General features: G+C 67.8%; 52 protein-coding genes and 2 tRNA genes (1 of these 54 only partly in view). 18 read left to right on the forward strand and 36 right to left on the reverse strand.

All coding sequences use genetic code 11. The features are described from left to right. Positions 1 to 30 precede the first annotated feature (30 nt). Positions 31 to 1,107, reverse strand: a complete 1,077-nt coding sequence (locus ACZYZ9_RS14970; protein ID WP_463827031.1) for a metal-dependent hydrolase family protein — start codon at positions 1,105 to 1,107, stop codon at positions 31 to 33. Positions 1,108 to 1,114: 7 nt separating this feature from the next. Beyond that, complete coding sequence (gene ffh / locus ACZYZ9_RS14975; RefSeq protein ID WP_463827032.1) at positions 1,115 to 2,671, reverse strand: signal recognition particle protein; 1,557 nt, start codon at positions 2,669 to 2,671, stop codon at positions 1,115 to 1,117. Positions 2,672 to 2,904: 233 nt separating this feature from the next. Between ffh and ACZYZ9_RS14980 the strand changes: the two genes are divergently transcribed. Continuing rightward, complete coding sequence (locus ACZYZ9_RS14980) at positions 2,905 to 4,650, forward strand: DEAD/DEAH box helicase (protein WP_463827033.1); 1,746 nt, start codon at positions 2,905 to 2,907, stop codon at positions 4,648 to 4,650. Between the two features lie 102 nt (positions 4,651 to 4,752). On the opposite strand, the gene ACZYZ9_RS14985 is transcribed toward ACZYZ9_RS14980, so the two are convergent. From ACZYZ9_RS14985 to sepIVA, 11 genes are all read right to left on the reverse strand, one after another. Beyond that, positions 4,753 to 7,209: a [protein-PII] uridylyltransferase gene (locus ACZYZ9_RS14985; RefSeq protein ID WP_463827034.1), complete on the reverse strand. Its 2,457-nt coding sequence runs from the start codon at positions 7,207 to 7,209 to the stop codon at positions 4,753 to 4,755. A 16-nt stretch (positions 7,210 to 7,225) separates the two neighbouring features. After that, positions 7,226 to 7,564 (reverse strand): nitrogen regulatory protein P-II, encoded by a 339-nt coding sequence (gene glnB, locus ACZYZ9_RS14990; RefSeq protein ID WP_463827035.1) that lies wholly within the window; start codon positions 7,562 to 7,564, stop codon positions 7,226 to 7,228. 2 nt (positions 7,565 to 7,566) lie between these two features. Then, on the reverse strand, positions 7,567 to 8,985 hold the full coding sequence (locus ACZYZ9_RS14995) for an ammonium transporter (RefSeq protein WP_463827181.1): 1,419 nt from the start codon (positions 8,983 to 8,985) through the stop codon (positions 7,567 to 7,569). Positions 8,986 to 9,138: 153 nt separating this feature from the next. Continuing rightward, positions 9,139 to 10,476 (reverse strand): signal recognition particle-docking protein FtsY, encoded by a 1,338-nt coding sequence (gene ftsY / locus ACZYZ9_RS15000; RefSeq protein ID WP_463827036.1) that lies wholly within the window; start codon positions 10,474 to 10,476, stop codon positions 9,139 to 9,141. A 301-nt stretch (positions 10,477 to 10,777) separates the two neighbouring features. Next, complete coding sequence (smc, locus tag ACZYZ9_RS15005; protein ID WP_463827037.1) at positions 10,778 to 14,383, reverse strand: chromosome segregation protein SMC; 3,606 nt, start codon at positions 14,381 to 14,383, stop codon at positions 10,778 to 10,780. Positions 14,384 to 14,544: 161 nt separating this feature from the next. Next, positions 14,545 to 14,826 carry an acylphosphatase gene (locus ACZYZ9_RS15010; RefSeq protein WP_463827038.1) on the reverse strand — a complete coding sequence of 94 codons (282 nt, stop codon included), beginning with the start codon at positions 14,824 to 14,826 and terminating at the stop codon, positions 14,545 to 14,547. Continuing rightward, positions 14,813 to 15,226, reverse strand: a complete 414-nt coding sequence (locus ACZYZ9_RS15015; protein ID WP_463827039.1) for an OsmC family protein — start codon at positions 15,224 to 15,226, stop codon at positions 14,813 to 14,815. The genes ACZYZ9_RS15010 and ACZYZ9_RS15015 overlap by 14 nt, the downstream gene beginning before the upstream one ends. Positions 15,227 to 15,307: 81 nt before the next feature. Further along, the gene (mutM, locus tag ACZYZ9_RS15020) at positions 15,308 to 16,156 is read right to left on the reverse strand and encodes a DNA-formamidopyrimidine glycosylase (RefSeq protein ID WP_463827040.1); all 849 of its coding nucleotides are present in this window, start codon (positions 16,154 to 16,156) and stop codon (positions 15,308 to 15,310) included. Positions 16,157 to 16,265: 109 nt separating this feature from the next. Continuing rightward, entirely contained in the window at positions 16,266 to 16,985 is a 720-nt protein-coding gene (rnc, locus tag ACZYZ9_RS15025; protein WP_463827041.1) for a ribonuclease III, read from the reverse strand. Beyond that, a complete protein-coding gene (locus ACZYZ9_RS15030) occupies positions 16,982 to 17,560 on the reverse strand; it encodes a YceD family protein (RefSeq protein WP_463827042.1) in 579 nt (192 codons plus the stop codon). The genes rnc and ACZYZ9_RS15030 overlap by 4 nt, the downstream gene beginning before the upstream one ends. Before the next feature lie 71 nt (positions 17,561 to 17,631). Further along, positions 17,632 to 18,369 carry a cell division protein SepIVA gene (gene sepIVA / locus ACZYZ9_RS15035; RefSeq protein WP_463827182.1) on the reverse strand — a complete coding sequence of 246 codons (738 nt, stop codon included), beginning with the start codon at positions 18,367 to 18,369 and terminating at the stop codon, positions 17,632 to 17,634. Positions 18,370 to 18,624: 255 nt separating this feature from the next. Here sepIVA and ACZYZ9_RS15040 point away from each other — a divergent pair, with 255 nt between their 5' ends. The 3 genes from ACZYZ9_RS15040 (at position 18,625) to purU (ending at position 21,156) form a co-directional block, all read left to right on the forward strand. Next, positions 18,625 to 19,809 (forward strand): permease, encoded by a 1,185-nt coding sequence (locus tag ACZYZ9_RS15040; protein WP_463827043.1) that lies wholly within the window; start codon positions 18,625 to 18,627, stop codon positions 19,807 to 19,809. A 36-nt stretch (positions 19,810 to 19,845) separates the two neighbouring features. Further along, a complete protein-coding gene (locus ACZYZ9_RS15045) occupies positions 19,846 to 20,079 on the forward strand; it encodes an N-acetyltransferase family protein (protein WP_463827044.1) in 234 nt (77 codons plus the stop codon). Positions 20,080 to 20,244: 165 nt separating this feature from the next. Further along, positions 20,245 to 21,156: a formyltetrahydrofolate deformylase gene (purU, locus tag ACZYZ9_RS15050; protein ID WP_463827045.1), complete on the forward strand. Its 912-nt coding sequence runs from the start codon at positions 20,245 to 20,247 to the stop codon at positions 21,154 to 21,156. A gap of 13 nt (positions 21,157 to 21,169) precedes the next feature. On the opposite strand, the gene ACZYZ9_RS15055 is transcribed toward purU, so the two are convergent. Next, entirely contained in the window at positions 21,170 to 22,222 is a 1,053-nt protein-coding gene (locus tag ACZYZ9_RS15055; protein WP_463827046.1) for an NAD-dependent epimerase/dehydratase family protein, read from the reverse strand. A 133-nt stretch (positions 22,223 to 22,355) separates the two neighbouring features. Here ACZYZ9_RS15055 and ACZYZ9_RS15060 point away from each other — a divergent pair, with 133 nt between their 5' ends. Continuing rightward, positions 22,356 to 23,321 carry a metallophosphoesterase gene (locus tag ACZYZ9_RS15060; protein ID WP_463827183.1) on the forward strand — a complete coding sequence of 322 codons (966 nt, stop codon included), beginning with the start codon at positions 22,356 to 22,358 and terminating at the stop codon, positions 23,319 to 23,321. A 1-nt stretch (position 23,322) separates the two neighbouring features. Here the strand turns inward: ACZYZ9_RS15060 and coaD are convergent, their stop codons facing one another. The 6 genes from coaD to ACZYZ9_RS15090 form a co-directional block, all read right to left on the reverse strand. Next, positions 23,323 to 23,808 carry a pantetheine-phosphate adenylyltransferase gene (coaD, locus tag ACZYZ9_RS15065; RefSeq protein WP_463827047.1) on the reverse strand — a complete coding sequence of 162 codons (486 nt, stop codon included), beginning with the start codon at positions 23,806 to 23,808 and terminating at the stop codon, positions 23,323 to 23,325. 77 nt (positions 23,809 to 23,885) lie between these two features. After that, positions 23,886 to 24,440, reverse strand: coding sequence for a 16S rRNA (guanine(966)-N(2))-methyltransferase RsmD (gene rsmD / locus ACZYZ9_RS15070; RefSeq protein ID WP_463827184.1), 555 nt, complete (start codon positions 24,438 to 24,440; stop codon positions 23,886 to 23,888). Then, positions 24,437 to 27,820 carry a pyruvate carboxylase gene (locus ACZYZ9_RS15075; RefSeq protein ID WP_463827048.1) on the reverse strand — a complete coding sequence of 1,128 codons (3,384 nt, stop codon included), beginning with the start codon at positions 27,818 to 27,820 and terminating at the stop codon, positions 24,437 to 24,439. Before ACZYZ9_RS15075 ends, rsmD begins: the two co-directional genes overlap by 4 nt. Before the next feature lie 13 nt (positions 27,821 to 27,833). Further along, the gene (locus ACZYZ9_RS15080; protein ID WP_463827185.1) at positions 27,834 to 28,454 is read right to left on the reverse strand and encodes a vitamin K epoxide reductase family protein; all 621 of its coding nucleotides are present in this window, start codon (positions 28,452 to 28,454) and stop codon (positions 27,834 to 27,836) included. 28 nt (positions 28,455 to 28,482) lie between these two features. Next, positions 28,483 to 29,244 (reverse strand): DsbA family protein, encoded by a 762-nt coding sequence (locus tag ACZYZ9_RS15085; protein WP_463827049.1) that lies wholly within the window; start codon positions 29,242 to 29,244, stop codon positions 28,483 to 28,485. Between the two features lie 73 nt (positions 29,245 to 29,317). After that, positions 29,318 to 30,433 carry an alpha/beta hydrolase gene (locus ACZYZ9_RS15090; protein ID WP_463827050.1) on the reverse strand — a complete coding sequence of 372 codons (1,116 nt, stop codon included), beginning with the start codon at positions 30,431 to 30,433 and terminating at the stop codon, positions 29,318 to 29,320. Positions 30,434 to 30,674: 241 nt separating this feature from the next. On the opposite strand from ACZYZ9_RS15090, the gene ACZYZ9_RS15095 reads away from it, so the two are divergent. Next, positions 30,675 to 31,535 (forward strand): aldo/keto reductase, encoded by an 861-nt coding sequence (locus tag ACZYZ9_RS15095; RefSeq protein WP_463827051.1) that lies wholly within the window; start codon positions 30,675 to 30,677, stop codon positions 31,533 to 31,535. Between the two features lie 7 nt (positions 31,536 to 31,542). On the opposite strand, the gene ACZYZ9_RS15100 is transcribed toward ACZYZ9_RS15095, so the two are convergent. The 3 genes from ACZYZ9_RS15100 to ACZYZ9_RS15110 are packed head-to-tail and all read right to left on the reverse strand — an operon-like array spanning position 31,543 to position 36,178. Then, positions 31,543 to 32,259: an HNH endonuclease family protein gene (locus tag ACZYZ9_RS15100; RefSeq protein WP_463827052.1), complete on the reverse strand. Its 717-nt coding sequence runs from the start codon at positions 32,257 to 32,259 to the stop codon at positions 31,543 to 31,545. Further along, positions 32,256 to 34,502, reverse strand: a complete 2,247-nt coding sequence (recG, locus tag ACZYZ9_RS15105; protein ID WP_463827053.1) for an ATP-dependent DNA helicase RecG — start codon at positions 34,500 to 34,502, stop codon at positions 32,256 to 32,258. Before recG ends, ACZYZ9_RS15100 begins: the two co-directional genes overlap by 4 nt. Continuing rightward, positions 34,502 to 36,178 carry a DAK2 domain-containing protein gene (locus tag ACZYZ9_RS15110; protein WP_463827054.1) on the reverse strand — a complete coding sequence of 559 codons (1,677 nt, stop codon included), beginning with the start codon at positions 36,176 to 36,178 and terminating at the stop codon, positions 34,502 to 34,504. The genes recG and ACZYZ9_RS15110 overlap by 1 nt, the downstream gene beginning before the upstream one ends. A gap of 265 nt (positions 36,179 to 36,443) precedes the next feature. On the opposite strand from ACZYZ9_RS15110, the gene rpmB reads away from it, so the two are divergent. Then, a complete protein-coding gene (gene rpmB, locus ACZYZ9_RS15115) occupies positions 36,444 to 36,638 on the forward strand; it encodes a 50S ribosomal protein L28 (protein WP_463827055.1) in 195 nt (64 codons plus the stop codon). Positions 36,639 to 36,662: 24 nt separating this feature from the next. Here the strand turns inward: rpmB and ACZYZ9_RS15120 are convergent, their stop codons facing one another. Both ACZYZ9_RS15120 and ACZYZ9_RS15125 read right to left on the reverse strand, forming a co-directional pair. Continuing rightward, positions 36,663 to 36,851: a hypothetical protein gene (locus ACZYZ9_RS15120; protein ID WP_463827056.1), complete on the reverse strand. Its 189-nt coding sequence runs from the start codon at positions 36,849 to 36,851 to the stop codon at positions 36,663 to 36,665. Positions 36,852 to 36,892: 41 nt separating this feature from the next. Next, positions 36,893 to 37,795, reverse strand: a complete 903-nt coding sequence (locus tag ACZYZ9_RS15125) for an SDR family NAD(P)-dependent oxidoreductase (RefSeq protein WP_463827057.1) — start codon at positions 37,793 to 37,795, stop codon at positions 36,893 to 36,895. A 44-nt stretch (positions 37,796 to 37,839) separates the two neighbouring features. Between ACZYZ9_RS15125 and ACZYZ9_RS15130 the strand changes: the two genes are divergently transcribed. Genes ACZYZ9_RS15130 through ACZYZ9_RS15145 form a run of 4 tightly spaced genes read left to right on the forward strand, consistent with a single transcriptional unit; the run spans position 37,840 to position 41,543 of the window. Continuing rightward, positions 37,840 to 38,283 (forward strand): nuclear transport factor 2 family protein, encoded by a 444-nt coding sequence (locus ACZYZ9_RS15130; protein ID WP_463827058.1) that lies wholly within the window; start codon positions 37,840 to 37,842, stop codon positions 38,281 to 38,283. Positions 38,284 to 38,288: 5 nt separating this feature from the next. Beyond that, positions 38,289 to 39,470, forward strand: a complete 1,182-nt coding sequence (locus ACZYZ9_RS15135) for a sulfotransferase family protein (protein WP_463827059.1) — start codon at positions 38,289 to 38,291, stop codon at positions 39,468 to 39,470. Next, positions 39,467 to 40,711 carry a DUF1214 domain-containing protein gene (locus tag ACZYZ9_RS15140; RefSeq protein WP_463827060.1) on the forward strand — a complete coding sequence of 415 codons (1,245 nt, stop codon included), beginning with the start codon at positions 39,467 to 39,469 and terminating at the stop codon, positions 40,709 to 40,711. The genes ACZYZ9_RS15135 and ACZYZ9_RS15140 overlap by 4 nt, the downstream gene beginning before the upstream one ends. A gap of 1 nt (position 40,712) precedes the next feature. Then, positions 40,713 to 41,543: an oxidoreductase gene (locus ACZYZ9_RS15145; protein WP_463827061.1), complete on the forward strand. Its 831-nt coding sequence runs from the start codon at positions 40,713 to 40,715 to the stop codon at positions 41,541 to 41,543. Positions 41,544 to 41,550: 7 nt separating this feature from the next. On the opposite strand, the gene ACZYZ9_RS15150 is transcribed toward ACZYZ9_RS15145, so the two are convergent. Together ACZYZ9_RS15150 and ACZYZ9_RS15155 are read right to left on the reverse strand one after the other, a co-directional pair. After that, positions 41,551 to 42,234 carry a uracil-DNA glycosylase gene (locus tag ACZYZ9_RS15150; RefSeq protein WP_463827062.1) on the reverse strand — a complete coding sequence of 228 codons (684 nt, stop codon included), beginning with the start codon at positions 42,232 to 42,234 and terminating at the stop codon, positions 41,551 to 41,553. Positions 42,235 to 42,402: 168 nt separating this feature from the next. Further along, the gene (locus ACZYZ9_RS15155) at positions 42,403 to 43,359 is read right to left on the reverse strand and encodes a thiamine-phosphate kinase (RefSeq protein ID WP_463827063.1); all 957 of its coding nucleotides are present in this window, start codon (positions 43,357 to 43,359) and stop codon (positions 42,403 to 42,405) included. Positions 43,360 to 43,454: 95 nt separating this feature from the next. Here ACZYZ9_RS15155 and ACZYZ9_RS15160 point away from each other — a divergent pair, with 95 nt between their 5' ends. Then, on the forward strand, positions 43,455 to 44,000 hold the full coding sequence (locus tag ACZYZ9_RS15160) for a DUF3515 domain-containing protein (RefSeq protein ID WP_463827064.1): 546 nt from the start codon (positions 43,455 to 43,457) through the stop codon (positions 43,998 to 44,000). Positions 44,001 to 44,010: 10 nt separating this feature from the next. On the opposite strand, the gene ACZYZ9_RS15165 is transcribed toward ACZYZ9_RS15160, so the two are convergent. After that, positions 44,011 to 45,120, reverse strand: a complete 1,110-nt coding sequence (locus tag ACZYZ9_RS15165; RefSeq protein WP_463827065.1) for a D-alanine--D-alanine ligase family protein — start codon at positions 45,118 to 45,120, stop codon at positions 44,011 to 44,013. A 66-nt stretch (positions 45,121 to 45,186) separates the two neighbouring features. Next, entirely contained in the window at positions 45,187 to 46,194 is a 1,008-nt protein-coding gene (locus ACZYZ9_RS15170) for an NAD(P)H-dependent glycerol-3-phosphate dehydrogenase (RefSeq protein ID WP_463827066.1), read from the reverse strand. 117 nt (positions 46,195 to 46,311) lie between these two features. On the opposite strand from ACZYZ9_RS15170, the gene cofC reads away from it, so the two are divergent. The 3 genes from cofC to mutT1 all read left to right on the forward strand — a co-directional run bounded on the left by cofC (position 46,312) and on the right by mutT1 (position 50,264). Continuing rightward, complete coding sequence (gene cofC / locus ACZYZ9_RS15175; RefSeq protein ID WP_463827067.1) at positions 46,312 to 46,950, forward strand: 2-phospho-L-lactate guanylyltransferase; 639 nt, start codon at positions 46,312 to 46,314, stop codon at positions 46,948 to 46,950. A 76-nt stretch (positions 46,951 to 47,026) separates the two neighbouring features. Next, positions 47,027 to 49,282, forward strand: coding sequence for an RNA degradosome polyphosphate kinase (locus ACZYZ9_RS15180; protein WP_463827068.1), 2,256 nt, complete (start codon positions 47,027 to 47,029; stop codon positions 49,280 to 49,282). 49 nt (positions 49,283 to 49,331) lie between these two features. After that, the gene (gene mutT1, locus ACZYZ9_RS15185) at positions 49,332 to 50,264 is read left to right on the forward strand and encodes an 8-oxo-(d)GTP phosphatase MutT1 (RefSeq protein ID WP_463827069.1); all 933 of its coding nucleotides are present in this window, start codon (positions 49,332 to 49,334) and stop codon (positions 50,262 to 50,264) included. Positions 50,265 to 50,324: 60 nt separating this feature from the next. Here mutT1 and ACZYZ9_RS15190 read toward each other — a convergent pair whose 3' ends face one another. From ACZYZ9_RS15190 to leuC, 3 genes are all read right to left on the reverse strand, one after another. Continuing rightward, positions 50,325 to 50,981, reverse strand: a complete 657-nt coding sequence (locus tag ACZYZ9_RS15190) for an HU family DNA-binding protein (protein ID WP_463827070.1) — start codon at positions 50,979 to 50,981, stop codon at positions 50,325 to 50,327. A 216-nt stretch (positions 50,982 to 51,197) separates the two neighbouring features. Then, positions 51,198 to 51,791 carry a 3-isopropylmalate dehydratase small subunit gene (gene leuD / locus ACZYZ9_RS15195; protein ID WP_463827071.1) on the reverse strand — a complete coding sequence of 198 codons (594 nt, stop codon included), beginning with the start codon at positions 51,789 to 51,791 and terminating at the stop codon, positions 51,198 to 51,200. A gap of 37 nt (positions 51,792 to 51,828) precedes the next feature. After that, positions 51,829 to 53,250 (reverse strand): 3-isopropylmalate dehydratase large subunit, encoded by a 1,422-nt coding sequence (gene leuC, locus ACZYZ9_RS15200; protein WP_463827072.1) that lies wholly within the window; start codon positions 53,248 to 53,250, stop codon positions 51,829 to 51,831. Positions 53,251 to 53,336: 86 nt separating this feature from the next. Here leuC and ACZYZ9_RS15205 point away from each other — a divergent pair, with 86 nt between their 5' ends. Together ACZYZ9_RS15205 and ACZYZ9_RS15210 are read left to right on the forward strand one after the other, a co-directional pair. Beyond that, positions 53,337 to 54,038 carry an IclR family transcriptional regulator gene (locus ACZYZ9_RS15205; RefSeq protein WP_463827073.1) on the forward strand — a complete coding sequence of 234 codons (702 nt, stop codon included), beginning with the start codon at positions 53,337 to 53,339 and terminating at the stop codon, positions 54,036 to 54,038. A 122-nt stretch (positions 54,039 to 54,160) separates the two neighbouring features. Further along, complete coding sequence (locus tag ACZYZ9_RS15210; RefSeq protein WP_463827074.1) at positions 54,161 to 54,679, forward strand: PPOX class F420-dependent oxidoreductase; 519 nt, start codon at positions 54,161 to 54,163, stop codon at positions 54,677 to 54,679. Between the two features lie 12 nt (positions 54,680 to 54,691). Here the strand turns inward: ACZYZ9_RS15210 and ACZYZ9_RS15215 are convergent. The 4 genes from ACZYZ9_RS15215 to ACZYZ9_RS15230 form a co-directional block, all read right to left on the reverse strand. Next, positions 54,692 to 54,764 (reverse strand) — tRNA-Glu (locus ACZYZ9_RS15215). 72 nt (positions 54,765 to 54,836) lie between these two features. Further along, a tRNA-Gln gene (locus tag ACZYZ9_RS15220) sits at positions 54,837 to 54,908 on the reverse strand. A 103-nt stretch (positions 54,909 to 55,011) separates the two neighbouring features. Then, complete coding sequence (gene gltX / locus ACZYZ9_RS15225; protein ID WP_463827075.1) at positions 55,012 to 56,466, reverse strand: glutamate--tRNA ligase; 1,455 nt, start codon at positions 56,464 to 56,466, stop codon at positions 55,012 to 55,014. Positions 56,467 to 56,503: 37 nt separating this feature from the next. Beyond that, a complete protein-coding gene (locus ACZYZ9_RS15230; RefSeq protein ID WP_463827076.1) occupies positions 56,504 to 57,292 on the reverse strand; it encodes a fumarylacetoacetate hydrolase family protein in 789 nt (262 codons plus the stop codon). A gap of 300 nt (positions 57,293 to 57,592) precedes the next feature. Here ACZYZ9_RS15230 and ACZYZ9_RS15235 point away from each other — a divergent pair, with 300 nt between their 5' ends. Next, positions 57,593 to 57,671: the 5' end (the start) of an MFS transporter gene (locus ACZYZ9_RS15235; protein ID WP_463827077.1), read on the forward strand. It continues 1,157 nt past the right edge of the window; 79 of the gene's 1,236 nt are visible here — the first part of the coding sequence; it begins with the start codon at positions 57,593 to 57,595; the stop codon falls past the right edge of the window.

A 57,671-nucleotide genomic window follows, 5' to 3' on the forward strand; every position in this document is an offset into this window, starting at 1 on the left:
CAGACCGGCGGATGCCCGCTGCGGCCAGCCTCAGCTGGGCTGAAAGACTTTGCCGCGCAACACAACCAGATCGGGCCGCGACAGCACGTCCGGTCCCTGGCGCGGATCTTCGGCGTAACACAACAGGTCGGCCGAAGCGCCGTGGTCCAGCCCGGGTCGGCCCAACCAGCGCCGGGCGTCCCAGCACGCCGCACCCAGCGCCTCGGTGGGACTCATGCCGATTCCCTTCAGCGCCTCGACCTCGTCGGCGACCCGGCCGTGCCGGATCATGCCGCCGGCGTCGCTGCCCGCGTAGATCGGCACTCCGGCCGCCCGGGCCGCGGACAGGCGTTCGTTGCGGCGGGCATACAGCTCCCGCATGTGAGCGGCATAGACCGGGTAGCGCTGCGCCGAGTCGGCGATACCCGGGAAGTTCTCCAGGTTGATCAGCGTCGGCACCAGGGCCGTGCGGTGTTCGAGCATCATGGCGATGGTGTCGTCGGTCAGTCCGGTGCCGTGCTCGATGCAGTCGATGCCGGCCTGGATCAGCTCAGGCAACCCGTCCTCACCGAAGATGTGGGCGGTGACCCGGGCGCCGTGCTCGTGCGCAGCGTCGATGGCGGCTCTGAGGACGTCGTCGGACCACAGCGGGGCCAGGTCGCCGATGCTGCGATCGATCCAGTCCCCGACCAGCTTGACCCAGCCGTCGCCGAGTCGCGCCTGCTCGGCGACCGCAGCCGGCAGGTCCGCTTCGTCCTCGAGGTCCAGCGGCAGGCCGGGGACGTAGCGCCTGGGTCTGGCGAGGTGGCGCCCGGCCCGGATGATCCGGGGCAGGTCCGGGCGGTCGTCGAGGCTGCGGGTGTCGATCGGCACGCCGCAGTCGCGCACGAGCAGTACACCCACGTCCCGCTCGGTCTCGGCCTGCGCGATCGCCTCGTCGAGTTCGACGCCGCCGTCTTTGCCGAGTCCGATGTGACAGTGCAGGTCGACCAGGCCGGGTATCACCCAGCCGTCGGCGAAGATCGTGTCGGCACCGGCCACCGATTCAGTGCTGATGCGGCCGTCGGCGACCCACAGCTCGATCGGGCTTTCGTCGGGCAGGGTCCGCCCCCGCACGTGCAGGTGCACGGCGCGACTACTTCGGGCCCGGGAACTTCAGCTTGGACAGGTCGAAGTCGGCCAGGCCGGGTGGCAGCTCGTTGAGGCCCTCCGGCATCTGCGACAGATCCGGGAAACCGGCCGGCATCCCCGGCATGCCCGCGCCGAACGGGCTCTTGACCTTGGGCGGCGTGGGACCGCGTGCGCCCTTCTTGCCTTTTTTGCCCTTGGCTGCCTTGGATTTGCGCGTCGCGGACTTGCGCCCCATGCCCGGGATGCCCATGCCGCCGAGCATCGACGACATCATCTTGCGCGCTTCGAAGAAGCGGTCCACCAACTGGTTGACCTCGGAGACGGTGACACCCGAACCGTTGGCGATGCGCAGCCGCCGCGAGGCGTTGATGATCTTCGGGTCGGCCCGCTCCTGGGGGGTCATGCCGCGGATGATCGCCTGGATGCGGTCCAGCGACTTGTCGTCGACCTCAGCCAGCGCGTCCTTCATCTGCGCCCCACCGGGCAGCATGCCCAGCAGATTGCCGATCGGGCCCATCTTGCGCACGGCGAGCATCTGCTCGAGGAAGTCCTCCAGGGTGAGCTCGCCGGCACCGATCTTGGCGGCGGCCGCCTCGGCCTGCTGGGCGTCGAAGACCTGCTCGGCCTGTTCGATCAGGCTCAGCACGTCGCCCATGCCCAGGATGCGGCTGGCCATCCGGTCGGGGTGGAAGACGTCGAAGTCCTCGAACTTCTCTCCGGTGGAGGCGAAAAGGATTGGCACACCGGTGACTTCGCGGACCGAGAGCGCCGCGCCACCGCGAGCGTCACCGTCCAGCTTGGTCAGCACCACGCCGGTGAAGCCGACGCCCTCGCCGAAGGCCTGCGCAGTGGCGACAGCGTCCTGGCCGATCATCGCGTCCAGGACGAACAGGGTTTCGTCGGGGTCGACAGCGTCGCGGATGGCGGCCGCCTGTGCCATCAGCTCCTCGTCGATGCCGAGGCGTCCGGCGGTGTCGACGATCACGAAGTCGTGGTGCTTGGCTCTGGCTTCCGCGATGCCGGCGGCCGCGACGGCGACCGGGTCACCCGGGCCGGACTCGGGTGAGGCGCCGGGGTGCGGCGCGAACACCGGAACGCCGGCGCGCTGCCCGACCACCTGCAGCTGGTTCACCGCGGCGGGCCGCTGCAGGTCACAGGCCACCAGCAGCGGCGTGTGACCCTGATTTTTCAGGCGATAAGCCAGCTTGCCGGCCAGCGTCGTCTTACCCGACCCCTGCAGACCCGCCAGCATGATCACCGTCGGCGGCGTCTTGGCGTAGGCCAGCTCGCGCGTCTGGCCACCGAGGATGCCGATCAATTCCTCGTTGACGATCTTGACGACCTGCTGGGCCGGGTTGAGCGCGGCGGACACCTCGTGGCCCCGGGCACGTTCCTTGATCCGGTGCACGAACGCCCGGACCACCGGCAGCGATACGTCGGCTTCGAGCAGCGCAAGCCGGATTTCGCGGGTGGTGGCGTCGATATCGGCGTCGGTCAGGCGGCCCTTGCCGCGCAGCCCCGCCAGCGCACCGGTCAACCGGTCGGAGAGCGATTCAAACACGTAGGCAAGCCTAGTGGTGTGGCCTGACGTCGCGCGGCCGGGCGGCGACACTGAAACCCGGGCGGCGACACTGAAACCTGGGCGGCGACACGCCGCGGGACCTCGCCCCCCGTACAGTCTCGACGAAGCGCGAGCGAACTGCGCCGGGCTGGCCCGACGTCGCCGAGGCTCGAAACCCGCGACGCGCCGCGGTAGGCTCACGTCGCTACCGCACCGAAAACCGTTGCCATGCTATGTTTTACAGCCCAGCACAGACCGTCACGGGGGGATTGTTGTCGTTGCAGCCGGTCGGACACTTTCCAGCCGACACAACGCGGTCGCTACGTGGCTGGCAGCGCCGCGCCCTGGTCAAGTACCTGGGCACCGAGCCGCGCGACTTCCTGGCCGTCGCCACCCCGGGGTCCGGCAAGACCGCCTTCGCGTTGCGGATCGCCGGCGAGCTGATCGCCCACCGCGCGGTCGAGCAAGTCACCGTCGTCGTGCCCACCGAGCACCTCAAGATCCAGTGGGCGCAGGCCGCCGCCCGCCAGGGGCTGTCGCTGGACCCGAAGTTCTCCAACTCCAACCCGCAGACCTCCCCGGAATATCACGGCGTCGTCGTCACCTACGCCCAAGTGGCCGCGCACCCGACGCTGCACCGGGTACGCACCGAGCAGCGCAAGACCCTGGTGGTGTTCGACGAGATCCACCACGGCGGTGACGCCAAGACGTGGGGTGAGGCCATGCGGGAGGCGTTCAGCGACGCCACCCGCCGCCTGGCCCTGACCGGCACGCCGTTCCGCAGCGACGACAGCCCCATCCCGTTCGTCACCTACGAACCCGACGCCGACGGGCTCAGCCGGTCCCGCGCCGATCACACCTACGGATACGCCGAAGCCCTGGCCGACGGCGTGGTCCGCCCGGTGGTGTTCATGGCCTATTCGGGGCAGGCCCGCTGGCGGGACAGCGCCGGGGAAGAACACGAGGCGCGCCTCGGTGAGCCGCTGTCGGCCGAGCAGACGGCGCGGGCGTGGCGCACCGCGCTGGATCCGGCCGGAGAGTGGATGCCGGCGGTCATCACCGCGGCCGATCGCCGGCTGCGTCAGCTGCGCGAGCACGTGCCAGACGCGGGCGGCATGATCATCGCCTCCGACCAGACCGCGGCCCGTGCCTACGCCAAGCTGCTGATGAAGCTCACCGGTGAGGACCCCACGGTCGTGCTCTCCGACGACCCGAAATCGTCGGCCCGGATCAGCGAGTTCTCGGCCGGCACCAGTCGGTGGCTGGTCGCGGTGCGGATGGTGTCCGAGGGTGTGGACGTGCCCCGGCTCGCGGTTGGCATCTACGCCACCAGCGCCTCGACCCCCCTGTTCTTCGCCCAGGCCATCGGCCGGTTCGTGCGATCCCGCCGGCCCGGCGAAACGGCCAGCATCTTCCTGCCGTCGGTGCCCAATCTGCTGCAGCTGGCCAGCGAGCTGGAAGCCCAGCGCAATCACGTGCTGGGCAAACCGCACCGCGAGTCGCTCGACGACCCGCTGCTGGACGACCCCGCCGTCAAGGAGCAGAACGAGCCCGGCGAAGAAAAGGGCTTTGTCTCGCTGGGGGCCGACGCCGAGCTGGACCAGGTCATCTTCGACGGGTCATCGTTCGGTACCGCCACCCCCGCGGGCAGCGACGAGGAGGCCGACTATCTCGGCATTCCCGGCCTGCTCGACGCCGAGCAGATGCGTGCGCTGCTGCACCGCCGTCAGGACGAGCAGCTGCAGAAGCGTGCGGCCGTCGCTGGACCGGCGGTGCCGGTCACCACCCACGGACAGCTGCGCGAACTGCGTCGCGAGCTCAACGCGCTGGTCTCGGTGGCACATCACCGCACCGGCAAGCCGCACGGCTGGATCCACAACGAGCTGCGGCGGCGCTGCGGCGGCCCACCGATCGCCGCAGCGACGCGGGATCAGCTCCAGGAGCGGATCGTCGCGGTACGGCAATTGAACTCGGAGTAGCGCCGCAACCGTCTCGGCGAGTGTGAAAATGGCGACGCTTCGGCGGCGTGTCCTGTCGGAAACCGCACACCCGGCGGCCGGTGGGCAGCGGGGCGAACCGGGCTAGTCCCCTACCGGCTCGTCGACCATCACCACCGCCGGGGCGCCCAGCACGTCCAGCAAGTTCTTTTCCACCGCGGTGCGGGCGTTCGAGTCCGGCGGGACCGTCACACAGAACACGTCGGCGGCCGTCGAACCGAACGTGTTCACCTTCGCCCAGACGACGTCGGTGTCGGCGCGTTCCAGCGCCCAGGCCAGCAGGGCGAGCAGGCCCACCCGGTCCATGGCGCGGACTTCCAGGATCAGCTGCCCGGGTGTGTCGGTGTCTAGCCACAGGATGCGCGGCGGCGCGGTCGAGCGGGTGACTGGCACGCCCACCTGCACCTCCCCCGCCCGCGCGGTCGCCGAGCTGGTGGCCTCCAGATCCCGCTTCTCCAGCGTCCCCAGCACGTCGACGTCACCGCGCAGCGCACCCACGAACGCCTGACGCAGCATGTCGGCCGCCGGCGGCGAACCGAACAGTGGCGAGACCACGAACTCGGTGATCGCAACGCCCTCGTGCACGTTCACCGACGCCGAATGCACCCGCAGCGAGTTCAGCGCCAGTACCGCAGCCGCTTTGGACACCAGGCCGCGCTCGTCCGGGGCCACCATCACCGCAGTCAGCCGCTCGCCATCGCCGGCATTGATCTCGACGTGCACCCCTTTTTGGGCGGCCAGTGAAAGATAGTGCGGCGCAGTGGGTTCGGCTTGCGGCAACGTCTCACCGGCCATCGCCATCCGGCACCGGCGCACCAGGTCCTCGACCAGCGAGGCCTTCCAGTCGCTCCACACCCCGGGTCCGGTGGCCTTGGAGTCGGCCTCGGACAGCGCGTGCATCAGTTCGAGCAGTTGCGGATCGCCACCCAGCGCCTCGGACACCGACTCGATGATCGCCGGGTCGTTCAGGTCGCTGCGGGTGGCCGTGATCGGCAACAGCAGATGATGGCGGACCATCTGCGTCAGCGTGTTGATGTCAGCGGCCGACAACCCCAGGCGCTCAGCGATCGGAACCACCAGGTCCGCGCCGAACACACAGTGGTCCACGCCGCGACCCTTGCCGATGTCGTGCAGCAGCGCGCCGAGTGCCAGCAGGTCGGGCCGGGCGACGTTGGTGGTCAGCGGCGCGGCGTGCACCGCGCACTCGACGACGTGGCGGTCCACCGTCCATTTGTGCGAGACGTCGCGGGGCGGCAGGTCGCGGATCGCGTCCCACTCCGGCAGCAGCTGTCCCCACAGCCCGGTGCGGTCGAGCGCCTCGATGGTGGGCACCGCGGTGGGTCCGGCCAGCAACACCACCAGCAGATCGTCCAGGGCTTCCCGCGGCCAGGGCGTGGGCAGCGGCGGGGCGCTGTCGGCCAGCCGGCTCAGCGTCGCCGCGCCGATCGGCACGCCGCTGTCGGCCGATGCCGCCGCCACCCGCAGCACCAGGCCGGGATCACGGTCGGGTTGGGCTTCGCGGGCCAGCACGATCTCCCCCGCGTACTCGACCACGCCCTCGTCCAGCGGGCGGCGTTTGGGCCGGCCGATGAACGCCGAGATGCCGCGCCGGGGCAGCGCGTTGGCGGCGGTGCGCAGGCCGGTGACGGCGTGGTAGCCGATGGTGCGTCCGGCGCTGGAGAGCATGCGCGCCAGGTCGAACCGGTCGCCGACGCCCAATGCGGCGCTGATCTCGTCGGCGAATTGGGCGAGCACCTGATCGCGTCCGCGGCGCGACACCATGTGCAGTTCGGTGCGCACATCGAGCAACGTGAGGTAGGCCTCGTCGAGTGACCCGGCCGGGTTGTCCGAGCGGGACATGCCGCTGCGGTCGATGAGCTGGGCCAGCGCCAGTGCGTTGAGCAACTGCGCATCGCGCAGCCCGCCGCGGCCGGATTTCAGGTCGGGCTCAGCCCGGTGGGCGATGCGCCCCAGCCGCAACCAGCGGGCGTGCGTCATGTCGACGAGTTCGTCCATGCGGGAACGGATTCCGGTGCGCCATTGCCGTCGCACCCCGCTGACCAGATCGGCGGAGAGCTGCTCCTCGCCGGCGATGTGCCGCGCTTCCAGCATGCCCAGGGCGGCGGTCAGGTCCGCGTTGGCCGTGCTGAGCGCCTCACTGACGGTGCGCACGCTGTGGTCGAGCCGAATGTTCGCGTCCCACAACGGATACCACAGTTTGTCCGCCACCGGGCCCAGCACGTCGGCGGGTTTGCCGTCGTGCAGCAGCACCAGGTCGAGGTCGGAGTACGGCAGCAATTCGCGCCGGCCCAGCCCGCCCACCGCCACGATCGCGTATCCGCTGCCGTCGCCGATGCCGATCTCGGCAGCCTTGGCCTTCAGCCAGGATTCGTGCAGTTCGAGGACCCTCTGGCGCATCTGCGCGGGGGTGAGCCCCTGGAGCCCCTCAGACAACAGTTCGCGCCGGGCGGCAGCCAGATCGACTGCCGCCGCGGCGCTTTCTGGTGTCTGTGAAGAATCCGGCCGGTCCGTCGTGGTCACACCCGGCCGGTTCTACTCACAAAGCGTCCGATCCGCGCTCACCGGTGCGGACGCGCACGATGGTGTCGACCGGGCTGACCCACACCTTGCCGTCGCCGATCTTGCCGGTCCGGGCGGCCCGGACGATGCTGTCCACGACCTTGTCGACGATGGCGTCGTCGACGACGACCTCGATCCGCACTTTGGGCACGAAGTCGACGGAGTACTCCGCACCCCGGTAGACCTCGGTGTGACCCTTCTGCCGCCCGTAGCCCTGGATCTCGCTGACGGTCATGCCCAGGACGCCGGCGTCCTCGAGGCTGGTCTTGACGTCGTCGAGGGTAAACGGCTTTACGATCGCGGTGATCAGCTTCATGTCTACTCCGCCTCCACTTTCTCGCCCACGCGCTCTTCCCGGCCGTTGACGCTACTCTGCGGCGGGATGCTGGCCCTCGGAAGCACCGAACCACTGGCGACCGCGAAGTCGTAGCCGCTCTCCGCGTGCTCCGACTCGTCGATCCCGGCGGCCTCCTGCTCAGCCCCCAGACGCAGCCCGATGGTGTACTTCAGGATAAGCGCCAGGACCAGCGTGACCACGCCGGAGTAGGCCAGCACGGCGAACGCCCCGACAGCCTGCCGTTCCAGCTGGTCCGGGCCCCCGCCGTAGAACCATCCGGCGGACACGCCGCTCACGCCGTTGATCGCCACACTTTCCGGAGCGGCGACCAGGCCCACCAGCAAGGTGCCGGCCAGCCCGCCGACCAGGTGCACCCCAACCACGTCGAGCGAGTCGTCGAACCCGAGCTTGAACTTCAACCCGACGGCCAGCGCACACAGCACACCGGCGACCACGCCGATCACCAGGGCACCGACGACGTTCACCGACGAACAGGACGGCGTGATGGCGACCAGGCCGGCGACGATTCCCGAGGCCGCGCCCAACGTCGTCGCGTGTCCGTCGCGGATGCGCTCGGTGAGCAGCCAGGCCAGCATCGCCGCGGCCGTCGCCACCGTGGTGGTGAGGAACGTCGAACCGGCAGCACCGTTGGAGCTGGTCGCCGAACCGGCGTTGAACCCGTACCAGCCGAACCACAGCAGGCCGGCGCCGAGCATCACGAACGGCAGGTTGTGCGGCCGGAACAGCGTGGTGGGCCAACCCTTGCGCTTGCCCAGCACGATCGCCAGGACCAGGCCGGCCACACCGGCGTTGATATGTACCGCGGTACCGCCGGCGAAGTCGATCGCGTGCAGCTTGTTGGCGATCCAGCCGCCCTTCTCGGCGGCGAACCCGTCGAACGCGAACACCCAGTGCGCGACCGGGAAGTAGACCAGCGTCGCCCACAGGCCGGAGAACACCAGCCAGGCGCTGAACTTGAGCCGGTCGGCGACCGCGCCGGAGATCAGAGCGACGGTGATGATCGCGAACATCAGCTGGAAGGCCACGAACACGGTGGCGGGCAGGGTGCCGGCCAGCGGGATGTCCGTCGCCGCCAACGGCGGAGTCTTGGTGGGGTCGGCCGCGACGGCGTTGCCGCCGATGAGCCCCTTGAGCCCGAAGTATTGGGTCGGGCTGCCCACCACGTTGCCGGTGTCGGTGCCGAATGCCATCGAGTAGCCGTAGAGCACCCAGAGCACCGTGACGACGCCCATCGCGCTGATGCTCATCATGATCATGTTGAGCACGCTCTTGGCGCGCACCATGCCGCCGTAGAAGAACGCCAGGCCCGGCGTCATTAACAGAACGAGCGCGGAACTCGCCAGCATCCAGGCGGTATCGCCCGTGTTGGGCTGGCCCATAATCGGGAAACTCACTCGCTATCACCTCCAGTCAGCATCGGGAGGGCCCCAGATGGATGACTGGCGACCTGCCCAGAACCATGCGCATAAGTTGTTGCGCGAATGGGGCGGCGATGTTTCGTCAGGATTAACGTAAAGACTGCTGTGTAATACCTACTTGCCGAGCAGGGCGTCGACGAACGCCGCGGGCTCGAACGGCGCCAGATCGTCGGGGCCTTCGCCCAGCCCGACCAACTTCACCGGCACGCCGAGTTCCTGCTGGACGCGGAAAACGATGCCGCCCTTGGCGGTTCCGTCCAGCTTGGTCAGCACCGCGCCGGTGATCTCGACGACGTCGGCGAACACCTTGGCCTGGGCCAGTCCGTTCTGCCCGATCGTGGCGTCGAGCACCAGCAGCACCTCGTCGACCGACGCCCGACGGGTCACGATGCGCTTGACCTTGCCCAATTCGTCCATCAGGCCGACCTTGGTGTGCAACCGGCCGGCGGTGTCGATCAGGACGACGTCGGCGCCGGCCGCGATGCCCTTGTCGACGGCGTCGAACGCCACCGACGCCGGGTCAGCGCCCTCGGCGCCGCGCACCACTTCCGCGCCGACCCGCGACGCCCAGGTCTGCAGCTGATCGGCCGCCGCGGCCCGGAAGGTGTCCGCCGCACCCAGCACCACGCGGCGACCGTCGGCCACCAACACCCGGGCCAGTTTGCCGACCGTGGTCGTCTTGCCGGTGCCGTTGACGCCGACCACCAGCAACACCGACGGATGGTCGGCGTGCGGCAGCGCCCGGATGGATCGGTCCATCTCGGGATGCAGCTCTTTGATCAGGACGTCCCGCAGCACCGCGCGGGCGTCGGCCTCAGTGCGCACGTTGGTGCTGGCCAGCCGGGCGCGCAGCTGGCTCACCACCGACTCGGTGACCACCGGGCCCAGGTCGGCGACCAGCAGGGTGTCCTCGACGTCCTGCCAGGAGTCCTCGTCCAGGTCGCCGCCGCCGATCAGGCCCAGCATGCTGCGCCCGAGCGCGTTCTGCGACCGGGCCAGCCGGCCGCGCAGGCGTTCCAGTCGCCCTTCGGTCGGTTCGATCTCCTCCACCGCGGGCGCTTCGGGCGCTTCCGGTTCCAGGACGTCGAGGACCTCGAGACCTTCGGGGATCTCGGGTTCGGCCGGCGGCGCCTCGACCTCAGGGAGGTGGACTTCGGAGATCGGGCGCTTGGGCGCGTCGCGCGGGATGGTCGCGTCGTCCCCGACGGCGGGCAGACCGCTGGTGTCGATCCGCTCTACCGGTTCGGGCCGGTCCAGGGTCGGCGTCGGGGTCTGGCTGAACGTGATGCCGGACGATGCGGTGTAGCCGCCGGATTTGTCGATCGCGTCGGTTTGCGGGCGCGGCGCCAGGCTGATCCTGCGCGTGCGGTACCGCACCAGTCCGACGACCAGCGCCGCGATGATGAGCAGGACGGCGACGACCGCGACGGCGATCCATAGACCTTCGGACACGCGGACAATCCTTCCAGCCGGGGGGTGTCAGGCACTCGGCGGGTTGGGGGCGGGTCGGGCGGCTCTTGGGCTGGGCTGTTCGCGTGCGCTGCCCACGCGCTCCGACGTCGGGTGTGCGGGCAGGGCGTTGAGTGTGAAGTCAGGGTTTCAGCGGTGTAACCAGGGCGGCAATCCCGCGAGAATCCCTCCGCCAGTACACATTCCAGGCCCTGCGTGCACACCCGACGCCCTGAGTGCACACCCCGTAACCAACGGCACGCTCGAACGCCGGGCAGTTCTGCAGCCCGTCGGAGCAACCGGCTTATACCGGCGTGGTAGCTAGCCGATCGACCTGCTGCCCCCGGATCCGCTGCGAGATCACGGCGGTGATGCCGTCACCTTGCATCGTCACGCCGTAGAGCGCGTCCGCCACTTCCATGGTGGGCTTCTGGTGGGTGATGATGATCAGCTGCGAGCGGTCCCGCAGCATCTCGAACAGCCCGATCAGGCGGCGCAAGTTCACGTCGTCCAGCGCGGCCTCCACCTCGTCCATGATGTAGAACGGCGACGGGCGGGCCCGGAAGATCGCGACCAGCATCGCCACCGCCGTCAGCGCCTTCTCGCCGCCGGACAGCAACGACAGCCGGGTCACCTTCTTGCCCGGCGGACGGGCCTCCACCTCGATGCCGGTGGTGAGCATGTCGTCGGGTTGAGTCAGCCGGAGCCGGCCCTCGCCGCCGGGGAACAGCGCGGTGAATACGGTCTGGAACTCGCGTTCGACGTCGAAGAATGCCTCGCTGAACACCTGCAGGATGCGGGCGTCGACGTCAGCGACGACGTCGAGCAGATCCTTGCGGGCGGCCTTGACGTCTTCGAGCTGGGTGGACAGGAAGTTGTACCGCTCCTCCAGCGCAGCGAACTCTTCCAGGGCCAGCGGATTGACCCGTCCCAGTTCGGCCAGCTCCCGCTCGGCGCGTTTGGCCCGACGCTCCTGGGTGGTGCGGTCGTAGGGCATCGGGGCGGGCGCGACGACCTGCTCCCCGCGCTCCCGGGCCTGCTCGAACTCGGCCATCTCCAGCTCGGTCGGCGGCAGCGGGACGTCGGGTCCGTACTCGGCGACCAGGTCGGCCGGCGCCATGCCGAACTGGTCGAGGACCATCTGCTCGAGCTGCTCGATGCGCAGCGCCGCCTGGGCGTTGGCCACCTCGTCGCGGTGCAGCGAATCGGTGAGCGCCGCCACCCGCGCGCTCAACGTGTTGGTCTCCTCGCGAACTGCGGTCATTGCCGCTGCCCGCTGCTGGCGTTCGGCGGCCAGCTCGTCCCGCATCTTCGACGCCGCGGCCACGACGAGATCGAGCCGACCGGCCAGCGACCGACCGGACTCGGCGACCGCGGCGGCCACCGCGGCGGCCCGCACCCGGGCTGCGCGCGCCTGTTCGGCCAGCGATCGCGCCTTGCGTTCGGCCGCGGCGGCCCGGCGCAGCGAGTCGGCACGCCCGCGCACCGCATTGGCGCGCTCCTCGGCGGTGCGCACTGCCAGCCGGGCCTCGACCTCGACGCTGCGTGCCCGGTCGGCGGCGGCCGCGATCTCCTGACGCGCCTGCGCCGGGCTTGCCTCCTCCTCGGTGACATACTCGGTTTGCTGCGCATTGCGCAGCCGCGTCTCCAGCTCGGCCACTTCCTCGACGGTCCCGGCGCGCCCGGCTTCCAATTGTTCGCGTTGCTGCAGCAATCGGGTCCACTCGTCCTGCGCCGTCCGCGCATCCTGGCCCAGCCGGCCGAGCTGGTCATACATCGCCGAAATGGCGGTGTCGGACTCGTTGAGCGCCGCCAGCGCATGCTCGGCGGCATCCTGGCGAGCGCTCTGTTCGGTCAGCGCCCCGGACAGCGCGGCGCTGAGCGCAGCGACCTGTTCTTCGGCGGCGGCCAGTTCGCTGCGCGCCTTGTCGATCTCCGAGGCGACCTCCAGCGTGGACAACTTGCGGTCCGACCCGCCGCTCACCCGGCCCGCGCCGACCAGGTCGCCGTCGCGGGTGACCGCGCGCAGCTGAGGACGGCTGGCCACCAGGTCCAGCGCGTGACCGAGATCCTCGACGACCGCGACGTCGGAGAGCATCGCCGCCAACGCCCCACGCAGCCGGGCCGGCGCGTCGATGAGGTCCAGCGCCCAGCGGGACCCGTCGGGCAACTCCGGCGACTCAGGCGTCGGTGCGGGCCAATCGCTGAGCACCAGCGCCGCACGACCACCGTCGGCCTGTTTGAGCGCGGTGACCGCGCTGCGCGCGGTGCCCAGGCTGTCGGCGGCCAGCGCGTCGGCCGCCGACCCCAGCACCGCTGCCACCGCCGCCTCGTAGCCCGGGGACACTTTGACCAACTCCGCGATCGAACCGAAAAGCCCTGCGCCACCGTGATTTCGGGTCAGCCAGGCGGTCCCGTCCTTGCGTTCCAGGCTCACCGACAACGCGTCGATGCGAGCCCGCAACGAGGCGACCTGGCGTTCGGCGCTACGTTCGGCGGTCTGCAGCTCGGCGACCCGCGCGTCGGCCAGCCGCACCGCGGACATCGTCCGCTCATACTGCTGGTCCAGACCCAACTCACCCTGGTCCAGCTGCCCGACGCGACCCTGCACGCTCTCGAACTCGGCGCGGGTCTGTTGGGCACGGGCGTCGGCCTGCTCGATCCGCTCGGAGAGCCGCGCGAGGCTCTCGTCGGTCGACTCGACCCGCGCCCGCATGGTCTCCACCTGGCCGGCCAGCCGCGCCAGACCTTCGCGCCGGTCCGCCTCGGCGCGTACCGCCGCCAGGTGCGCCTTGTCCGCCTCGACCGCGCGGCGCTCCCACTCGGCCAGTTCGGCGCGGGCGCCGTCCAGGCGGGCGCGGGCCTCGTCTAGTTCTGCCAGCAGTTGCTGCTCGGCAGACGCCACCTCGTCGGCCTCGGCGTCCAACGCGTCGGGGTCGGTGTCGCTGGCCCGGACCGGTTCCACGTCAAGATGCTGCGCCCGCTCGCTGGCGATCCGCACCGTCGCACCGACCCGTTCGGCCAGCGCGGACAGCCGGAACCAGGTCTGCTGGACGGATTCGGCGCGTCCGGAGAGCTCCGACAGTGCCGCTTCGTGCGCGGCCAGTTCCTCCGCGGCGACCGACAGGCGGGCCGCGGCTTCGTCATGTTCGCGGCGCATGGACGCTTCGGCGTCGAAGATGGCCTGCCGTTCGGTGCGCCGGCTGACCAGGTCGTCGGCGGCCAGGCGCAACCGGGAATCGCGTAGGTCGGCCTGGATGGTCTGGGCACGCCGGGCCACTTCGGCCTGCCGGCCCAGCGGCTTGAGCTGGCGCCGCAGTTCGGTGGTCAGGTCCGACAGACGGGCCAGGTTGGCTGCCATCGCGTCGAGTTTGCGCAGCGCCTTTTCCTTGCGCTTGCGGTGCTTGAGCACGCCCGCGGCTTCTTCGATGAACGCCCGCCGGTCTTCGGGGCGGGACTGCAGGATCTCGTCGAGCTTGCCCTGCCCGACGATCACATGCATCTCGCGGCCGATGCCGGAGTCGCTCAGGAGTTCCTGGACATCCATCAAACGGCAACTGCTGCCGTTGATTTCGTACTCGCTGGCGCCGTCGCGGAACATCCGGCGGGTGATGGACACCTCGGAGTACTCGATCGGCAGTGCATTGTCGGAGTTGTCGATGGTGACGGTGACCTCGGCGCGTCCCAGCGGGGCACGGGAGGAGGTGCCGGCGAAGATGACGTCTTCCATCTTGCCGCCACGCAGCGTCTTGGCGCCCTGTTCGCCCATCACCCAGGCCAGCGCGTCGACCACATTGGACTTGCCGGAGCCGTTGGGCCCGACGACGGCGGTGATGCCCGGCTCGAAACGCAGAGTCGTAGGCGCGGCGAAGGACTTGAAGCCCTTCAGCGTCAGACTCTTGAGGTACATGGCGAGCCAGACTACTCGGGCCGTCTGCCATCGCGCCGAGCGTCACGCCAGCAGCCGAGCGCGTGGCCATCGCCCGTCACCCGTCGCGCCGAACGTCACGCCAGCGTGGCGGCCAACGCCCGACGCCACGCTGGCGTGACGCTCGGCGAGGGCCGTGCCCGCTAACGCTCGACGAATCCGGTGAACTGCTCGGTCGGCTCCGACCAGTCGGCGACGACCTTGTCCACCCGTCCCGGCGTGCTGTCGCCGCGCAGCAGGTGCAGCAGCTTCTCGCCGGACTCACGCGGCCCGTTGGCCACGACGAGCACGCGCCCGTCGGCGTGGTTGGCGGCGTACCCCGTCAACCCCTGCTCCAGCGCGCGGCAGCGCGTCCACCAGCGGAAACCAACGCCCTGGACGTGGCCGTGCACCCAGGCGGTCAGTAGCACGTCAGGCCCCGACATCGCGGACTCCGAACGTCACCGTGCTGCCCGATCTCAGCGTTCGACCCACTGTGCACACCGCGTCGACGGCCCGGTCGACGACAGTGCGCACCCGTTGCTGGTCTTCGTCGCTCAGTCCCGACAGGTCCAGTTCGAGGGTCTCTTCGAGCAGCGGGTAGACCTCTTTTTCCCGGTCAGCGGCGCCGGACACGCGGATCACCGCCCGGTAGTCGTCACCGAGCCGGCGGGCCAACGGCTGGTCACTGGCCATGCCGCTACACGCGGCGAGCGCGATCTTCAGCAATTCGCCGGGAGTGAACACCCCCTCGACGTCCTCGCTCCCGACGAGCACCTGTGCTCCCCGGGAGCTGTGCCCGGTATAGCGGCGGGTGCCGGTGCGTTCCACCCACAGTTGCGTCATAGTTCCTCTCTTCTGTGTGTTGAGTCTGCGGTGAGGGCGCTGTTTCGGCCGATTCTGCGGCCAGAGCGCAGAGTCAATGGCTCAACGGCGCGGCCGCGGTTGACATTTCGGGCAATAGAACGACGAGCGGTTCATGAACTTCTCCCGGCGCATCACCGCCCCGCAGCGCCGGCACGGCTGCCCGTCGCGGCCGTAGGCGTCCAGCGACCGGTCGAAGTAACCCGACTCCCCGTTGACGTTGACGTACAGCGAATCGAACGAGGTGCCACCCTTGGCCAGCGCTTCGCGCATCACCTCAGCCGCCGATTCCAGCACCGCGGCCAGCCGCCGGCGCGGCAGCGTGGCCGCAATCCGCGCGCCGTTGACCTGGGCTCGCCACAGGGCTTCGTCGGCGTAGATGTTGCCGATGCCCGAGACCACCTGCTGGTCCAGCAGTTGGCGCTTGATCTCAGAATGCTTGCGCCGCAATACATCCACCACCGCCGCGGCGTTGAACTGCGGATCCAGCGGATCGCGCGCCAGGTGCGCGACCGGCTGCGGCACGACGCTGCCGTCGACCGTCACCAGATCGGCAAGCAGCCAGCCGCCGAAGGTGCGCTGGTCGGCGAAACTCAACACCGTCCCGTCGTCGAGCAACGCCGAAATCCGCACGTGGTCAGCGCGCGGCACCACCCCCAGCAACATCTGGCCACTCATGCCGAGGTGGACCACCAGGGCCTCGCCGGTACCCAACGTCAGCCACAGGTACTTGCCGCGCCGATCGGTGCCGGTGATCCGGGCGTCGAGCAGCCGGGCGGTCAGGTCGGCCGGGCCGGCCTCGTGGCGCCGCACCGCGCGGGGGTGGTGGACGCGGACCGCGGTGATCGTCTTGTCGACCACATGGGACTGCAGACCGCGCCGCACCACCTCGACTTCAGGTAGCTCAGGCATGTCCGCCCTCCTGGGCCCACTGTGCAATCCGCGACCGGACACGCCGCGCGACCGTCGGGAAATTCACTGTCGGCGCAGCAGGCACCGGCTTGTCACCGTCATCGGAGCTTCAGGATTTCCCCGCGGTGTCGAGCACGTGCGCTGCCTCGAGTGTTTTGTACGCAGCCGACGCCGCCTTCTGCTCGGCTTCCTTCTTGGAGCGGCCGACGCCCGACCCGTATTCGGTCTCCATCACCACCACCACCGCGGTGAATTCTTTGTCGTGGTCGGGCCCGGTCGAGGTCACCTGGTAGGTCGGCGTGCCGAGCGTCAGCGAGGCGGTGAGTTCTTGCAGGCTGGTCTTCCAGTCCAGACCGGCACCCAGGGTCGGCGCGGCGTCCAGCAGCGGGCCGAACAGGCGCAGGATGACCTCCCGTGCGACGTCGATCCCGTGCTGCAGATAGATCGCGCCGAGCAACGACTCCATCCCGTCGGCCAGGATGCTGGACTTGTCCGCGCCACCGGTGTTCGCTTCCCCGCGACCGAGCAGTACGTGCACGCCCAGCCCGTCGCCGGGCAGGCGGCGCGCCACGTCCGCCAGCGCCAGGGTGTTGACGACGCTGGCACGCAACTTGGCCAGGTCGCCCTCCGACCGGTCCGGATGCCGGTGGTAGAGCTCGTCGGTGATGGTGAGGCCTAATACGGCATCGCCGAGAAACTCCAGCCGCTCATTGGTGGGCAGACCGCCGTTCTCGTAGGCGTAACTGCGGTGCGTCAACGCCAGCGTGAGCAGGTCTTCGGGCAGGTCGACGCCCAGCGCGTCCAGCAGGACCTGCCGGGAGGGGGTCACTGCTCGCCCCCGTCCGGCGGGGGCAGTATTCCGGCGAGCTTGGCCCACCTGGGGTCGATCTGATCGTGCCGGTGGTCGGGCTCGGCGGCCAGCGAAATGCCGCACTGCGTGCACAAACCCGGGCAATCCGATGAGCACACCGGCGCGAACGGCAATTCCAGCCCCACCGCGTCGATGATCGGTTGCTCGAGGTCGATGGTCTCGGCGACGACGTGGCCGACCTCGTCCTGCTCGGTGGTCGCCTCGGTCGCACTGTTCGGATAGGCGAAGAGCTCGGTCAGCGCAACCTGCACCCGGCCCTGGATCGGCGACAGGCACCGGGAACACTCGCCGCCGGTGGGTGCGGTTACCGTGCCGGTCACCAGCACCCCTTCGGACACCGATTCCAGCCGCAGGTCCAGCTCCAGGGGTGCTCCCGGCTGGATCGCGATCAGATCCAGGCCGATGCGCAGCGGGCTGTCCACGCTTTGGCGCAGCGGAATCATCGCTCCTGGCCGTCGACCCAGCCGAGCGATATCGATCGTCAACGGCGTGGTGATGTGTCGCTGCGCCGTCTGGCTGTGCTGCTTGGCCATAGGTGGAATCCTACGGCGCGCAGCTGACAGGTCCACGTTCAGTTCAGCTGCCCGTCACCGGGCCGTCGGGCCTACCGCGTGACGTAGTCGTGGGTGCCGGCTGCGGTCCGCAGCTGGTGACGGCCTCGACCGACCGACCGCAGGGTTCCGTTGAGGAACTCTTCGAACTCGGCCAGCTTGTTGTCGACGTAGATGTCGCATTCGCCGCGCAACCGGTCCGCTTCGGCGTGCGCAGTGTCGATCAGACGGGTGGATTCGGCGTGCGCGGCCTGCACCACCTCGTTCTGGGACACCAGCCGCTGCTGCTCCTTGATGCCCTCTTGCACGGCCTTTTCATAGGAGAGGTTGCCGTTTTCGATCAGGCGGTCGCATTCGGACTTGGCCCGGCTGATGCTGGCCTCGTACTCGCGTTTCGCCGACGCGGCGATGCGCATCGCCTCCTCGCGGGCCTCCCCGACCATCCGCTCGCTGTGCTGACGGGCCTCGCTGACCATCCGATCAGCCTGAGCCTTGGCGTCCGAGAGCAGCCGGTCGGCTTCGGCGCGGGCGTGGTTGACCATCGACTCGGATTCGGTGGTCGCCGAGGACACCATCGAGTCGGCGTGCGATTTGGCGTCGTGCAGCATCGCGTCGCGGGCGTCCAGCACGTCCTGGGCATCGTCGAGCTCACCAGGGATCGCGTCCTTGATGTCGTCGATCAGTTCAAGCACGTCACCGCGGGGAACGACGCACCCGGCGGTCATCGGCACGCCGCGGGCTTCCTCGACGATCGCGCTCAATTCATCCAGCGCTTCAAAGACTCGGTACACGGCCATACCCTCCTGGCGGCTTGCATAAATCTGTAGTTACCAGTGTGCCTGGTGTTACGTCTGTGACTGCGGTGATGACTCCGGTGTGTCGGCTTGAATTTTTGCTGCGCATCACCCGCGAACCGCCTCTAGCCACGTGATTTGGTTCCAGACTATCGCCGGCGTAGCCACCGGGACAGCGGGCGAGGCCTCTATTGACAGCATATATACCCTTGGGGGGTATATATGACGGCGTCACAGCGGAAGGGAACTTTGATGGACAGAGTCGTGAACGCAGTGCTGCACGCGTTGACGCTGACAGGTTCCATGACGTGGGAAATCCTTTGGGCGCTGATCCTGGGCTTCGCGTTGTCGGCGGTCGTCCAGGCTGTTGTGCGCCGCTCGACAATCGTGGCCTTGATGGGCGACGACAGGCCCCGCACCCTGGCCGTGGCGGCCACGCTCGGCGCCGCGTCGTCGTCGTGCTCCTATGCCGCCGTGGCGCTGGCCCGCTCGCTGTTCCGCAAGGGGGCCGACTTCACCGCGGCCATGGCCTTCGAAATCGGCTCCACCAATCTGGTGGTGGAACTGGGCATCATCCTGGCGCTGCTGATGGGCTGGCAATTCACCGCAGCGGAGTTCGTCGGCGGACCGCTGATGATCATCGTGCTGGCCCTACTGTTCCGGCTGTTCGTGCGCGGCCGGCTCATCGATGCCGCGCGTGAACAGGCAGACAAGGGAATCGCCGGATCGATGGAAGGCCATGCGGCGATGGACATGTCGATCCGGGGCGACGTGTCGTTCTGGCGACGGCTGTTCTCCGGACCGGGTCTGACCTCCGTGTCGCATGTCTTCGTGATGGAGTGGCTGGCGATCCTGCGCGACCTGGTCATCGGATTGCTCATCGCCGGCGCAATCGCGGCGTGGGTCCCGGAGAGCTTCTGGCAGAGCTTCTTTTTAGCGAACCACCCGGCACTGTCGTCGGTGTGGGGACCGATCGTGGGCCCAGTCGTCGCGATCGTGTCGTTCGTCTGCTCGATCGGCAATGTGCCGTTGGCCGCGGTGCTGTGGAACGGCGGCATCAGTTTCGGCGGGGTCATCGCGTTCATCTTCGCCGACCTGCTGATCCTGCCGATCCTCAACATCTATCGCAAGTATTACGGCGCCAGAATGATGCTGATGTTGTTGACGACGTTCTACGCCGCGATGGTCGTCGCGGGCTATCTCGTCGAATTGATCTTCGGCGCAGCCGATCTCATTCCGGGCGCCCGCAACGCGATGGTGATGTCCGGCAGCATCTCCTGGAATTACACCACCTGGCTGAACATCGCTTTCCTGATCGTCGCAGCGGTGCTGGTGGTTCGATTCTTCGCGTCCGGTGGAATGCCGATGCTACGGATGATGAACGGGTCGCCCGACGCTGAACACGATCATGGCGGGCATAGTCACCAGTGCCACTGAGGCTCGCTACCAACATTTTTCGTTGATCGATTGCCGGTGGATGTCTTCCGTCGCCCGCTGGGTTTTCCGGACGCCGGTCGCGGTGGGCTCGGCTCAGCACTGCTCCGCCATGCGGCCGGGCGCTGCGACCGCGACGGACTGCCTGCGTACCTCGAAGCAACCAACCCCCACAACAGGCAGCTCTACGCCGCCCACGGGTTCGAGGAGATCGGCGTCATCCAAGCCGGCAAATCGGCGCCTCTCTGGCCAAAGCTGCGTAAGCCCCGTTGAACTGCTGCGCCCGGCCGCGGTAAGCGAACGGATACCTAAATGAATGTTGGCGTGAATGTCCCGCGCGGGAGACCACACTGAAGACGACGACGTGCCGTAGCTGCCGCGATGCCTACCACGGCGGTATCGTTGCTCGCACGATTGCGAGGCGAAAGGGGTCCACTGGTGCCGACGCCGAATGATCCCGGCAACTTCGCGCAGCGGCCGGCCGGCCCCCCGTCTCCCGCAGACATCGGACGACTACTGCTGCGCTGCCACGACCGCCCCGGAATCATCGCTGCGGTAAGCACATTCCTCGCTCGAGCCGGTGCCAACATCATCTCTCTGGACCAGCACTCCACCGCACCCGAGAACGGAACCTTTCTGCAGCGCGCGATCTTTCACCTGCCCGGGCTCACCGCCGCAATCGATGGTCTGGAAGATCAATTCGCCGCCACCGTGGCAGCGGAATTCGGCATCGACTACCGCTTCACCGAGGCGGCCAAACCCAAACGGGTCGCCATCTTCGCATCCAGGGAAGACCATTGCCTATTGGATCTGTTGTGGCGCAACCGTCGTGGCGAGCTCAAGATTTCCGTCGCGATGGTGATCGCCAACCATCCCGACCTTGCCGAGCGGGTTCGTCCGTTCGGTGTGCCGTTCATCCACATACCCGCCACCCGGGAAAGCCGCGCCGCAGCCGAACAGCGTCAGCTTCAATTACTCACCGGCAATGTCGATTTGGTGGTGTTGGCGCGCTATATGCAGATACTGACGCCTGAGTTCCTCGCCGCCGTCGGATGCCCGCTGATCAACATTCACCATTCATTCCTGCCGGCATTCATCGGCGCAGCACCCTATAAGCGCGCCCGCGAGCGCGGCGTCAAACTGGTGGGCGCCACAGCCCACTACGTCACTGAGATGCTCGACGAGGGGCCGATCATCGAGCAGGATGTGGTGCGGGTCAGCCACACCGACACCGTCGACGACCTGGTGCGTGTCGGTGCCGACGTGGAGCGGGCGGTACTGTCGCGCGCGGTGCTCTGGCACTGTCAGGACCGAGTGATCGTGCACGACAACCAGACGGTTGTCTTCTGACCGCGACGGGAATCTATTCTGCGCTTCCGACTTCCGACAACGAGTCGCCGTACCTGGCTCGCAGCGCTCCCCACACATCGGCATACTGACCGGGCGACTTGCGATACGCCCCATGGCGTTTCAGGATCTGCCGGGCAACCGGCGCCACGAGGCGCCGCGGGTAACGTCGCCAGCCGGTCTGCGCACGGATCTCGGCCAGCATGTCCGGCCACGAATGCTGCTGAAAATTCAGCAGTTCCTGCGCACGGGAGACATCCATCCAATCGTTGAGATACCAGGAATCGTCACTGTCCGGGTCACCGGGACGTCCCATCGGTATCAGGCCGGCCATGCCCTGCGCCGCCGCCATGGCCGCGCCAATCTCGGCCTGCCGCAACATGTGCGAGTCATCGCCGGCGATCATCAACACCTCACCGGCCACCTCCGAATGGGCGGCCGCAACGAATGCGGTTGCCACATCGCGGGTATCGACGCAGTGCACCCGACCGTCGGCCGGCATCGCGCTGCTGAAATACAACACGTCGGTGGTGAAGGGCATGGCCGCCGGGTCGACGCTGATCACCCCACCGAGCCGCAAGATCAACCAGTTCAACCTCGACGCACGGACGATCTCCTCGGCTTCGAGCTTCTGACTCCCGTACAGGTCGCACGGGTTGACCGGGGTTTCCACGCCCAACCGGTCCTGGTGCCGATGTGGATTGCGCGCGCCGTACACGGAGATGCTGGACGCATGCAGAAAGCGCGGCGGATCAGGTTGCTGCTCTGCCGCACGCACCAAGATTGCGGTGGCATCGACGTTGACTCTGCGCGCCCACGCCGGTTCGCGGTAGATCAACGGGGGGATGACGGCCGCCAGGTGGACGATCACGTCCGGCGAAATTTCGCTGACCAACTGTTCAACCTGGTCGGGAACGGTCAAGTCGACGCGGCGGCTTTCCACCCCCGGCGGCAGGACCGCCAACTTGCGGTGCGCGGTGGCGACCACCCGCCATCCGTCGGCAGCGAACCTTCGGACCGCCTCCGCACCGACCAGACCGAAGGCTCCGGTAATCAGCACGGTCTGCATGGGCGTCCTCGATCCCCGTCAACATCGATGTTTCGAGCAGACGGTAACCCACTCGACGAAGAGAACGCCATGCCTCCGGCACCAGCTTGCTCAAGCTCGACGACGTGTCGCACCCAGGTGCGAAGATCAGGTCATGCAGTACTACGACATCATCGGCGACATCCACGGTTGTGCTTCCGCGCTTGAAACGCTGCTCGCCGATCTTGGCTACACACTTCAGGATTCGACGGGCGCGTATCGACACCCCACCCGTCAAGCCGTCTTCGTCGGCGACCTGGTGGACCGCGGCCCGGAACAGCTTCGCGTCCTCGAAATCGTCAAGCCGATGGTGGATACGGGCAGCGCCCGCATCGTCATGGGCAACCATGAGTTCAATGCGATCTGCTACTCCATCGAGCACCCGTGCGGCAGCGGCCAATATCTGCGCAAACACACCGACAGCAACTACCGACAGCACCGCGAGTTCGTCGACCAACTCACCGACGAGCAGCGCATCTACTACCTGGACTGGTTCAAGACGCTGCCGCTGTGGCTGGACCTCGGCGATATCCGCGTCGTTCATGCCTGCTGGCATGAGGAGTCCATGCGATACGTCGAGAGCCAACTGGGATCCAACCAGTTCACTGCGGTGGACCAGTTCGCCCGGGCCTCCGACAGCACCGACCGCCTCTACACCACGGTCGAGGTGCTGCTCAAGGGCCCTGAGATCAGCCTGGCAGCCCATCACCAGCCGGATTATCTGGATAAGGACGGCCACGCCCGCAGCAGGGCCAGAATCCGGTGGTGGAACGAGGATGCGGTGACCCTGCGCGAGATCGCGGAAATGGCAAGCAATTTCACCACTGCGGCGGGTGCACCGTATCCCCCGTTACCCGACAGCGCCGTCACATCTGCGGACCGCTGCTACGTCTACTCGGGAACAGTTCCGGTGTTCTTCGGTCATTACTGGCGCAAGGATTCCCCGCAGCGCCACCGTGATTGGGCAGACCATTGCGCGTGCGTGGATTTCAGCGCGGTGAAGGGCGGCAAGTTGACGGCCTATCGCTGGTCGGGCGAGACCACGATCTGCGCCGACAACTACTGGCAGAGCGCCGGTTGAGCTACCCGCTCTGCCGGGCGATCCGTTCGCGCAGTCGCCGGTTGACCGGTTCGGGCAGCAACTCGGTCACGTCGCCGCCCAGCATCGCCACCTCTTTCGCCAGCGACGACGACACGAACGAATACCGCGGCGATGTCGCTACGAAGAACGTGTCAACGCCGGCGACGTGCTTGTTCATCTGCGCCATCTGCAGTTCGTACTCGAAGTCGGTGCCGGTGCGCAGACCCTTGACGATGGCGTTCATCCCGCAGGACCTGACGAAGTCGACGACCAGGCCTTTCCCGGCCTGCGCCCGCACGTTGGACAGGTGGCTCGTCGACTCCTCGATCATCGCAATCCGCTCGTCGAGGTCGAACATGCCCTTCTTGGCGGGGTTGATCAGGATCGCCACCACGACCTCGTCGAATTGAGCTGCGGCACGTTCGAAGACGTCGACGTGCCCCAACGTGACCGGGTCGAAGGACCCGGGACAGACCGCGCCGCTCATTGCGCCGCTCCTCCTCTTCGCTCCGCTCAGCATCGTCGCCGGCGGCACGCTCATAGTCAACGACGCTAGCAGGCGCCCTACACCCGTTCGGCCAGCTCCAGACGGGTGTCGCCGTAGACGCGCTCGGGCCACAACGTCCAGCCGTCCGGCCACGTGAGCGCGGCACTGCCGATTCCGCGCTCCACCACGGCAACCGTTCCCGCCCGGGTCCAACCCCCCGACGTCAGCGCGGCCAGCACAGCCGAGAGCTCAGCGGCTCCAAGCTCGTACGGCGGGTCGGCCAATACCAGGTCGAACGGGGAGGGCGACCCGGCGGTCAGCACGGCAGCGACCGCACCGCGGCGCACGATCGCCCCGGGCAGCCCCACCGTCTCGATGTTGCGGGCGATCACCGCCGCCGCGCGCGGGTCGGATTCCACAAACAGCGCCGACGCAGCTCCCCGCGACAGGGCTTCCAGACCCAAGGCACCCGACCCGGCAAAGAGATCCAGCACCGCCACGTCCGCGAAACCGACCCGCGTCGCCAGGATGTTGAACAGCGACTCGCGCACCCGGTCAGTGGTCGGCCGGGTCCCCCGCGGCGGAACGGTGAGGCGCCGGCCCCGGGCCACGCCACCGATCACGCGGGTCAGTTCAGCACCACCAGCAGGTCGCCACCCTCCACCTGAGCGGTGTCGGAGACCGCCACCCGCTCCACCGTGCCGTCGCTGGGCGCGGTGATCGGCGCTTCCATCTTCATGGCCTCGATGGTGGCGACGGTTTGGCCGGCGCTCACCTCATCACCTTCGGACACGCTGACGGTGACTACCCCGGCGAAGGGCGCCGCGACATGGCCGGCGTTGCCGCGGTCAGCTTTCTCCGCAGTGGGAACGGCGCTGGCGATGCTGCGGTCGCGCACCAGCACCGGACGCAGCTGGCCGTTGATGATGCACATCACGGTCCGCATGCCGCGCTCGTCGGGTTCGGAGATGGCCTCCAGCCCGATCAACAACTCCACGCCCGGCTCCAGCTTCACCCGATGCTCCTCGCCTTGGCGCAGGCCGTAGAAGAACTGGTTGGCCGACAGCTGCGAGGTATCGCCGTACGCCTCTCGATGGTCCTCGAATTCCTTTGTGGGACCGGGGAACAACAGCCGGTTGAGGGCGGCCTGACGCTCCGGCCCGGCGGTGGCGAGCGCCTTCTCGTCGTCGGCGGTCAGTTGCGGGTCCGGCTTGGCCGGCGCGCGGCCGGCCAGCGCGTCGGAACGCAACGGCTCGGGCCACCCGCCGGGCGGATCGCCCAACTCACCGCGCAGGAATCCCAGCACCGAGTCCGGGATATCGAATCGCTTTGGGTCAGCGGCGAATTCGTCGACGCTCAGACCGGAGCCCACCAGGGCCAGCGCCAGGTCGCCGACCACCTTCGACGACGGGGTGACCTTGATCAGCCGGCCCAGCACCCGGTCGGCGCCCGCATATGCCTCCTCGACCTCCTCGAACCGGTCCCCCAGCCCCAGCGCGATCGCCTGTTGGCGCAGGTTCGACAGCTGACCGCCCGGGATCTCGTGGTGATACACCCGGCCGGTCGGACCGGGTAGACCGGATTCAAAGGGCGCGTAGACCTTCCGCAGGCCTTCCCAGAACGGCTCGAGCGCGCACACCGCCGACAACGACAACCCGGTGTCGTACTCGGTGTGCGCGGCCGTGGCCACGATCGAACTCAACGCCGGCTGACTGGTGGTGCCGGCCATCGGCGCCGAGGCCCCGTCGACGGCGTCGGCGCCCGCCTGCCAGGCGGCCACGTAACTGGCCAGCTGGCCGCCCGGCGTGTCGTGAGTGTGCACGTGAATGGGGAGGTCGAACCGGCTGCGCAAAGCGGAAACCAGGGTGTGGGCCGCCGGCGGCCGCAGCAACCCCGCCATGTCCTTGATGGCCAGCACATGTGCACCGGCCTCGACGATCCCGTCGGCCAATCGCAGGTAGTAGTCCAGGGTGTAGAGCCGTTCGTCCGGATCGGACAGGTCACCCGTGTAGCACATCGCGACTTCGGCTATGGCAGTGCCGGTTTCGCGGACCGCGTCGATAGCCGGGCGCATCGAGTCCAGGTTGTTCAGCGCGTCGAAGATCCGGAAGATGTCGATACCGGTGGCCGTCGCCTCCTCGATGAACGCCGACGTGACGGTCTCCGGATAGGGCGTGTAGCCCACGGTGTTCCGGCCCCGCAACAACATCTGCAGGCAGATGTTGGGGATGGCTTGCCGCAGCGCGGCCAGCCGCTCCCACGGGTCCTCCTTGAGGAAGCGCAGCGCCACGTCGTAGGTCGCCCCGCCCCAGCACTCGACCGACAAGAGCTGCGGCATCGTGCGCGCGAGATACGGTGCCACCATGAGTAATCCGCTGGTGCGCACCCGGGTGGCCAGCAGCGACTGATGCGCGTCGCGGAACGTCGTGTCGGTCACGCCGACCGCGGGCGACTCCCGCAACCAGCGCGCGAAACCGTCCGGGCCGAGTTTGAGCAACCGCTGCCGGGAACCGTGCTCCGGCGCCACCTCGCGGTCGATCGCGGGCAGCTTGTCCTGCGGGTACACCGTCGACGGACGCGCGCCGTGCGGCTGGTTGACGGTGACATCGGCCAGGTAGTTCAGGATCTTGGTGCCGCGGTCGGCCGAGGTGTGCGAGGTCAGCAGTTGCGGCCGGTCGTCGATGAACGACGTCGTGACGCGGCCGGCCTGGAAGTCCGGGTCGTCCAGAACCGCTTGCAGGAAAGGAATATTGGTCGACACACCGCGGATCCGGAACTCGGCCATCGCCCGGCGCGCCCGGTTGACCGCGGTTTGGAAATCGCGGCCCCGGCAGGTCAGCTTCACCAGCATGGAGTCGAAGTGGGCGCTGATCTCAGCCCCCAGATTGGTGCTGCCGTCCAGCCGGATCCCGGCGCCGCCCGGGGTGCGCAGCGCACTGATCCGACCGGTGTCGGGGCGGAACCCGTTGGCCGGATCCTCGGTGGTGATCCGGCATTGCAGCGCGGCACCGTGCGGGCGCACGGTGTCCTGGGTGAGGCCCAGATCGTCGAGGGTCTCGCCGGCGGCGATGCGCAGCTGGCTAGACACCAGGTCGACGTCGGTGATCTCCTCGGTGACGGTGTGCTCCACCTGAATTCGCGGGTTCATCTCGATGAAGACGTATTCGCCGTTCTCGTCCAGCAGGAATTCGACGGTGCCGGCGCAGCTGTAGCCGATGTGGCGGGCGAAGGCCACCGCATCCGCACACATCTTTTCCCGCAACTCAGCCGAAAGGTTCGGCGCCGGAGCCAGTTCGATCACCTTCTGGTGGCGGCGCTGCACACTGCAGTCCCGCTCGTAGAGGTGGATCACGTTGCCACCGGTGTCGGCCAGGATCTGAACCTCGATGTGCCGCGGGCGCAGCACAGCCTGCTCGAGATACACCGTCGGGTCCCCGAACGCCGACTCCGCCTCCCGGCTGGCGGCCTCGATGGCCTCACCCAGAGCTGCGCTGTCAGTGACCCGCCGCATCCCGCGCCCACCGCCACCGGCAATGGCCTTGACGAACAACGGAAATCGCATGTCCTGTGCGGCCGCGACCAACTCGTCCACCGACGCCGAGGGAGCCGAGGACTGCAGCACCGGCAGGCCCGCCTCGCGCGCGGCGGCGATCGCCCGCGACTTGTTTCCGGTCAACTTGAGCACTTCGGCGTCGGGCCCCACGAACGTGATGCCCGCCTCGGCGCACGCTGCGGCCAATTCCGGGTTCTCCGAGAGAAATCCGTAACCGGGATAGACGGCGTCCGCATGGCAGCGCAGGGCCGTCTCGACGATCTCGGCGACGGACAGGTACGCCCGCACCGGGTGCCCCACTTCGCCGATCTGGTACGACTCATCGGCTTTGGTCCGGTGCAGCGAATTGCGGTCCTCGTACGAATAGACGGCGACGGTGCCGACACCCAACTCGTATGCGGCGCGGAAGGCGCGGATCGCGATCTCGCCGCGATTGGCCACCAACACTTTGGAGATCACGTGCGACCCCTAATCAAATGAGTGTCGACCAATAATTCCAGAACCGCGCCATGATCAGCAGGAATACCCCGGTGAACCAGAACGTGACCAGCGACCAGCGCCAGCCGAACAGTAACCGCAGCGCGGTATTTCCCGTCGCGGCCGGACGCACCAGGATCGAGGCCGCGACCACCAGCAGCGTCACGGTGGCCGCCCACACCACCATGCAGTACGGGCACAGCGCCCCGATGCGGTACAGGCTCTGAAAGATCAGCCAGTGCACAAACACCGTGCCGGCTGTCAACCCGATCACCAACCCCACCCAATACCATTGCGGCAGCTGAACTTTCGCCACCGCCAACACCCCGGTGACCACCACCACCGTGAAACCGGCGATACCGAGCAGCGAGTTGGGGAAGCCGAACACCGAAGCCTGCGGGGTCACCATCACCGAACCGCACGACACGATCGGGTTGATGTTGCAGGACGGCACGTAGGACGAGTTGAGCAGCAACGCGATCTTCTCCACCGTCAGCGTGGCGGAGGCGAGCAGACCGATCACCCCGGCGATCAGCACCCACCATGCACTGGGCGCGGGTACCCACGGTCCGGACGGTTCGAGTTCGCCGGGCGGGTCAGCCGCGTCGGAGTCCACCTCGGGGACGAGATCAGCCGCCACGTGGTCAGGTGTTCGCCACTGCCGCGGCCTCGTCCATCCCGGGGATGTTGCCGACGATGTCTCTGACCTTGGCGACGAGCGCTGCCGGTGACGTCCGCTCGAATTCGGTGCCGTTGATCCGCACGGTCGGGGTCGCGCGGATCTTGTTGGCTGCCGCCAACCCGGTGACCTTGCCGATGTACTTGCCGCTGTTGATGCAGTCCGGCACCTTGCCGGCGGCGCCCGCCTGGCGCGCGAGCTCGATCAGTCGCGCATTGTCGGGGAACCGGTCACCCGTTTCGGACGGCTGAATGCCCTTGCTGTACAGCGCTTCGTGGAAGCGGCGAAAGGCGTCCATGGACTCGTCGGCCACGCAGTAGGCCGCGGCGGCCGCCCGCGAGGAGTAGTTCTGGGTGGCCGGACTGTCCAGGATGGTGACCATCGTGTAGTCACCGGCGATCGCGCCGATGTCGATGAGCTTGGCGACCGTGCGACCGAAGGTGCGCTCGAAATCGCCGCACGCCGGGCACAGGAAGTCCTCGTAGAAGGCCACGGTCGCCTTGGGTTTGCCGTTGTCGGCGACCAGTTTGCTCGAGGTCACGCGGACGGCGCCCTCGGCTCCCGCACCGGCGGCCTGCTTCTTGTTGTGACTCGTCACGATGTAGAACACCAGACCGACGGCGAACAGCACGACGATCAACGTGCCGCCGATTTGGATGAGTCGGCCGGACCTGCCGTCGCCGGACTTCAGGTCGAGCCGCGCGGGGCGCTTGGGTTTTTCGGCCACAGAATCCTCACGTTTCGTTTGCTTCACCTGCGGTCGGGCGACTCTAGAGTACCGACGGCGCCGCAGCCGCAGGTCAGCACCGGCTCAGGTGTGCCCGCAGCGCTGAGATCAGCTCGCCCGTTCCGGCGGCGCTGCCACCCCCGAGCGGGAAGAGATTGGCGAAGCCGTGCGTCAGCGATCCCAGGTAGCGCAGGTCCACAGCGGTGCCCGCGGCCCGCAGCGCCTCGGCGTACTCCTGACCCTCGTCGCGCAGCGGATCGAACCCGGCGACCGCGATCAGCGCGGGTGCCAGGTCGGACAGCGAATCCGCCAGCGCCGGTGACACCCGTGGGTCGGACGCGTCGATCCCGGACTTGCGCAGGTACTGCGAGGTGAACCAGTCGATGTCGCGTCTGGTCAGCAGGAAGCCACGCGCGAACAGGCTCAGCGAGCGGGTCTGCGCGGTGAAGTCGGTTCGCGGGTAGATGAGCCACTGCAACACCGGGGCCGGTCCGCCGTTGTCCCGCGCGAGCTGGCTGACGACGGCCGCCAGGTTGCCGCCGGCGCTGTCGCCGCCGACCGCCACCCGCCCGGGCGCCGCACCCAGTTCCTCAGCGTGCTCCCAGGCCCACCCGAACGCGGCGTACGCATCCTCGATCGCCGCGGGTGCCGGATGCTCAGGTGCCAGCCGGTAATCGATCGACAGCACATGCATCTCCCCGTCCCGGCAGGTCAATCGGCACAGCGCGTCGTGGGTGTCCAGGTCGCCGATCGACCAGCCGCCACCGTGATAGAAGACCAGCAGCGGCGCATTCGCGGTTGCCGGGCGGTAGTGCCGCGCCGGGATGGGACCTGCCGGCCCGGGAATCGAGATCTCGGCAACGTCGACGTGAATCTGCGGACCGGGCATGGCCTGCAGGCCGTCCCGCATCGTCGCCCGGGAGGTGCGCGCGTCGTCGTCGATCACCAGGCCGCCGATCCCCACGGCGCGCTGTCCCGTCAACAGCAGCTGCAAGGTGGGGTCCAGGGTGTTGCCGTCGATGGTCACCGAACGCCCGCGGGTCAGCAGGCGCTTGGCGCCGTCCGGGATCCGCGGAATGACTTTCGCGCCGACGCTGGTGACCGTGTTCTGGACGCGCGTCACCCAACCGGTCGGTGCGCGCTTTGCTCCCAGATGGAGGTCCGGCGCGCCTGACAGACTCTTGGTCATCGGCCGCTCCCTTGAAAATGCCTCGTGCCGGCCCACCTTACGTCGTGCCGAACGGGCGAAATCCGGCCGCCGCCTGCCCGACGGTGCGACGAATGTCCGACATTGGGAGCGGACACCAGCCCGGGCGTTGGTTAGATCGCATAGTCAACTCGGTAATATGTGATCCCCGAGCCGTGCGGACTGCGGCACCAGGCTGGGCCCTAATCGGAGAACGCTCAAATTTCATAGGTAGGTGATGACGTTGACTGGCGAGTCGGGCGCCGCTTCTGTCCCCGGTTCTATCCCCTCGATAGCCCTCAACGACGAGCAGACGATGCCGGTGCTCGGTCTCGGCACCGCGGAATTGTCGGACGACGAGACAGAACGCGCCGTCTCGGCCGCACTCGAAGTCGGTTGCCGGCTCATCGACACCGCGGCCGCCTACGGCAACGAAGCGGCGGTGGGCCGGGCGATCGCCGCGTCGGGCATTCCGCGCGCCGAGTTGTTCGTCACTACCAAGCTGGCCACCGCCGACCAGGGTTTCAAGTCCTCGCAGGAAGCCTGCCGGCGCAGCCTGGAGACCCTCGGCCTCGATTACGTCGACCTGTACCTGATTCACTGGCCGGCCGCGTCGCTGGGCAAGTACGTGGACTCGTGGGGTGGCCTGATCCAGTGCCGCGGCGAGCAGCACGCCCGCTCGATCGGGGTGTCCAACTTCACCGCGGAGCACCTGACGATGGCCATCGACCTGACTTTCGTCACCCCCTCGGTCAATCAGATCGAGTTGCACCCGCTGCTCAACCAGGAGGAGCTGCGCAAGGCGAACGCCGAGCACGACATCGTCACGCAGTCCTACACCCCGCTGGCGCTGGGCAAGTTGAATGACAACCCGACGGTGACGTCGATCGCCGGCGAGTACGGCAAGACGCCCGCCCAGGTCCTGCTGCGGTGGAACGTGCAGTTGGGCAACTCGGTGGTGTTCCGCTCGGCAAAACCCGAACACATCGCCGGCAACTTGGATGTGTTCGATTTCGAGCTGGCCGCCGAGCACGTCGACGCGCTGAACGGGCTCAACGACGGCACCCGGCTGCGCCCGGATCCGGACAACTACGCCGGCACCTGAGCGCCGATCAGCGGGCGGGGCAGGTGGCCGCCGCGTCTCGCAGCACGCCGCTGGACGCTTGATCCAACGGCAGCGCGTAGCCACGCAGCACCGCGATGAACTGCACGGCGTATTGACACGCGAAAGCACCGTTGGGCGGCATCCATTGCGACGGCGGCGAATCGCCCTTGTCCTGGTTGGCCCTGCCCTGCACGGCCAGCAGGTTCGCCGGGTCGTTGGCAAAGCGCACCCGTTGGGCCTCCGGCCAACCGTAGGCGCCCATGTCCCAGGCATACGCCAGCGGGACCAGATGATCGATCTGCACCGATTCGCCGACCTTGGCGCCGCGCTGAAACGCGACGACGGTGTTGGTGTACGGGTCGTGCAGGGTGCCGGTGGCCACGGCGTCGGGACACCGCTTGGTGAACACGTGCGTGACGTCCACCAGATCGCGGTTGAGGATGTCGTTACGGGTGTCACAACCGTTGTGGCCCAGCGGCGCATCGTTGTCGTCGTCCCAGGCGTCGCCGAACGCGGACCGGCGGTAGTCGAACCGGTGTGCCCGAAACGGCAACAGCAGCACCCCGGCGAGCACATCGTCGCCGGGCGCCACGGTCGGTACGTCGGCGCGCGCAGCGAACTCCTGGGCTTGCCGGGCGGCGGAGGACCCCAGCGTCTGGTATGCGACCAGCACCGCCACGGCAGCGACCGCGGCCAGCCACAGCACGGTTCGACGGTTCGTCATGACTTGTCCAGGTACTCGATCTGATCGGTATCGGTGAATCGGGCTGCCAGCGAGGACAATCCGGGATCGTCGGGGTTGGTGGCGTAGGCGGCCTCGCAGAAGTCCCGAGCGTTCTCGATGAACTCGAGGTGGTCGGCCAGCGACAACAACCGCAGCACGATAGCCCGACCGGATTGATTGCGGCCCAGCACATCTCCTTCTCTGCGCTCTTTGAGATCCAGGTCGGCGAGCACAAATCCGTCGATCGTCCCGGCGACCGCCTCCAGCCTTTTGCCTGCCGGAGAACCCGCTGACGTCCAGCTCGCCAGCAGGCACAGGCTCGGGTGCCGGCCGCGGCCGATGCGGCCGCGCAGCTGATGTAACTGGCTGATGCCGAACCGGTCGGCATCCATCACCAGCATCACGGTGGCGTTGGGGACGTCGACACCCACTTCGATCACGGTGGTACAGACCAGCACATCGGTCTGGCCGCTACGGAAGGATGCCATCACGGCGTCCTTCTCGTCAGCGGAGAGCCGTCCGTGCATCAGACCCAGCCGCAGCCCGGCCAGCTCGGCCGAGCGCAGCCTGGTGAACAGTCCGACCGCGGTCGCCGACGGCCGCTTGCCGTCGTCTCCGGCCTCGTCGGCTTCCTCCTCGTCGATCCGCGGCGCCACCACATAGGCCTGGCGGCCGGCGGCGACCTCCTCCCGGATGCGCTGAAAACCACGCTCCAGCCAGGCCCGCTTGTCCCGGACGAAGATCACCTTGGTGGTGATGGGCTGACGCCCCCGGGGCAGCTCGCGCAGGGTCGACGTTTCCAGGTCGCCGTACACGGTCAGGGCCAGACTGCGCGGGATCGGCGTCGCGGTCATCACCAGCAGATGCGGCGTGACGCCGGCCGGGGCCTTGGCGCGCAACCGATCCCGTTGCTCGACACCGAACCGGTGTTGCTCGTCGACCACCACCATGCCCAACTTGTGGAACTCCACCGCGTCGTGCAGCAATGCGTGGGTGCCGATGACGATCCCGGCCGCACCGCCGGCGATCTCGGACCGCGCCCGCTTCTTTTGCGCCGCGGTCATGGACCCGGAGAGCAGCACCACCCGGGTGGCTTCCCAGCCGTCCCCGGCGGCCGCTCCCAGCTGACCGCCCGTCGCCAGCGGACCCAGCACCTCGGTGATGGACCGAAAATGTTGTGCCGCAAGCACTTCAGTAGGCGCCAACAGCGCGCACTGGTAACCCGCGTCGACCATCTGCAGCATCGCCAGCACCGACACGATGGTCTTTCCGGACCCGACCTCACCCTGCAGCAACCGGTTCAGCGGCCGAGCCGAGGCCAGCCCGTCGGACACCACGGACAGCACCTCACGCTGTCCGGCGGTCAGTTCAAAGGGCAAACGCTGCAACAGTTCTGCTGCCAGACCGTCGTCGCGCCGGGGGGCGACGGGACCGGATGCGGACAACTCACCATGGCGGCGACCGACCAGCGCCCACTGCAGAGCGACGGCCTCGTCGAAGGTGAGGCGATCACGCGCCCGCGCCCGCTCGGCCGGTCGTTCAGCCAAATGGATGCCGCGTAAGGCTGCGTCTTCGTCGATCAAACCCAACCTGGCACGCAAATCGGCGGGCAATGGATCGGGCACCGGGTCGAGTTGGTCCAGCACCTGCTTTACGGCGCCATAGATGTGCCAGGTCTGCACTTTGGCGCTGGCCGGATAGATCGGGTAGACCCGACGCTCGAACTCCGACATCGCCAACTCACCGGTGACCAACGTCGACGCGTCGGCGATCTCACGCAGCGAGACGCTGCCGTGGTTCCTCCCGTCCGTCGAGTCCATGATCAAGAACGCGGGATGGGTGAATTGCATTGTCTTGCCGTAGTATCCGACCTCCCCGGAGAGCATCACCTTCGTGTTCTCGGTGAGGTCCTTCATCAGGCCTTCGGCGTTGAAGAACGTCGCGGTCACCTCACCGCGGCCGGATCCGACCGTGATGCGCAACCACATTCGCGCTTTCTTCTGAGTCGGACTTTTCTTTTTCATCACACCGGAAGTCCTTTTGGTGATGACATCGACGATGGTGATGTGCTCACCGGCTTGTGGACGCTGGTCTTCGGCCGTGAGCCGGGAGGCGCCCTCCAGGTAACTGCGTGGGTAGTGCCGCAACAGGTCGTCGACGGTCCGCAGACCGAAGTACTCGTACAGCTGTCCGGCTGACTTGCCCCCGATGACGTCGACCAGCCGATCGCTCAGCGAGGCCACTACTCCACCCCGATCAGCAACGCATCGCCGCGGTGACCGGTGCGGTAGCTCACCAGTTCGCTGCCCGGGTGGTGGTCGTGCATGTGTCTGTCCAGCACCTGCTCGATGCCAGCGGCCGCCGCGTCGTCCAGGTCGGCGCCTATCAGCACGGTGATCAGGTCACCGCCCGAGGCCATCAGCAGGTCCAGCAGGCCGATCGCGGCAGCGGCCACGTCCTCGGCGACGATCAGCACCTCATCGCCCGCGATGCCCAGGCCGTCACCCGGCTTACAGGTTCCGGCCCAGGTCAGCGCGTTCTCGGTAGCCACCCGCACCGATCCGTGCCGGGCGGCGCCGGCGGCGCGGGCCATGGTGTAGCCGTCGTCGACGGCTTGACGGCCGGCGTCGTGCACAGCCAATGCCGCGAGCCCCTGCACCATCGACCCGGTCGGCACCGGCACCACGTCGACACCCCAGCCGATGGCCGCGGTGCACCCCGCCACCAACTCCTCAGCGGCCACGTACCCGTTCGGCAGCACCATCACCTGGGCGGCACCGCTGTCCACCACGGCGCGCACCAACTGATGGGCGGTGATCCCGGGCGCATCGGCGCTGCCGTCCGCCCCCGGTCGCAGCACGCAGGCACCCTCACCGGCGAACAACTCCTCGGCCCCGTCGCCGTCGACGACGGCAAGCACCGCACGTTCCCGCGTCCAGCTGCCCGCGGGCAGCCCGGTCGCGCCGGAACTGAGTCCCGAGATCACGATCCGGCTCAGCTGACCGGCGGACAGGCCGGCTTCCACCGCGGCGCCGGCGTCGTCGGTGTGGACGTGCACGGAGTAGCTGTCCGACGGCGCGGCCGCGATGGCCACCGAGTCGCCCAATTCCTCCAGCCGTTGCCGCAACGTGTCCGCAGCCGCCGCATCGCAGCCGGCCACCAGGTACATGACCTCGAACTGAGGCGCCGGACCCCGCTCGATCGCCGGCGGCTTATGCTGCGGCTGCGACGACGGCTCGTAGACGGTCCGGGTGGGCGTCTCTCCGGTGATCGTCGAACGCAGCGAGTCCAGCATGACCAGCAGCCCCCGGCCCCCGGCGTCCACCACACCGGCATCGGCGAGCACGTCCAGCTGTTCGGGGGTCTTCTCCAGCGCGATCACCGCCGCATCCCCGGCCGCGACGAGGGCAAGGTGCAGCGACTGGCCGGCGGCAGCACACTCGTCGACGGCACCGGCGGCGGCCCGCAACACCGACACGATGGTCCCTGGCACCTCGTTTCCCCCCATCGAGGTGACGACCAGTTCCACCCCCCGCCACAGCGCGGCGGCCAGGAGCGCGGCATCGATCGCCGGTAGCGCCGCACCGGATTCGGCGGCCGCAGCAGCGGTCGCGTCGGCGAATCCCCGCAGAATCTGCGACAGGATCACCCCGGAGTTGCCGCGGGCGCCGTGCAGCGCTCCCGCCGACAACGCCGCCGCGACCCTGACCACGTCCAAGCTGCCGCGACTGGCTTCGGCATCCGCCTCGGCCAGCGCCGAACGCATGGTGAACAGCATGTTGGCACCGGTGTCGGAATCGGCGACCGGGAACACGTTGAGGCGGTTGATCTCGTCGATGTGGGTGATCAGGTCGCTCACGGCGGTGTGCGCCCAGTCCCGCAGGGCCGAGCCGTCCAGCTGACGATCCTCCGTGGCCAAACCCGCCCCCACCTCCTTACCGCCGCAGCACGCCCCCGATGCGCGCTAGCGTAACCTCGGTCCCGCCGGCCGGTGAGCCATCAGCAGCCTAGCTATCGGCCACGACAGCACTGGTCACGACGCGTCGCGGTTCGTTGAGCCGTTTTGGCGGTTGCCTACCGGAGTCGGTATTGTGGGACGGCCGGGCCAACCCGGCCTACTTCCGGCCGGCGGATCCGAACCGGGTCGCCGGACCGCAGCAACAAAGACTTGAGGAGTTTGAACCATGGCCGCTGTGTGCGATATCTGCGGGAAAGGCCCCGGCTTCGGTAAGTCGGTGTCGCACTCCCACCGCCGCACCAGCCGCCGGTGGAACCCCAACGTTCAGACCGTGCACGCCGTGACCCGTCCCGGCGGCAACAAGACGCGGCTCAACGTGTGCACGTCGTGCATCAAGGCCGGCAAGGTCACCCGCGGCTGAAGCCGTTACCCGCCGCCTCACTTCTCACAGAGCGGCTTTGATGCGTTCGAGGGTCGTTGTCATGTCGCGGGTGTTGCGCCGACGACGTGGCTCGCCGAGCAGCGCAATCTGCGCGATCGCGCCGCCGCCGCGATCGTGTACGCCTACGACCACGGGCCGGTTGGCGCCGCGTTGATTTCCGCAGCCCTGCGGTTTCGCGATCGACACCCTCATGGCGCACGCCGCTAGCGGCTCCCGCACACAGCGCCGTCCGCTCACTTACGGCCGGGAATCTGCAACGTGGTACCGGTCTCCTCTTCCGCGAACGCCACGAGCCGGCCGGCCGTGTCGTAATCGCAAGCGACCACCGTGCGGCCGATCAGCACCGGGCCGCCGCGCAGCCCGCCCCGACCGCTGACGCCGACATAGCTGCCCGGCGGGATCGGTTCGCTGATGCAGTACAGCGTGGGCGCCGCGCCCTCGTCGATGTCGTTGGCCAGCCGGTCGGCCACCGTCTTGACCGCCTTGTGCGCCAACGACATCAGCGGCGAGTCGCCGACCTGCGACAGGTTCGACGCCACCCAGCCCGGGTGGGTGAGCTGACTGACGATCGGCGAGCCTGCGGCACGGAGCCGGCGGTCGAGCTCGAGCCCCCACAACATCACCGTGAGCTTGGACTGCGCGTAGGCCCCCAGCCTCGTCCACTTGGTGCGGCGCAGATGCAGATCGTCGAGGTGCAGCGTCGCCGAGCGGTGCGCGTCGGATCCGACATTGATGATCTGGGCCCGCACCCGCGGCAGCAGCAAGTTGGTCAGCGCGAACGGGCCGAGCAAGTTGGTGCCCAGCGTCATCTCGAAGCCGTCCACGGTGTCGCGGCGCCGCTCGGTCAGAGCGCCGGCGTTGTTGATCAGGATGTCGACGTCGCCCTCGATCAGATCGGGGAAGGCACGCACCGAGGACAGGTCGGCCAGATCGAGCTTGACCACCGACGTCGAGCCACCAAGCTGCGCGGCGCGTTGCTCACCGAGCTCGGTGTTGCGTACCGCCAGAATGACGTGCGCGCCGGCTTTGACCAGCGCTCGCGCGGTGCCCAGCCCCACCCCGTTGGTCGCTCCGGTCACGATGACCCGTTTGCCGGTCAGGTCGCCGAGCCGATCGGGCGTCCAAGGTAACGTCACGAGGTCAGATTAGTCAGACTGATGGCGTCGAGGGCGGTTCGAAGGTGAGTGACAGCGCGACAGAGATCACCAACCTGATCTACACCTACGCCGAGCGGCTCGACGGCGGCGACTTGGACGGCGTGGCCCAGCTCTTCGAGCACGGCCGCATCTGCGGGATGGAAGACGGGCCGCCCGAGACCGTGTTCGCCGGATCGGCCCGGGTGCGCGCGATGTACGACATGGCCACTCGCATCTATGAGGACGGCACCCCCAAGACCAAACACAACACCAGCAACGTGCAGTTGTACATCGACGAGGCCGCCGGGACCGCCCGCAGTACCTCGTATTACTGCGTCACCCAAGCCACCCCCGAGCTGCCCCTACAGGTGATCGTGACCGGACATTACAAAGACACGTTCCACCGGCTCGACGGCGTGTGGCACTTCGACTGCCGCGTCATGTTCGTCGACCAGGTCGGCGACGTCAGCCAGCACCTGAAGTTCTGACCCTGGTGGGCAACGCCTCCGCACCCTTCGACGCCGCGGCCATCCTGGCCGACGCGCAACGCAAGGAGTCGCTGACCGATTGGGGGCCAGGCGAATTCGAGCGGCCGCTGCGCGTGCTGCTGGACGACTACCCGAACGCCGGGCTCAACGATATCGGCACCTACATCCTGCGCTCCGGCATCGTGCACAGCCTGCGGATGCGGTTGCGTACCCAGGAATGGGTCCGGCGGCACCCCGACATCCTGGCCGAACGACTGGCGCCGCCGATCGTCGTGGTCGGCATGATGCGCAGCGGAACCACACTGCTGCAACGCCTGCTGGCGGCCGACCCGCGCTTCAGCTGCGCGTACGGCTGGGAGGTCGTCGAGGTCGCACCGAAGCTAGGCTACCGATTCGACGGGCTCGACCCCCGCATCGCGATCAGCGAAGGGCGCGAAGCGAAATCGCGGGAATTGGCGCCGGACCTGTTCCGGATCCATCCGATGTATGCGCGGGAAGCCGAGGAGGAGATCGTCTTCCTGGCCGATGCGTTCCTGTCCCACGTTCCCGAATCCGGCGCGCACCTGCCGCACTACCGATCCTGGCTCGACGACCAAGACTTCACCCCGGCCTACCGGCACCTGCACCGGATGCTGCAATTCCTGCAGTGGCAGAAGCGGCAGCGCGGGGAACAACCGCAGCGCTGGGTGCTGAAATCGCCGGCCCACCTGGGCTATCTGGATCTGCTGCGCACGCAGTTCCCCGAACTGCACCTGGTGCACATGCACCGGGACCCGCGCACCACCATCGCCTCGGGGGCCGGCCTGAACGCCACCCTGCACGCGATGCACGCCGACACCGTCGACCTCCCCCGGGTGGGCGCGCAGTGGCTGGAGCGGATGGGATGGACCAACGACAGGGCGATGACGGCGCGGGACGGCTGGGGACCGGAGCGGGTCACCGACATCGGGTTCGACGATGCGGTCGCCGATCCGATCGGGCAGGTGTCCCGCGTTTACGAGGCGCTCGGGCTTCCGCTGACGTCCCACGCCGAGGACGCGATGCGACGCTGGCTGCGCGAACGCCCCCGCGAGCCGGCGCGCCCGCCCTACGGTCTCAAGACCTACGGTTTGCGGCCCGAACTGGTAGACGAGCGATTCAGTCTGTACAACAAGCGATTTCACGAATACACAAGGAGGAGCCAGTGAGTGATGACCCGGTCGCCACGGCATCGCAGCACGAACAGGAACTGGCCGCCCTCGAGCTGATCGAGCACCCCACCGTCAAAGCCGCCTATGCCGACGTCGCGCAGACCTGGCTGGGCCGCGCCAAGGCGTCGGACGCGATGCGCGAGCGGTTCGACGATGCGTTCGCCGAGGTGATGTTCTCGGCGGCGGTGTGGTCGTCCAACCAGGACAAGCTGCGCCCCAAGGTCAGCTGCATCACCCGACTGGCGCACCCGGTGGACGGCCGCGCGATTCCCGGATCACGGTGGGGCATCGACAATCCCGACAGCGTGTACCGGGTGATCCCGATCTCCGGCGACGAGCGCTACGAGATCCACGGTCGCGTCGGCGAACACCGCATGACCGAGAATTACTTCACCCTCTGGGACGCGAACATGGGCACCGTCGATGTGCTCAACGGCCGCACCATGGCGGTCGATTCCGACGGCAGCTTCACCATCACCGTCGACGCCGAACCCGCCGGGGGGCGACCCAATCACGTGCGGACCACTGCGGCCGCGCACGAGTTCTACATCCGCGACGTTTTGCTGGACTGGGGCCGTGACGACCCCAATCACCTTGCGGTGCAACGCCTTGGCGCTGCACCGTCGTCCCCGGCCCGCACCCGTGACGAGCAGGCCGAGGCGACCGCGGCGATGATGGCGTACTTCGCGAATTTTACCGGCAAGCTCAGCCACGGCGCCTACAAGATGCCCGCCAACCGGTTCGAACTGGCGTGGTCGGCAGACACCGACGGCGCCATGCGCAACCAGTTCTATGTGATGGGCCGCATCGACCTCGCCCCGGACGAGGCCTTCGTGGTGGACGTCAACGATGGTGGCGCCGAATACTTCACGGTGCCGCTGAGCAACATCTGGGGTACCACGCTGGACATCGTCGACCGCACCGGAAGCCTCAACAAGGCGCAGTCGGTGGCCAACGAGGACGGCACCTACACCTATGTGATCTCCCCCGAGGATCCCGGTGTGGCGAACTGGATCGACACCGACGGTCTGCGCGAGGCCATCCTGACGTTGCGGATGGCCGAGTTCGGCGAGACCGGACCCCGTGCGGGTCTGGGTGCGCACGGGCGGGTGATCAAGCGCGACCTGCTCGACGCCGAGGTACCGAACCTGCCGCGGGTGACCGAGCAACAGCGTAAAACCGAACTCGCCGAACGCCGCAGGGCGTATCTGCGGCGACTCCCGGAAGGGACACTCTGAGATGGCACGCTGGTTGGTCACCGGTTGCTCCACCGGGTTCGGCCGCGAGATCGCCCGCGGTGCCCTGGAAGCCGGACACAGCGTCGTCGTCACCGCACGTAACGCCGATGCGGTGCGCGACTTCGTCGACGAGTTCGGCGACCGGGCCCTGCCCGTGGCTCTCGACGTGACCGACGCCGGCCAGATCGCCGCCGCGGTCGCCGCGGCGGAGGAGACCTTCGGCGGCATCGACGTGCTGGTCAACAATGCCGGCCATGGCTATCTGTCGGCGGTGGAGGAGGGTGAGGACGCCGAGGTGCGAAAGCTCTTCGACGTCAACTACTTCGGTGCCGTCGACATGATCAAGGCGGTGCTCCCGGCGATGCGGGCCCGCGGATCGGGCCATGTCGTCAACATCTCGTCCATGACGGGGTTGGTGGCCAACCCGCCCAACGCCTACTACTCGTCGACCAAATTTGCGCTGGAAGCGGTGACCGAAGCGCTTGCGCAGGAGGTCAAGCCGCTGGGTATCAAGGTGACCGCCATCGAACCGGGCGCCTTCCGCACCGACTGGGCGTCGCGATCGATGAAGGAATCCAGCACTCCCATCGCCGATTACGCCGACGTCGCCGCCCGCAAGGACCTCATCAAGCAGTTCGCCGATCACCTGCCGGGTGACCCACGCAAGGTGGCCGAGGCGGTGCTGATGGTCACCGAACTCGACGAACCGCCACTGCGGCTGCTGCTGGGCCGCGACGTGCTCAAAGCGATGCGCGACAAGATCGCCGCGATGTCGGCCTCGATCGAGGAGTGGAAGGCCGTCACCAAGGACGTCAACTTCCCCGGCGGGTAGGCGCGCGCTAGGGCAGCCGCCAGTCGATCGGGTCGGCGCCCATTCGCGCCAACAGTTCGTTGGCGCGACTGAACGGTCGCGACCCGAAGAAGCCGCGCGAGGCCGACAACGGCGACGGATGCGGTGATTCGATGAAGGCGCAGTCGCCGTCGGCCAGCATAGGCTTGAGGGTTGAGGCGTCGCGTCCCCACAGAATCGCCACCATCGGCTGCTGGCGACCGACCAGGGCGCGAATCGCGCACTCCGTCACCGCTTCCCATCCCTTTCCGCGGTGCGACGCCGGGGTGCTGGGCCGCACGGTGAGCACCCTGTTCAGCAGCAAGACGCCCCGTTGCGCCCACGGGGTGAGATCTCCGCACGACGGCGGCGGGTAACCGAGGTCTTTGGTGTACTCGTCGAAGATGTTGGCCAGGCTGCGCGGCAGCGGCCGCACGTCTGGCGCGACCGAGAAGCTCAGGCCCACCGCATGCCCGGGCGTCGGGTAGGGATCCTGGCCGACGATCAGTACCCGAACGTCATCGAACGGAAAGGTGAAGGCACGCAGCACGTTTGGTCCGGCGGGAAGATATCGCCGGCCGGCGGTGATCTCGTCGCGCAGGAACTGGCCCAGCTGGGCCACCTGGTCGGCGACCGGCTCGAGTGCGCTCGCCCAGCCCGCTTCGACCAGTTCGGGCAACGGACGGGCGGTCACGGCGACCCGGGCTGGTTGAAGGCGTAGACGGTCACCGCGCCACCCTAACGCGCGTCGTGCCGCGCACGGTGAGACCGAGACTGCACTGGTGGCACCGAGCCTGCACTCAGAGTGCCGACACGCCGAGGAGCGCCAGCCCTGAATACCGGCTCGGCGCCGGCAACGGCCTCACCCCGCGAAAGACTCCCACCCCGCATGACCCGTCCAGTCGACACCGTCGACCATCACCCGCGCCGGCCCGTCGAGCACCCGTCCGATCACCCGCCACGAGTCGGGCACCGCATCGCTGAAACACGCCACCAGGGCGTGGTCTTCACCGCCGCCCAGCACCCATGACCAGCCGTCGACACCCACCGCCGCGGCAGCGCCGGTCACCGCATCGTGATCGGCGGCCAATGACGCAGCCGACAGATCGATGGCAACGCCGGAGGCCTTCGCGACGTGCCGCAGATCCGAGATCAGTCCATCGGAGACGTCGATCATCGCAGTGGCGCCACCGGCCGCGGCGATCGCCCCCTGACCGTAGGGCGGTTGCGGCACCAGATGCCGACAGCGTAGCTCGCGGAATTCCTCAATGCCGTTGCGCCACAATTCATATCCTGCTGCGGATCGGCCCAGTTCGCCGGTGACCGCAACCACCGACCCGGGCCGAGCCCCCGACCGCATTACCGGCGCACGACCGTTCAGGTCACCCAGCACCGTCACCGACACCACCCACTGCGGGCAGCTCACCAAATCCCCGCCCGCGATGCCGGCGCCGATCCGGTCCGCCTCGTCCCACATGCCGTCGACCAGGGCGATCACTTCGGCCGTCGGTGTACTGCCGGGCGCCCCGAAACCCACCACGAACGCGGTGGGTCGCGCACCCATCGCCTCGATGTCGGCGGCGTTCTGCGCGATGGCCTTGCGGCCGACGTCGTGCGGCGACGACCAGTCCAGCCGAAAGTGCCGGTCCTGCACCAGCATGTCGGTCGAGACCACGGTTCCCGACACCACGGCCCCGTCGTCCCCGGGGCCCAGGGTGACCGCGGCGGGCTGCCGGCGGTCGCGCACCAGACGCTCGATCACGGCGAACTCACCGGACTGCTGCAGCGTCGGGGACTGCCCGGCCGCGTCGTCGCTCACCCCGCCTCCTCCCGCATGCGGCCCGACGAACCGGTACGTTGGTTCCCTGCCGGTTCGGGCGGACCGCGTCAGTGTAATTGCGGAGGTAACCAGCAGTGGCAGGCAACTCCGAGCCCGGCGGCCCACCGCGCGCCGCGCTGATCGCCGCGCTGGTGCTGGCCGTGGCGACGATCGGGGCGCTCCTGGTCGTCGCGGTCAACCGCCGCGCACCGCGGCCACCGGTCGTCATCGCGGCGGCTGCGGCCCCGCAGGCGGCGAGCCCCGAGTGTCAGGCGCTGCTCGCCGCCCTGCCGCAGCGACTCGGCGACTACCAGCGCGCGGATCTGGCGCAGCCCGCTCCCGATGGCGCCCGCGCCTGGCGGTCCGACGGCGGTGCCGTGGTGCTGCGCTGCGGCATGCCGCGTCCGGCCGGCTTCGTGGTGGGCGTACCGATCCAGGGCGTCGACCGGGTGCAGTGGTTCCAGGTGTCCGAGCCGGCCGGCACCCACGGGACCGAATCGACCTGGTACACCGTGGACCGTCCGGTCTACGTGGCACTGACCCTGCCCGGCGGATCGGGGCCGACGCCGATTCAGGAACTCTCCGCCGTCATCGACCGCACCCTGGCCGCGGTCCCGATCGACCCCGCCCGGCCCGGCTAACGGCTATCGGCTAACGCAGACCCACACCCCGCGCCAGCGCCGTGTCCACCATGGTGGCCAACAGGGTCGGATAATCGACGCCGCTGGCCGCCCACATCCGCGGGTACATCGAGATGGTGGTGAAGCCCGGCATCGTGTTGATCTCGTTGATCACCGGGCCCGCGTCGGTCAGGAAGAAGTCCACCCGGGCCAGGCCCTGGCAGTCGATGGCGGCGAACGAACGAATCGCCAACTGCCGCACCGTGTCCGCGATGTCGTCGTCGACCTTGGCCGGCACGTCCAGTTCGGCGGCGTCGTCGAGGTACTTGGTGGCGAAGTCGTAGAAGGAGTCCTCGCGACCCCGCACCCCGGCCACCCGGATCTCACCCAGTGTGCTGGCTTCGATTGTGCCGTCCGGCATTTCGAGCACCCCGCACTCCAGCTCGCGACCACTGATGGCGGCCTCCACGATCACCTTCGGGTCGTGGCGGCGGGCCTGCGCGATCGCGTCGGGCAACTGGTCCCAACTCGTCACCCGGCTGACCCCGATGGAGGAACCCCCGCGCGCGGGTTTGACGAACGCGGGCAGTCCCAACCGTTCGCGTTCCTCGGGGTGCAACGTCGGCTGGGACGACCGCAACACGGTGTAGTCACCCACCGGCAGGCCCTCGGCGACCAGCAGCTTCTTGGTGAATTCTTTGTCCATCCCGGCCGCACTGGCCAGCACGCCGGCGCCGACGTAGGGCACGCCGGCGAGTTCGAGCAGGCCCTGAATGGTGCCGTCCTCGCCGTAGGGGCCGTGCAGGACCGGGAACACCACGTCGACCGCGCCCAGCACTTCGGTGGCGCCGGGCCGCAGCGACACCAGTTCGCCGCCGCGCTGCGGGTCGGCCGGCAGCGCCAGTTCGGTACCCGATTCCGGGCTCACCGCAGGCAGTTGCCGGTTGCTGATCGTCAGCGCGTCGGGGTTGCCGTCGGTGAGCACCCACGAGCCCTGCGGCGTGATGCCGATCGCGACCACCTCGAACCGCTGCGGGTCGAGATTGCGCAGAATGCTGCCCGCAGACACGCACGAAATGGCGTGCTCGTTGCTGCGGCCGCCGAAAACGACGGCGACACGCACCCGATTGCTGGCAGTCACAACCTGGAGACGCTACCGGTTGCGGCGCCGCGTCGCGGGATTGCGCAGGTCAAGCGGAGAGTCATTTCACTCCGGCTTGGTGCTGCGGCCCAGCAGCAGGGCGATCGCTTCGTTCACCGACAGGCCCTTGTGGCATACCCGGTGCACGGCGTCTGTGAGCGGCATCTCGACGTCGTAGCTGGACGCCAGCGCCAGCACCGACTGGCAGGACGTGACGCCTTCCACGACGTGCCCGTCCTTGCTGTGCAACGCCGAGGACACGGTGTCCCCGCGGCCCAGGCGTTCGCCCAGCGAGCGGTTGCGCGAGTAGGGCGAGGTGCAGGTTGCCACCAGGTCGCCCACCCCGGCCAGACCCGCCAGGGTTGCGCCTTTGGCGCCCAGGGCAAGACCCAGCCGCATGATCTCGGCCAGCCCGCGGGTGATGATGGCTGCGACGGTGTTTTCGCCCAATCCCACCCCGACCGCCATTCCGCAGGCCAGCGCGATCACGTTCTTGCAGGCACCGCCGATTTCGGTGCCCACCACGTCGGAGTTGGTGTACGGGCGGAAATAGCCGCTGTTCAAGAACCGTTGCAGCGCGACGGCACGCCCGGAGTCGGTGCAGGCGACGACGGTGGCGGCCGGCTGGCCCTGCGCGATCTCGCTGGCCAGGTTGGGTCCTGAGATCACCGCGACCTGCGCGGCGTCGACTCCGGTGACCGAGACGATGACCTGGCTCATCCGCATCAGGGTGCCCAGCTCGATGCCCTTGGCCAGGCTGACCAGGGTGGCACCGTCGGCCCACATCCCGTTCCAGTTCTCCAGGTTGGATCGCATGGTCTGCGCCGGGACTCCGAGCAGCACGGTGGTCGCGCCGGTGAGGGCCTCCTCGGCGTCCGACGTGGCGCGAATCCCGGCCGGCAGGTGCATACCGGGCAGGTAGTCGGGATTGGACCGGGTGGCGTTGATCCGCTTGGCGACCTCCGCCCGCCGCGCCCACAGGGTGACCTCTCCCCCGGCATCAGCGAGCACCTTGGCCAATACGGTGCCCCACGCACCGGCGCCCATCACCACGACAGTTCCCGTGCCGGTCATCCACCCTCCCGGAGCTCTGCGGCCACCGTCACTCTGGCGCGACGCTCGCCTGCCGGCATCACGCTAGCTTGACACTCGCAGGCGTTGCGCCCAAGCCTCGCTGGCAGGATGGCCCCCATGGGCGGCGCAGGCGGAGATGTGGGGTTGATCATCGCCGTCAAACGGTTGGCTGCCGCCAAGACCCGGCTGGCGCCGGTGTTCTCGGCCCCGACCCGCGAAGCGGTGGTGCTGGCCATGCTGCTCGACACGCTGACCGCCGCGGCCCGGGTGGAGTCGTTGCACTCGATCGTGGTGATCACACCGGACGAGGCCGCCGGGGCGGCCGCATCCGGGCTCGGCGCCGAGGTGCTGACCGACCCCACCCCGGCGGGTGATCCCGATCCGTTGAACAGCGCCATCGTCGCCGCCGAACGTTCGATGGCCGCGAGCATTACCAATCTTGTTGTGCTGCAAGGTGATTTACCGGCATTGCAGTCCCAGGAGCTGGCCGAGGCGGTCGCAGCCGCCCGCGCGCACCAGCGCAGCTTCGTCGCCGACCGGGCCGGCACGGGGACCGCGGCACTGTGTGCCTTCGGCACCCCGCTCGATCCCCGGTTCGGGCCGGATTCCGCCGCGCGACACCGGCATTCGGGTGCCGTCGAACTCACCGGAGCGTGGCCCGGTCTGCGCTGCGACGTCGACACACCGGCCGACCTGGCCGCCGCGCGCCGCCTCGGGGTGGGCCCGGCGACCGCGCGCGCGATCGCGCACCGCTGATTCCCCGCAGCAGCAACCCGCGGGACGGCAGACACGGCCCAACATGTCCGCTCGGTGAATCGCATCTCAACGCCAGATGGATGGGTTGCCGATCTCCCAGGACTGGTGGCCTCGCCCACGGGTAATAGGCAATGATCGCAGGGTGACCGAAATCGAAGCCCCACCCCAAGCGGATGCATCCACCCACGAGGGTGCTCGGCAGTCAGGCGACTCGGCACCTGCGGCACCGCCGGCGGCGACTCCCGCCGCGATCAACGACCCGCTGCCCGACGAGCGCTACCTGAATCGGGAGCTGAGCTGGCTGGACTTCAACGCCCGGGTGCTGGCGCTGGCCGCCGACAATTCGATGCCCCTGCTGGAGCGCGCCAAATTCCTGGCGATCTTTGCTTCCAACCTGGATGAGTTCTACATGGTTCGGGTCGCCGGCCTCAAACGCCGCGACGAAATGGGGCTGTCGGTCCGCTCGGCCGACGGACTGACGCCGCGTGAGCAGTTGCGGCGCATCGGCGAACAGACCCAGCAGATCGCCAGCCGCCACGCCCGGGTGTTCCTCGACGAGGTATCCCCCGCGCTGGAGGAAGAAGGCATCTACATCATCACGTGGGCCGACCTGGACGAGGCTGAGCGCGAACAGTTGTCGACGTATTTCCACGATCAGGTCTTCCCCGTCCTGACCCCGCTGGCCGTCGACCCCGCCCACCCGTTCCCCTTCGTCAGTGGGTTGAGTCTGAACCTCGCGGTCACCGTCAAACAGCCCGACGACGGCACCCAGCACTTCGCCAGGGTCAAGGTGCCCGACAACGTCGACCGCTTTGTGGAGTTGGAAACGAAAGCGGAATCCGACGGCGAGCGGCGCGAGCGGGGCATCGTGCGATTCCTGCCGATGGAGGAGTTGATCGCCGCTTTCCTCCCAGTGCTGTTCCCCGGCATGGAGATTGTTCAACATCACACGTTCCGCATCACCCGCAACGCCGACTTCGAAGTGGAAGAAGATCGCGACGAAGACCTGTTGCAGGCACTCGAGCGGGAGTTGGCACGACGGCGGTTCGGTTCGCCGGTGCGACTCGAAGTTGCCGACGACATGACCGAGAGCATGCTCGAACTGCTGCTGCGCGAACTCGATGTCCATCCCGGCGACGTCATCGAAGTGCCTGGGCTGCTGGACTTGTCGTCGCTGTGGCAGATCTACGGGGTGGACCGTCCGGCCCTGAAGGACCGGGCGTTCGTGCCGGCCACCCATCCAGCCTTCGCCGACCGGGAGACCCCGAAGAGCATCTTCGCGACCCTGCGCGAAGGCGATGTGCTGGTGCACCATCCCTACGATTCGTTCTCCACCAGCGTGCAGCGCTTCATCGAACTGGCCGCCGCCGACCCCAACGTGCTGGCCATCAAACAGACGCTGTATCGCACGTCCGGTGATTCGCCGATCGTGCGGGCGCTCATCGACGCCGCCGAAGCCGGCAAGCAGGTGGTGGCACTGGTGGAGATCAAGGCGCGCTTCGACGAACAGGCCAACATCCGTTGGGCGCGAACGCTGGAGCAGGCGGGGGTCCATGTTGTCTACGGATTCGTCGGGCTCAAGACGCACTGCAAGACGTGCCTGGTGGTGCGCCGCGAGGGTCCGATCATCCGGCGGTACTGCCACGTCGGAACCGGCAACTACAACGGTAAGACGGCACGACTGTACGAGGATGTCGGGCTGCTGACCGCCGATCCCGACATCGGCGCCGACCTGACCGACTTGTTCAACACCCTGACCGGCTACTCGCGCAAGCTCACCTATCGCAATTTGTTGGTGGCACCGCACGGAATTCGCACCGGCATCATCGAGCGGGTAGAGCGTGAAGTCGAGGCCCACCGGCGGGGCAATGACGCCAGGATCCGGTTGAAGATGAACGCCCTGGTCGACGAACAGGTCATCGATGCGCTCTACCGCGCATCACAGGCCGGTGTGCGGGTGGAAGTGGTGGTGCGCGGCATCTGCGCGCTGCGCCCCGGTGCCGCAGGTTTCTCCGAAAACATCAGCGTCCGCTCGATTCTCGGCCGTTTCCTGGAGCACTCGCGGATTCTGCATTTCAACGCCATCGGCGAATTCTGGATCGGCAGTGCCGACATGATGCATCGCAATCTCGACCGTCGGGTCGAGGTCATGGCACAGGTCAAAGACCCGCGATTGACCACACAGCTCGACGAGTTGTTCCAATCCGCACTGGATCCGTCCACCCGCTGCTGGGAATTGGGATCCGACGGCCAGTGGACGGCCTCGCCGCGGGAGGGACTGAGCGTGCGCGATCATCAGGTGTCCCTGATGGAGCGGCACCGCAGCCCCTGACCCGTCCAGCCGCGTCAAGACCTGTTCGAATTGATCTGCAGGAGTTGAGGTGTCGTCCCAGAATTCGTCGGCCCGCCGTGGCCGCATCGTGCACGCCGCGGGAGCGGTGCTGTGGCGACCGACCCGCGAATCAGGTAAGTCGGTCGAGATCGCGGTGATCCACCGGCCCCGGTACGACGACTGGTCGCTGCCCAAAGGCAAGGTGGATCCGGGTGAGACCCCGCCGGTGACCGCCGTGCGCGAAGTGCTCGAAGAGACCGGCCATCACAGTCAGCTGGGCAGGTACCTCACCACGATCACCTACCCGATCGACCAGCGCGTCAAGAAGGTGTACTACTGGGCCGCCAGAAGCACCGGCGGGACCTTCGCCGCCGGGGACGAGGTCGACGATCTGCTCTGGCTGCCGGTGTCCGAGGCCATGAAGAAGCTCGGCTACGCACAAGACCGAAAGGTATTGCGACGGTTCACCAAACAGCCGGCGGACACCAAGACCGTGCTGGTGGTGCGGCACGGTACCGCCGGCAGCAAGGCCCGCTACCGCGGCGACGACACCAAACGACCGCTGGACAAGAAAGGCCGCGCGCAAGCCGAGGCGCTGGTGGCCCAGCTACTGGCTTTCGGCGCCACCGACGTCTACGCGGCCGACCGGGTGCGTTGCCACCAAACCGTGGAACCGCTTGCCGAGGAACTGGGCGTGACCATTCACAACGAACCGCACCTCACCGAAGAGGCCTACGCCAAGAACGCCAAACGCGGCCGACAGCGGGTGCTGCAGATCGCCGGACGGGCCGGCACACCGGTGATCTGCTCGCAGGGCAAGGTGATTCCGGATCTGATCGGATGGTGGTGCGACCGCAACGGGGTGCGGCCGGACAAGGCCCGCAACCACAAGGGCAGCACCTGGGTGCTGTCGTTGTCGGGCGGTCGGCTCATCGCCGCCGACCACATCGGCGGGGCACTGGCCCCCAACGTGCGCACCTGACAACGCAAATACCCTCCGGTAGGCCATCGCTGCCCGCCGAAGGGTATTCGCGTGTGAGTGCTACTTGCGACCGCGGCGTGTGGCGGCGGCCTTCTTGGCCGGAGCCTTCTTGGCCGGCGCCTTGCTGGCGGCCTTCTTGGCCGGAGCCTTGGTCGCGGCCTTCTTGGCCGGCGTCTTGGTCGCGGCCTTCTTGGCCGGAGCCTTGGTCGCAGCCTTCTTGGCCGGTGCCTTGGTCGCAGCCTTCTTCGCCGGAGCCTTGGTCGCAGCCTTCTTCGCCGGAGCCTTGGTCGCAGCCTTCTTCGCCGGAGCCTTGGTCGCGGCCTTCTTGGCCGGCGCCTTGGTCGCAGCCTTCTTGGCCGGAGCCCGCTTGGCGGTCGTCTTCTTCGCCGCACCCGCGACTACGCCACGCTTCACTGCGGGACCGTCGGCCGGGAGCTTTTGTGCGCCAGCCACAACCGCTTTGAATTGGGCACCTGGGCGGAACGCCGGAACCGATGTGGGCTTCACCTTCACGGTCTCACCGGTGCGCGGGTTGCGGGCAACGCGGGCTGCGCGGCGACGCTGTTCGAAGACACCGAAACCGGTAATCGTGACGCTCTCGCCCTTGTGCACCGCACGCACAATCGTGTCGACGACATTCTCGACAGCGGCGGTGGCCTGCCGGCGGTCTGAGCCCAATTTCTGTGTGAGCACATCTATGAGCTCTGCTTTGTTCATCCAACCCTCCGAAGCCAGTGGTCCTCGATTTGGAACCGACTAGAGGACACGGTAAACCCTTTGCTGGCAAATTGCCAAGAGCCACGCGCAATTTCAAGCGCGAATGACTGCAATTTCGGCAATCCGATTGCCGCCCTTGGCCGGTGGCGCCGATGTGAATTGCGCTTGTTTGGCGCGCGCCGGCCCGGCTGGAATTCCAGACCGCAAGGGGGTCGGTCAGATTGGCGCCGTGCGCGGCTTCCACACCGGGCGCGATGCCTCGAACGCTTCGATTTCGTCGAGTTTCCGCAGCGTAAGGGCTATATCGTCGAGTCCTTCCAACAATCGCCACGCGGTGTGATCGTCAATCCTGAACGGCAACACCGCCGTTCCCGCGGTGATATTTCGATCTTGAAGATTGACAGTGATTTCCAGCCCCGGGCTCTGCTCGATCAGCTTCCAGAGCAGCTCGACCCCGTCTTGATCGACTTCGGCGGCCAGCAGACCCGCCTTGCCGGCGTTGCCGCGGAAAATGTCGCCGAAGCGAGAGGAGATAACCACCCGGAATCCGTAGTCCATGAGCGCCCAGACCGCGTGTTCGCGTGAGGATCCGGTTCCGAAATCGGGTCCAGCAACCAAGACCGAGCCTCGGTCAAAGGGACTGAGATTGAGCACGAATGACGGATCCGAACGCCAGCTGGCGAACAAACCGTCCTCGAAACCGGTTCGGGTGACGCGCTTCAGAAAGACGGCGGGAATTATCTGATCGGTGTCGACATTGGACCGCCGCAGCGGCACACCGATTCCGGTGTGGGTGTGAAAGGCTTCCATCTTCTTCCCCTATTTCTCAGCGTGAAATCAAAGTCGGTCAGGTCAAGTCGGCGGGCGCGGAGAGCGTGCCGCGAACGGCAGTGGCCGCAGCGACCGCCGGGGACACCAGGTGCGTCCGGCCGCCCTTGCCCTGTCGCCCTTCGAAATTGCGGTTCGACGTGGCGGCGCAACGCTCTCCGGGCGCGAGCTGATCAGGGTTCATGCCCAGGCACATCGAGCAGCCGGCTTGGCGCCATTCGGCGCCGGCCGCGGTGAAGATGTCCCCCAGCCCTTCGCTTTCGGCCTGTGCGCGCACCCGCATCGAGCCCGGCACCACCAGCATCCGCACCCCCGGCGCCACCTTGCGCCCGCGCAGCACGTCGGCCACCACCCGCAGGTCTTCGATCCGGCCGTTGGTGCAGGATCCGACGAACACGGCGTCGACCGCGATGTCACGCATCGCCGTCCCGGGCCGAAGGTCCATGTACGCCAAGGCTTTCTCCGCGGCCTGGCGTTGTGCGTCGTCGGTCATCAACTCGGGATCCGGCACCGCCGCAGCCAGCGGCACCCCCTGGCCCGGGTTGGTCCCCCAGGTGACGAACGGACTCAGCGAGGATGCGTCGAGGTAGACCTCGGTGTCGAAAACCGCGCCCGGGTCGGTACGCAGCTGCTGCCAATAGGCGAGTGCGTTGTCCCAGTCGGCGCCCTTCGGGGCGTGCGGGCGACCACGCAGGAATTCGTAGGTCGTTTCGTCGGGGGCCACCATGCCTGCGCGGGCGCCGGCTTCGATGCTCATGTTGCAGACCGTCATCCGGCCCTCCATGGACAGCGACTCGATGGCACTGCCCCGGTATTCGATGACATATCCCTGTCCGCCACCGGTTCCGATCTTGGCGATCAGCGCGAGGATGATGTCTTTGGCGCTCACCCCGGCAGGCAGCTGTCCGTCGACGTTGACCGCCATCGTCTTGAACGGTCGCAGCCGCAGCGTCTGCGTGGCCAGCACGTGCTCGACCTCAGATGTCCCGATCCCCATGGCGATTGCCCCGAATGCGCCGTGCGTCGAGGTGTGGCTGTCTCCGCACACGATCGTCATGCCCGGTTGGGTGAGGCCCAGTTGCGGACCGACGACATGCACGATGCCCTGCTCGATGTCACCCATCGGGTAGAGCCGGACACCGAATTCGGCACAGTTGCGCCGCAACGTCTCCACCTGGGTGCGGGAGACCAGGTCGGCGATCGGCTTGTCGATGTCGACCGTCGGCACGTTGTGGTCTTCGGTGGCGATCGTCAGATCGGTCCGCCGTACTCGACGGCCGGCCAGCCGCAACCCGTCGTAGGCCTGTGGACTGGTGACTTCGTGCACCAGGTGCAGGTCGATATAGATCAGGTCGGGTGCGTTTCCTTCACCCGACACCACGACGTGGTCGTCCCAGACCTTCTCTGCCAGGGTTCGGGGGTTGTCTTTCGCAGCACACATATGCGCATTGCCTCGATTCGTCGATTGCGTCCCACACCGATCCGTCGGAGGCTGGATCTCAGTATGTGAGACGCTAGTATCTATATATGAGACAGCATAGCGGGATCGGCGTCCTCGACAAAGCGGTGGGCGTCCTGCACGCGGTCGCGGAATCCCCCTGCGGGCTCGCCGAACTGTGCGAGCGGACCGGCCTGCCCCGGGCCACCACCTACCGGGTCGCCGCTGCCCTGGAGGTGCATCGGTTGCTCGGACGCGACGAGGACGGCCGCTGGCGGCTCGGTCCGGCGGTTACCGAACTGGCCGGGCACGTCAACGATCCGCTGCTGGCCGCGGGTGCCGCCGTGCTGCCCCGGTTGCGGGAAACCACCGGCGAGAGCGTGCAGTTGTACCGTCGCGAAGGCACCATGCGGGTGTGCGTGGCAGCGCTGGAACCTGCTGCCGGGCTTCGCGATACGGTGCCCGTGGGCGCCCGGTTGCCGATGACGGCGGGTTCGGCCGCCAAAGTGTTGCTCGCGCACAGCGATGCGGCCACTCAGCAGGTGGTCTTGCCGGACGCCAAGTTCAGCAGCCGGACGCTGGCTGACGTGCGCCGGCGCGGCTGGGCACAGAGCGTGGCCGAACGCGAGCCCGGTGTGGCCAGTGTCTCGGCACCGGTGCGCGACAGCCGCGGCATTGTGACGGCGGCCATCTCGGTGTCCGGCCCGATCGACCGGATGGGCCGGCGGCCCGGGGCGCGTTGGGCCGCAGATCTGTTGGCGGCTGCCGAGGAGCTGGCGCGGCGGCTGTGAATTCCGCACCGAGACTGCACTCAGGACGGGCAGATCACGAAAACTGCGGCCTCAGTACAGGCTCGGCGCCATCAGTGCAGGCTCGGCGCAGGCGTGCACCGGCGACCTGACACACTGACGCCATGGGAACCAATCAGCGCGCGAGCATCGTCATGTCCCCCGACGAGATCGCCGAGTTCGTCGCCAACAGCCGTACCGGCACGCTGGCCACCATCGGTCCCGACGGCCAACCGCACCTGACGGCCATGTGGTACGGGGTGCTGGACGGCGAGATCTGGCTGGAGACCAAGGCCAAGTCGCAGAAGGCCGTCAACCTCAAGCGCGATCCGCGGGTGAGTTTCCTGATCGAAGACGGCGACACCTACGACACGCTGCGCGGGGTGTCCTTCGAGGGCACCGCTGAAATCGTCGACGATCCCGACACCTCGCACCGCGTCGGCGTCAGCGTGTGGGAGCGCTACACCGGTCCCTACAGCGACGAGATGAAGCCGTTCGTCGAGCAGATGATGAACAAGCGCGTCTGCGTGCGCATCGTCAGCAACCGCACCCGGTCCTGGGATCACCGCAAGCTGGGAATGCCCCCGATGCCGGTGGGTGGCTCGACCGCTCCGGCTGTGCGCGGAACCCAGCAGACTGGGTGACGCGCAATTTTGTAGCCCCGATGGGATTCGAACCCACGCTACCGCCGTGAGAGGGCGGCGTCCTAGGCCGCTAGACGACGGGGCCGGACACGATCCGGAGAGTCAGCATAGCCGAACACGGAAACCCCACCTAATCGGTTGACCCGGTGGGATCTTGCTGGGGTACCAGGACTCGAACCTAGAATGGCTGAACCAGAATCAGCTGTGTTGCCAATTACACCATACCCCATCGGCCGCCTAAAACCGCTGCTCAGAGCCCGTTAACGGGAGATACCCGCATCCGGTGCCGCTGAGGCCGGCCAGTTGAAGCCGAAGTGCACACTACCAAAGATTCAACCGGCCACGTCGCGCGCGGCCCGCAGCCGCTGCAGGCTGCGGTCGCGACCCAGCAGTTCCAGCGACTCGAACAACGGCGGGCTGATGGTGGTTCCGGTGGCAGCGACCCGGATCGGGCCGAACGCCTTGCGCGGTTTGAGCGCCAAGGTCTCGATCAGCGCGCCCTTGAGGGCTTCCTCGATCCGCGGGGTGGTCCAGGCGGTCAGCGAGTCCAGCGCCGCAATGGCGGCGTCGAGCACCGGGCCCGCGTCGGGTCCCAGTTCCTTGGCGGCGGCCTTGGGGTCGAGCGCGTACTCGTCGTCGTTGAGGAATTTCAGCAGACCCCACGCGTCGCCGAGCACCACGATGCGGGTCTGCACCAACTCGGCCGCGGTAGCGAAATCCGCATCGGTCAAGCCCAGGCGATGGCCGTGCACATCCAGATAGCTGCGCAGCCGTGCGGTGAAATCGTCGACGGCGAGCCGGCGGATGTGCTCGGCGTTCAGGGCGTCGGCCTTCTTCTGGTCGAACCGGGCCGGGTTGGAGTTGACATCCACCACGTCGAACGCGGCGACCATCTCGTCGAGGCTGAACAGGTCGTGGTCGTCGGCGATCGACCAGCCCAGCAACGCAAGATAATTGAGCAGCCCTTCGGGGATGAAACCGCGGTCGCGGTGCGCGAACAGATTGGACTGCGGGTCACGCTTGGACAGCTTCTTGGTTCCCTCACCTAAAACAGTTGGGAGATGGGCGAATTGCGGGGTACGCTCGGCCAGCCCGATCCGGATCAGCGCCTGGTACAACGCGAGCTGGCGCGGTGTGGACGGCAGCAGGTCCTCGCCGCGCAGCACGTGGGTGATCTTCATCAGTGCGTCGTCGCACGGATTCACCAAGGTGTACAACGGATCTCCGTTGGCGCGCGTCAACGCGAAGTCGGGTACCGAGCCCGCTGCGAACGTGGTGGGTCCGCGCACCAGGTCGTCCCAGCTGAGGTCCTCGTCGGGCATCCGCAACCGCACCACCGGATGTCGGCCGTCGGCGAGGAACGCCGCGCGCTGCGAATCGGTCAACTGGCGATCGAAGTTGTCGTAGCCCAGCTTTGGATTGCGGCCGGCGGCGACGTGGCGCGCCTCGACCTCCTCCGCCGTCGAAAACGCGTAGTAGGCCTCGCCCGCCTCGAGCAGTCGGGCCACCACGTCCCGGTACAGATCGCCGCGCTGCGACTGCCGGTAGGGCCCGTACGGCCCGCCGACCTCGGGTCCTTCATCCCAGTCCAGGCCCAGCCAACGCAGGGCATCGAGCAGCGCCGCGTAGCTCTCCTCGCTGTCCCGGGCGGCGTCGGTGTCTTCGATGCGGAAGACGAAGGTGCCACCGGTGTGTCTGGCATAGGCCCAGTTGAACAGCGCGGTGCGCACCATTCCGACGTGCGGCGTGCCGGTGGGCGACGGGCAGAACCGAACTCGTACTGTCACGACTTTCCTTTGCGCACTACAGGATTGGTGTTGTGAATCACAGGGCCGGCTTGCGTACCACCGGATTCGACAGCGTACCGATGCCCTCGATGGTCACCGAGACAGTGTCGCCGTCCTCGATCGGACCGACCCCGGCGGGCGTTCCGGTGAGGATGAGATCGCCTGGGAGCAGGGTCATCACCGCCGAGATCCATTCGACGACCGCGCCGACGTCGTGAATCATCAGCGAGGTGCGGGCATGCTGCTTGACCTCACCGTTGACGTCGGTGCGCAGTTCCAGATCCGCCGGGTCCACATCGGTGACGATCCAGGGCCCGACCGGGCAGAAGGTGTCGTGACCCTTGGCGCGGGTCCATTGCCCGTCGGACTGCTGTTGATCGCGCGCCGACACGTCGTTGCCGATGGTGTAGCCCAGGATGTTGTCGGCGGCCTGTGCCGCCGAGACGTCCTTGCACGGACGGCCGATCACCGCCGCCAACTCTCCTTCGTAGTGCACGGTGGATGCGTTGGCGGGCAATCGGATCGGCACGTTGGGTCCGATGATCGCGGTATTGGGCTTCATGAAGATGACCGGGTCGGCGGGAGTGACACCGCCCATCTCGGCGATGTGGTCGGCGTAGTTTTTGCCGATGCAGACGACCTTGCTGGCCAGAATCGGGGCCAGCAGCCGCACGTCGGCCAGCGGCCAGCTGCGGCCGGTGAAAGTCGGCGTGCCGAACGGATGCTCGGCGATCTCGCGGACCGTCATCGCACCCGGATCGTCGAGTGGGCCTTCGATGCTGACAAACGCGACTCCGTCAGGACTGGCGATTCGACCAAGGCGCATTCGGATCAGCCTAGCGAGGGTCGCGAGCGCGGCGAAGCCGGGCGCTGCGGGCCCTCGCCCTCAGACCTAGCGAGGGTCGCGAGCGCGGCGAAGCCGGGCGCTGCGGGCCCTCGCCATCAGATCCAGCCGGGTGACGATGCGGGGCCGCAGGCCCCGAGGAGGAACCCGGCCCTCAGACCTAGCGAGGGTCGCGAGCGCGGCGAAGCCGGGCGCTGCGGGCCCTCGCCATCAGACCTAGCGAGGGTCGCGAGCGCGGCGAAGCCGGGCGCTCATGCCCGGGTTGTGTGCAAGCATTGCTTGATGTCATCGGACGCGACCAGCGCCGCTAAGCGCTGGTCGATGGTGGTCGTCGCCCTCGTCGTCACCTCCAGCGCGTTCA

The organism is Mycobacterium sp. IDUB_28 (assembly GCF_055419285.1).

Bases quoted from the DNA above. Each gene is read 5' to 3' on its own strand.
- ACZYZ9_RS14980 (WP_463827033.1), top strand. From the start codon at position 2,905: ATGTTTTACAGCCCAGCACAGACCGTCACGGGGGGATTGTTGTCGTTG.
- glnB (WP_463827035.1), bottom strand. From the start codon at position 7,564: ATGAAGCTGATCACCGCGATCGTAAAGCCGTTTACCCTCGACGACGTC.
- ACZYZ9_RS14995 (WP_463827181.1), bottom strand. From the start codon at position 8,985: ATGGGCCAGCCCAACACGGGCGATACCGCCTGGATGCTGGCGAGTTCC.
- smc (WP_463827037.1), bottom strand. From the start codon at position 14,383: ATGTACCTCAAGAGTCTGACGCTGAAGGGCTTCAAGTCCTTCGCCGCG.
- ACZYZ9_RS15010 (WP_463827038.1), bottom strand. From the start codon at position 14,826: ATGTCGGGGCCTGACGTGCTACTGACCGCCTGGGTGCACGGCCACGTC.
- ACZYZ9_RS15015 (WP_463827039.1), bottom strand. From the start codon at position 15,226: ATGACGCAACTGTGGGTGGAACGCACCGGCACCCGCCGCTATACCGGG.
- mutM (WP_463827040.1), bottom strand. From the start codon at position 16,156: ATGCCTGAGCTACCTGAAGTCGAGGTGGTGCGGCGCGGTCTGCAGTCC.
- ACZYZ9_RS15030 (WP_463827042.1), bottom strand. From the start codon at position 17,560: ATGGCCAAGCAGCACAGCCAGACGGCGCAGCGACACATCACCACGCCG.
- ACZYZ9_RS15040 (WP_463827043.1), top strand. From the start codon at position 18,625: ATGGACAGAGTCGTGAACGCAGTGCTGCACGCGTTGACGCTGACAGGT.
- ACZYZ9_RS15055 (WP_463827046.1), bottom strand. From the start codon at position 22,222: ATGCAGACCGTGCTGATTACCGGAGCCTTCGGTCTGGTCGGTGCGGAG.
- ACZYZ9_RS15060 (WP_463827183.1), top strand. From the start codon at position 22,356: ATGCAGTACTACGACATCATCGGCGACATCCACGGTTGTGCTTCCGCG.
- coaD (WP_463827047.1), bottom strand. From the start codon at position 23,808: ATGAGCGGCGCGGTCTGTCCCGGGTCCTTCGACCCGGTCACGTTGGGG.
- ACZYZ9_RS15090 (WP_463827050.1), bottom strand. From the start codon at position 30,433: ATGACCAAGAGTCTGTCAGGCGCGCCGGACCTCCATCTGGGAGCAAAG.
- ACZYZ9_RS15100 (WP_463827052.1), bottom strand. From the start codon at position 32,259: ATGACGAACCGTCGAACCGTGCTGTGGCTGGCCGCGGTCGCTGCCGTG.
- rpmB (WP_463827055.1), top strand. From the start codon at position 36,444: ATGGCCGCTGTGTGCGATATCTGCGGGAAAGGCCCCGGCTTCGGTAAG.
- ACZYZ9_RS15120 (WP_463827056.1), bottom strand. From the start codon at position 36,851: ATGAGGGTGTCGATCGCGAAACCGCAGGGCTGCGGAAATCAACGCGGC.
- ACZYZ9_RS15145 (WP_463827061.1), top strand. From the start codon at position 40,713: ATGGCACGCTGGTTGGTCACCGGTTGCTCCACCGGGTTCGGCCGCGAG.
- ACZYZ9_RS15170 (WP_463827066.1), bottom strand. From the start codon at position 46,194: ATGACCGGCACGGGAACTGTCGTGGTGATGGGCGCCGGTGCGTGGGGC.
- cofC (WP_463827067.1), top strand. From the start codon at position 46,312: ATGGGCGGCGCAGGCGGAGATGTGGGGTTGATCATCGCCGTCAAACGG.
- ACZYZ9_RS15180 (WP_463827068.1), top strand. From the start codon at position 47,027: ATGGATGGGTTGCCGATCTCCCAGGACTGGTGGCCTCGCCCACGGGTA.
- ACZYZ9_RS15190 (WP_463827070.1), bottom strand. From the start codon at position 50,981: ATGAACAAAGCAGAGCTCATAGATGTGCTCACACAGAAATTGGGCTCA.
- leuD (WP_463827071.1), bottom strand. From the start codon at position 51,791: ATGGAAGCCTTTCACACCCACACCGGAATCGGTGTGCCGCTGCGGCGG.
- leuC (WP_463827072.1), bottom strand. From the start codon at position 53,250: ATGTGTGCTGCGAAAGACAACCCCCGAACCCTGGCAGAGAAGGTCTGG.
- ACZYZ9_RS15205 (WP_463827073.1), top strand. From the start codon at position 53,337: ATGAGACAGCATAGCGGGATCGGCGTCCTCGACAAAGCGGTGGGCGTC.
- ACZYZ9_RS15210 (WP_463827074.1), top strand. From the start codon at position 54,161: ATGGGAACCAATCAGCGCGCGAGCATCGTCATGTCCCCCGACGAGATC.
- ACZYZ9_RS15230 (WP_463827076.1), bottom strand. From the start codon at position 57,292: ATGCGCCTTGGTCGAATCGCCAGTCCTGACGGAGTCGCGTTTGTCAGC.